The sequence below is a fragment of the Vibrio sp. 10N.247.311.47 genome, from assembly GCF_041467535.1.
GTDB classification, from domain to species: Bacteria; Pseudomonadota; Gammaproteobacteria; order Enterobacterales; family Vibrionaceae; genus Vibrio; species Vibrio crassostreae_C.
The window spans coordinates 1-57304 of the sequence record NZ_JBFSUR010000035.1 but is presented as its reverse complement, the minus strand read 5'-3'; the positions used below and the strand labels follow the sequence as shown (position 1 = coordinate 57304).

The following is a 57304-nucleotide window of genomic DNA, read 5'->3' as shown; positions in this document are numbered from 1 at the left end:
GAAGGTCTGTAGCGCTTGGAATGGATTTCTTGAGTGCAAAGATCGCGTCACAAAAGTGTGTACAAGAGATTGGATTGACCTGATCAGTTAATTTTCCGGATTGGTATGAGTCTTATTATTCGTCTCAGAGTTTGTAGAGGCGCTTTACGTTGATCACGAGCTCTGATATTCCGACACTTATTATTAAGCTCTGCTCTCTCTAGCAGCGCTTGATTACGTAAGTTTATACTTGTGGCTATTGGTTCGTTGATTAACTTTTCCTGAGCGTCTTGAGAGCTCTATCTCCTACTAATTTGAACTGGCTGATAAAGATGCCTCGTTTCTAATAACAAGGTTTTGTTGGTCGGTAACTCTTGCTATATCCCTTCTACTTAATAGATGAATCTACAGGCAGTTACGTGAACTCCCCGGTTATAACGGTTTATAGTTGGAACATTGATGTCTATTTAATTGTTAATTCAGCGTGATTTAAAGTGGGTATCTGTCTGCGGGTAAATATCTTTAAACGCCTTCTCTCAAGCTGATCTCCATTTGTTCTTGAACTTCAAGGTATCACTTTTCTCTATGACTCCTCTCGAACCTCTTATAAGGACTTGTTTATAAGAATGGTAAAACTACGTACAGACACAACTAAAGTCGTTCTCCGTGTGTTTGAGAAGCCCAGTTGAGCAATTTCATGGTTAGTTGGTATTGGGCAGGTAAGTGTTTGATGAGCTTGGTTTATAGCTATTGTAGAAGTTATCTAGGGTTAAATAGCAGATACAAAAAAGCCGATGCTAGACATCGGCTTAGTTTGAGTCGCTTAGAGTTAAGCGGGTTGAACTAGAGCGAGCGCTTTACGAGAAACCTCGTGAGCTGCTTTTGTTAAGTTTTGCTTCTCTAGTGCGTCAGATAGGTATCCGTAATCTGAAACATTTGAACGAAGTGCTAGGGCTTTCTCAAAGTGGCTTTGTGCTTCCGCCCACTTCTGCTCTCTTAAGTAGAACTGAGCCAGCGCGCTGTGTGCTTCGGCATTACCACTGTCTTTACTAATTGCACGTTCTAGCATGACCACTACTGGGTGGTGATCGGATAAGTTCAGCTCTGGAAGCAACATGTAGAGTTCATTTGACCCACTCTTTGCAATGTTCTCTTTGATCACAGTGAAGGCTTCTGAGTCAGCTTTGCGAGCGATAAGTTGCTTCACAAAGCAGGATACAAGGTGCGAACTTTGTTTCTGTTTTCTTGAAAGCTTGTTCCAATGGCTGATTAAACCTTCGCTACCTTGCTGTTGTGCCACATCATGAAGTAGCCCACATTGTGCTTTCTGCTCTAATTCACGTTGCTCATCAGCTGTTAGAAGTTTGTTCTTAACTAATTTAGGAGTTAACTCTAGCAATGGCTGCCATAACTTCAGTTGCAAGTAAGTGGCTTTTAACAGGCCAAGTACAGCAGTGTTATTAGGGTATGTGCCTTTTAGGGTCGAAAGTGTATCGAATGCAGCTTCGTAGTTTGACTCGCTGATTTGCTGTTTTGCTTTAGTTAGCTCAACGGCCAGTAGAGAGTCCTCTTGTTGGCTAGCAAGTTCGATGTACTTATCACGCTCACTCGTATTACCTTGTTCATGAGCAGCTTGAGAAGCGACTAAATAGCAAAGTAGAGGCATGTCGTGATGGTTAGCCCAACGAGTTACTTTCTTCTCAGCGCCTTTCCAGTCACCTTCAAGTAGCTTGATAATGCCTTCATTGGTATAACGACGAGAACGTTTCAGCTTACGAACACTGAACCAGTTCCAAGTTGTCGAGCTTGCGTACATAAGCTTTTTAAATAGGTACTCTAAGCCGAATAGAGCCGCTAGAAGAGCAATGACAAAGATAACCAGTGTTGTCACGCTCATCTCAATAGTCTTATTCGCAATTGAGATCAGAACGTAGCCTTGTTGACCAGAGAACTGAGTACCAACAATTAACCCAGCACCTAGAACGAGAAAAAGAAAAATCCAACGAATCATTATTTTTCCTCCGTGGTCATAACGGTGACTTCACGACGTAGGCGCTCACGTATCACATCTGACAACTCATTTTGAGATTCAAGCTTTACAGGGTATTTCACAGAGATGTTCTGTTCACTTAGCTGTTTAATCGCTTTCTCAAATTCAATCACTGAGTTGTTATCTTGGTTTAGATACGCTTTCGACCACTCGCTAGCGGTATTAAGAGCTGCGCTATAGAGTTCACCTTGTTCTTTGTAGACGGCGCGAATCGCGGTTTCTAATTTACCTTTGATGTTTTCACGCAGGTAGAAGTGTTGTTCAGGAGAGAGTAGAGGGATAACTTCGCCATCACGACTACGGAAGGTAATGAAGTTTTCTGAGAAGTCTTTCATCGACGTCATCAGGTTGTTCTGCCAATCATTAATATCTTGCGATACCGCTTTTTTCTCAACAACCGCAGCTTCCGGAAGAATCGCATTGGCAAGCGGCAGTGTATCGACTTGCTGTTGCAAGCTTGTGATACGCAGAACTAAGCCGTCACGGTCGATCAGAGGAATAGTGCGAAGCTTGGTAATGTCATTGGTCATTGATTGACGCAGTGACACTAAGCTCGGGTCATTCAGTGCTGCGATACGTTGATCGGCGCTTTCCATTAACTTGGTTGCGCTAACGGCATCATGCTCGAGGAACAGTTTACGTCCTGCTAGTTTCACAAGGTAATCGGCTTCGGCAAGTAACCAGTCATTCGGGCGGCGACCTTTCACGTCAGCCACTGCTAACTGCAGGCTTTGAATGCTCTTCTGCTGTTGAGATTGCACGACCTGAGTTTTCTCCACCGCGTGTGAGGCTTCTTGGATAGTCTCTTGCTTGATGGTTTGTAGGTCTTTATTTACCGCAGATTGGGTATTTTGAAGTTGTGCTTGAAGAGCGGCTATTTGAGCCGAGTATTCAGCGCTCTTTTGCTGCATTTGAAATGCGATACCGCCACTGAAGATAATTGAAATAGCGATCGCAATAGCGCCTAGTTTGACACCGCGCTTACCTTGCTTTTCTGCTTTCTCTATTTGCTCTTTATGCTCAGCTTGAGGCTGCTCATTTTTAGCGGTATTTGAAGCAGAGGCATCAAGCTTCTGTTCAGGTTGTTTTGTCTCTGTAGAGTCAGCTTTTTCGTTTTCAACAACTACTGGCTGAGTATCTTGTTTCTTTTCAGGTTCAATATGCTCATTATTTTTTTTGCTTGTCATGCTTATTTCCTGTTTCTAGCTAGGGCCGGAGAGCAGCCAGTAATATTTGGTTCGTAGCACTGTGAGTATTGGTCACATTCGAGAAGCCGAGTTGTTGTGCTCGTTCTACAATGCGCTGGCTTGGGACAAATAGATGTCTTGTTGAAAGCCAAGCCAAATACTCATCAGGGGTAATTGAGCAGAGATACTCCAATTGTTCCTGACTAGTGATGACAACTTTGGACGTTTTTTTGTTTATCCATGTTTGATAGGTATTGTGGTCGCTAATAGGAATATATTCTCTACGGTAGGTCTCACAATAAGAGACTTGTGCACCTCGATTGAGTAGAGAATCTCTAATGAGCTCACGCCCACCATTACCACGTAGTATCAAAATGGACTTATTTTCTACGCCATTAAGTTCAGTAAGTTTAAGAAGATGTTCACTATCACTAACTTGAGGATAGTTTACTTTTTGTTTACAGACTTTGCTTAAAACGTGCGCAGTTTTTTGACCAACGCCAAGATAAAGCGGCGAAGTAGGCCAAATGGATGAGGTTTTTGAAAGGATGCTTTGGGCAGCCGCCACGGCGTGGTGACTGACTGCAATAATGATATCGCTGTTATTAAGCTGGGTGCTTAAATCCGCAGAGTTGGGATTATCCACGATACGAATCAGCGGATGATGGATTGCTTGAACCCCTTCATCCGCTAGTTGTTGGCAAAGCGATTGTCCCTCTGAACCGGGACGAGTCACCAACACTGTCATGATTATTCTTGGTCAACGTAGAGCTTGGTTAAGATTTCTCTCGCGCCATCATCCAGCAATTGATTTGCCAGAGTCACGCCAAGTGCTTCTGCATCTTTGCGAGGGCCAGAGATCTCACCACGAACCATCTTAGAACCGTCCGGTTCACCAACTAATGCACGTAGCCAGATGTTTTCGCCATCTAATAATGAGTAGCTGCCGATAGGAACCTGACAGCCACCTTCTAGGGTAAGGTTCATTGCACGTTCGCACAGTACACGATCAGCCGTGTCTTTATGATTCAGTGGTTCAAGGAGTTTAATCAGACGCTCGTCATCAAGGCGACACTCAATACCAACAGCGCCTTGGCCAACAGCAGGGAGAGACTGCTCTGGTTCGATGAAGCTACGAATACGCTCTTCTAGCTCTAGACGTTTAAGACCTGCAGCAGCCAGTACGATCGCATCGTATTGACCATCATCGAGTTTACCTAGACGAGTACCAACGTTGCCGCGCAGCTCTTTGATGATCAGATCTGGGCGGTATTCTAACAGTTGGCATTGGCGACGCAGACTGCACGTACCCACGACAGCACCTTGTGGGAGTTCGTCGATGTTGTTGTAAGTGTTTGATACGAAAGCGTCACGCGGATCTTCGCGCTCACAAATTGTTACCAGACCTAGACCTTCAGGGAAGTCGACAGGTACATCTTTCATTGAGTGAACCGCTAGGTCAGCACGACCTTCTAGCATGGCTACTTCAAGTTCTTTAACGAACAGTCCTTTACCACCCACTTTAGCAAGCGGAGTGTCTAGGATGATGTCACCTTTGGTCACCATAGTTACCAACTCAACCTCTAAACCAGGGTGAGCAGCTTGCAGTGCATCCCTTACAAAGTATGCCTGCCAAAGGGCAAGAGGGCTTTTTCTGGTCGCGATACGGATTGGTGCTGAATTTGTCATGGTGTTTCCGATATAGGTTCTGTAATAGCCTAATCCTACCATTATGAGGCGAGAATTCTTACTGTTTGATCATTCCATACTTTGATAGCTGAGAGATTTTCATGAGTTCACCAAAATAGTGTGATTAGTATCTCATTTGAAACATGGGCTATTATTAGAAATAGTCAATAAAGAGGACACTACGGCGCCGTGAGTTTAACTTTCTGTCATCAAGGAATTGACCAGTATGACGGGTTCCTTTGCTTTACCATTAAGGGTAAAAGTGTTAAATTGATCACGTTTTGTTGCTCCTTTCGTTCAGTAACTAAACAGAACTGCACTTAACCTCAAACCAAGGACTTACCTTGCAGGCTTACACTCAAACTTTGATTCAACGATTAGACAATCTAAATCAGCAGCGCATTGATCGTGCGTTGGCGTTGATGAATGTGCAAGGCCAGCGAGTATTCAACCTTATTCCCGCACTGCTTCACTTCAATCACCCGATGATGCCTGGTTATTATGACCAACAAGTTCCTTTTGGAATTCGTAGCTTCACGCTTAATGAATTCCAAAAGCAATTTGTCTCTGATACCGAATTAACGCTGGGTGGCAAACTCACCGAGACGGATGAACCAGCAATCCTTGGCTTGTACACCATGGGTAGTACTTCTTCTATTGGTCAAAGCACTTCAAGTGATCTTGATATCTGGGTGTGTGTTTCCCCGGATATGGATGGCGCCTCTCGCGATAGCCTAACCAACAAGTGTCTCTTGATTACCGATTGGGCTGAAACCTTGGGAGTAGAAGCGAACTTCTTCTTGATGGATGAAGAGCGTTTCCGTTCGAACCATTCAGAAGAGATGACCGGCGATAACTGTGGTTCTTCACAGCACTTATTATTGCTTGATGAGTTTTATCGCTCTGCGGTTCGTTTGGCTGGTCAGCGTTTGTTGTGGCAAATCATTCCGCCAGAAATGGAAGAGTGTTACGACGAGTATGTTCAAGGTTTGTGTCAGGATGGCTATCTTGATTGCTCGCAGTGGATCGATTTCGGCAAGCTGAATCGCATTCCCGCTGAAGAGTACTTTGGTTCAAACCTGTGGCAGCTCTATAAGAGTATCGACTCACCGTATAAATCGGTTTTGAAGGCGATCCTGTTAGAAGCCTATTCATGGGAATACCCAAACACCCAACTGCTGAGTATTGATACCAAGCGTCGCTTCTTCGCGGATGAACCGGATCTGTATGGCATGGATAGTTACTATCTGATGCTTGAGAAGGTAACGCGCTACCTAGAGCGTATTAACGACCATACTCGATTGGACTTGGTGAGGCGCTGTTTTTATCTTAAGACCCACGAGAAGTTGTCACGAGATGCGGGCATTGGTTCTGTTGCGTGGCGTCGTGAAGCCTTGACTGAGATGACTAAGTCTTGGAATTGGGGACATGAAACCATTGCTGAGCTCGATAACCGCCGTAACTGGAAGGTTGAGCAGGTTAAAGTGGTGCACCATGCACTGCTTGATGCCTTGATGCTGAGCTACCGTAATCTGATTCAATTTGCGCGTCGTAACGACATCACTTCGGCAATCAGCCCACAAGATATCAGTATCTTGGCACGTAAGCTTTACGCTGCGTTTGAGGTATTGCCAGGTAAAGTGACACTGCTGAACCCACAAATCTCTCCGGATCTGCATGAACCCGACTTGAGCTTCATCGAAGTTCGTCAGGGTCAGTCGAATAAAGCAGGTTGGTACTTGTATAAGCAGCCACTGGTTGCACACCGCATTCTTGGTCAGCCTTCTCTAGAGCACCATGAGTACTTGAGTAAGTTGGTAGCATGGTCGTTTTTTAATGGCTTGATTACCGAGTCGACACGTTTGCACTCTGTGGTACGTGACGCTCACATCGATATCGATAAGTTCTATCAAATGGTGAGCGACCTGCGTAATACGTTTTCTTTGCGTAAGCGTCGCCCAAGTATGCAAGCACTGGCGAGCCCGTGTGAGATAAGCCAGCTAGCGATGTTCATCAACTTTGAAAATGACCCGACGTCTGAATTAAGTGGTCGTGCATTAAAAGTGGACCTCAAGAACGCCGATATCTTCAGCTTTGGTGAGGAAGGTAAGAGCTTAGTCGGCAGTGTCGACTTAGTTTATCGTAACTCTTGGCATGAAGTACGTACGCTGCATTTCCAAGGTGATACGGCAATGCTGGATGCGCTGAAGACGGTACTTGGCAAAATGCACCAAGATGCTTTACCGCCAGAATCGGTTGATGTGTTCTGTTACAGCAAAAACCTGCGTGGTGTGATGCGTAACATGGTGTATCAACTGCTTGCTGAGTGTATCGATTTACGATTGAAACCGATTGAACCCGAGAAGCGCCGCCGCTTTAAGGCTATTCGTTTAGCTAATAAGATGTTTGGTCTGTTCTTCGAACGTCGTGGTGTGTCGGTACAGATGTTGGAAAACTCGGTCGATTTCTACCGTAGCATCTCAACCAATAAGCTCAAAGGCTCACCTTTACTGATGCTCGATAAAGAGCAAGAGTATCAGCTACCAGAAGTGGTGGATGGTTTTGCGAGTGAGGGCTTGATTCAGTTCTTTTTCGAAGATACCGACAAAGGCTTCAATATTTATGTATTGGACGAGTCGAACCAAGTTGAGGTCTACCACCAGTACAGCGGTGAAAAAGATGAGATGATCGCGAGCGTGAATTCTTTCTACACATCGGTAAAAGATGAGTCGAAGATGTCGTCTAAGTTGATTAACTTTAACCTACCTCAATACTACCAAATCGTTCATCCTGAAGAAGGCAATTCTTACGTTGTGCCTTATCGTAACGATGCAACTTTAGCTTCTCGGAGCTCAAAGATAGTTAACATCTAGTCTTACTAAGCCCGATTGATTTTAAAAAAAGGAGTGATTGATTCACTCCTTTTTAGTTTTGCTTACAAATGATTAGACCCAATCGATCGCTTCACCTGCGTGCTTCACGCATTCTTCTTTAACCATCTCAAACAGCTCCATGCCCGTCTTTGAACATGTCCACTTGTCGTCAACTAGCTTGAAGTGAAAGCCACCAGATTTAGACGCTAACCAGATTTCTTTCATTGGTTCTTGGCGGTTAATGATGATTTGGCTGCGGTTCTCAAACTCCAGCGTCATCACGTTACCAGTCACTTCGTAATCAATATCTGCCTCTGATTCATCGATAGCTTCTTCGATGTTTTGCATCTGTATATCGACCAGCTGATGAAATTCAGTCTCGTTCATCCTTTCTATCCTATTGCTTTTCCTGAGTGTGGTGCGATTATAGGGGGCATTGAGTTAATAATCACGATATGCAAAATGAAAAAATTAATTGCTGCTCTATTTATGATGTCCGTTATTGGACTTTCTGGTTGTGGTCAAACGGGTCCTTTGTACGATCCTGATGAAGTTCAGCAAACCGAACAATCACAATAAGTGAAAACACGCAGAAATCGTTATTTATAAGGGATAAGAACTTTGGATTACTTCAACTATCAGGAAGATGGCCAGCTTTGGGCTGAGGACGTCGCACTTTCACAACTAGCAGAGCAATATGGTACACCGCTGTATGTATATTCTCGTGCAACATTAGAACGCCACTGGAATGCGTTTGATTCATCGGTTGGTGAGCATCCGCACTTGGTGTGTTATGCCGTTAAAGCTAACTCAAACCTTGGCGTGTTGAATACTTTGGCTCGTTTGGGCTCTGGCTTCGATATCGTTTCTGGCGGTGAGCTAGAGCGTGTGGTTGCTGCCGGTGGCGATCCAGCAAAAGTTGTATTCTCTGGTGTCGGTAAAACAGCCGCTGAAATGAAGCGTGCGCTTGAGTTGAACATTAAGTGTTTCAACGTAGAGTCTGAACCAGAACTAGAGCGACTGAATAAAGTAGCTGGTGAGCTTGGTGTTAAAGCGCCGATTTCACTGCGTATCAACCCAGACGTTGATGCGAACACTCACCCTTATATCTCTACAGGTCTGCGTGATAACAAGTTTGGTATCGCTTTCGACCGTGCTCCTGCTGTTTATGAGTTTGCAAAAACACTCGATAACTTGTCTATCCATGGTATTGATTGCCACATTGGTTCTCAGTTAACGGATATCGAACCTTTCATCGATGCAACCGATCGCCTACTTGCGCTGATCGACCAGCTACGTGCTAACGGTATCAACATCAAACACCTTGATGTCGGTGGCGGCTTGGGTGTGGTTTATCGTGATGAATTACCACCACAGCCTTCTGACTACGCGAAAGCTTTATTGGCTCGCTTAGACAATCATTCTGATCTAGAGCTGATTTTCGAGCCTGGAAGAGCGATTGCTGCTAACGCTGGTGTATTATTAACGAAAGTCGAGTTCCTCAAGCCAACAGAGCACAAGAACTTTGCCATCATCGATGCAGCAATGAACGATCTAATGCGCCCAGCACTTTACCAAGCTTGGCAGGATATTGTTCCTGTGAGCCCTCGTCAGGGTGAAACTGTGACTTACGATTTGGTTGGCCCAATCTGTGAGACAGGCGATTTCCTAGGTAAAGATCGTGACCTTGTTCTTGAAGAAGGTGATCTGCTAGCAGTTCGTTCAGCGGGTGCTTATGGCTTCGCGATGTCATCTAACTACAACACTCGTTCGCGTGCGGCTGAAGTGATGGTGGATGGCGATAAAACTCACTTGGTTCGTCAGCGTGAAGAGCTTACGAGTCTGTGGGAACTTGAAAACATTCTTCCGGAGTAATTTTAAGCGTTATGCACTTCCACTTTTCTAAAATGCATGGTTTGGGCAATGATTTCATGGTCGTGGACTGCATTACTCAAAATATTTTCTTTTCTCCAGATTTGATCCGTCGCTTGGCGGATCGTCACACTGGCGTGGGCTTTGATCAGCTACTTGTGGTTGAGGCTCCCTATGATCCAGAAACTGATTTCCATTACCGCATATTCAATGCGGATGGCAGTGAAGTGGAGCAGTGTGGCAATGGTGCACGTTGTTTTGCACGATTCGTTCGCATGAAAGGCTTAACGAATAAGTACAGCATCAACGTGAGTACCAAGAAAGGTAAAATGGTTCTCAAGATTGAAGAGAATGACCTGATCACGGTGAACATGGGCATTCCTGAGTTCGAACCCGGCAAGATTCCATTCAAGGCCAAGCAGCCAGAGAAGACGTATATCCTAAGAACGGATGTACACACCTTATTCTGTGGTGCGGTAAGCATGGGTAACCCACATGTGGTTACCGTGGTTGATGACGTCGACACGGCTGATGTGGACACCTTAGGCCCACTACTTGAATCACATGAACGTTTCCCTGAGCGTGTTAATGCTGGCTTTATGCAGGTCGTTAACCGTGAAGAAGTTCGTCTACGTGTTTACGAACGCGGCGCGGGTGAAACTCAGGCATGTGGCAGCGGAGCGTGTGGCGCAGTTGCAGTGGGTATCACTCAAGGCTTACTGGCTGAGAATGTGAAGGTTCGTCTACCAGGCGGTGACTTACACATTAGCTGGCAAGGCCCGGGTAAACCTCTGTTTATGACCGGCCCTGCAACGCATGTGTTTGATGGTCAACTTTCTTGCTAATAACGACCCAAAACAAATATATTCATAAAAATAAAGGATAGGTTTTGTCTTACGTTGAAGCCGACGCACTCACCGCAGAAGTGGTCGCGGAATATTTACGTGATAACCCAGATTTTTTCCAAGACCGAAAAGATTTGGTTGATCGCCTTGCTATCAATAACGTTGAGCAGGGCGCTGTTTCTCTGGTTGAGGTTCAGCTTAAACGCCAACGTCATCGAATCGAAGAGCTTGAAGAAGAGATCACTGGCTTGATGTCGTTGGCAGCAAATAACGATAAAACCTTCTATGAGTTTATGGATCTGCAAGCGCAAGTGCTGAAATGCAGTGACTTCATGCAGGTGATAAAAGCCGTTGAACAAAAAGCGTTAGATCTTGGGCTTAAGGCTCATGTTCGTATTCTTTCGCAATCTGGCTTTTATCAGTTGAGTGCTGAGGGTTACTCTAAGTTTTCGCTTAACCATTTCAATGGCAAAGATGCTTATCTTGGACGCTTGAGAAAAGCCGACAGACACGATTTGTTTGGTGATTATCCAGTTCCAGAGCTAGGCTCTTATGTAGTACTACCGCTTGCTAAGCAGTCTCCATTGGGTTTGCTCGCCTTTTCTAGTGAAGATGGCGGACATTTCCAACCCCATATGGATACGCTCTTTTTACGCCATTTAGCACTTGTTGTCGCTCATTTGGCGGACACCTTACCTTGGCAGATAAATAATGAGCCTAGAGCCCAAAATACCTCTTCCTAACAGCCTTCAAAAGCCACTTTCTCGCTTCTATGAATATCTCCGAAGCGAGAAGGGACTCAGCCTACACACCCAACGTAATTACAAACAACAACTTGAAACCATGGCCGGTCATTTAGTCACTCTAGGGCTAAAGGATTGGGGTCAAGTCGATGCGGCGTGGGTCAGACAACTGGCCAGTAAAGGCATGCGTGAGGGAATGAAAGCGAGCAGCATTGCAACGCGCTTATCGTCACTGCGCAGCTTCTTTGATTTCCTTGTGTTGCGTGGCGAAATGACCGCCAATCCAGCCAAAGGTGTCTCTGCACCTCGCAAACAACGCCCTTTGCCTAAAAACCTCGATGTTGATGAAGTGGGTCAACTGCTTGATGTGAATGAGGACGATCCATTGTCGATTCGTGATCGAGCGATGATGGAGGTGATGTATGGTGCTGGATTACGACTGGCAGAACTGGTCGGCATCAATCTGAAAGATGTGTTGGGTCGACAAGGCGAAATCCGAGTGATTGGTAAAGGCGACAAAGAACGCAAAGCGCCTTTTTCTGGTTTAGCTAAAGAGTGGGTCGATAAATGGCTCAAAGTTCGTGGTGAATTGGCTTCACCGGGTGAAACCGCGCTGTTTGTCTCTAAGCTCGGGACTCGTATCTCTCACCGCAGCGTGCAAAAGCGCATGGAAGAGTGGGGCAAGAAGCAATCTGTCGCGAGCCACATCAGCCCGCATAAACTGCGTCACTCCTTTGCAACGCATGTGCTGGAATCGAGCCAAAATCTTCGTGCTGTGCAAGAGTTGCTTGGCCATGAAAACATCTCGACGACCCAAGTGTATACCCACTTAGATTTCCAACACTTAGCACAAGCTTATGATCAGGCTCACCCGAGAGCTCGTAAGAAGAATAAAGATTAGATTAAAGGGTTTACTATGCGAATTTATCGAGGGTTAAAGCCCATCAAAGCCATGACCTTTGACTTGGATGACACCCTGTATGACAACTGGCCTGTGATCATGAAGGTTGAGAAAGAGATGGCACAGTGGCTTTATCAAAAGCACTCAGTGTCGGCTTCTTTATCGCTTGAAGAGTGGCAGGGCATTAAGCAGCAAGTCGCATCTGAAAACCCAGCTTTGAAACATGATGTCACCGTGTGGCGTGAAACTCAGATTAAGAGTGGTTTGCTGCAATTGGGTTACTCTCTGCAGCAAGCAGAGCAAGCGGCTCGAGAGGGCATTGAGCATGCCTTGTGGTTGCGTAATCAAGTCGATGTCCCTCAAGAAACGCATCGAGTGATGACTGAACTTAGCCAACGTATTCCTCTGGTTGCGATTACCAATGGCAATGTCGATCCACACAAAATTGGCTTAGGGCTGTACTTTCAATTAATCCTTAAAGCCGGCCCTGATGGCAGAGCAAAACCCTATCCAGATATGTTTGAAAAAGCTCAGCAACACCTAGGTTGTGACGCTGAGAATATTCTTCATGTTGGCGATCACCTCAAAACGGATGTCTATGGAGCCAAGCAAAATGGCTTCCAAGCGTGCTGGTTTAATGACACTGGTTCCAATTTATACCGCTCCCCGAAGGCGAGTGTGCTCCCTGATGTTGAAATAGACCAACTTAGCGATCTTATGCGACTAATTTAATGGCTCGGTAAGCTTATTGTGTCGCATTTATGCTATTGAATTGTTACATTAGTCGCCTATAAAAGCCTGATTAGGCTAGGATAATTGGCGACTACTTTTTATCGATTCATTTCAGTCATAGCAGTGGTTGCGGGTTGTTACTTCACTCGATTTTGAACAAGGGTTGGCATGCAAACATTTACATTTCTCGCAAATACTGAGGCGTTATTTAGAGCTCAATTTGATCAGCGAGAATGGTGTGACAGCAAACAGTACCTTATTCAAATTTTCTCAGCTCAATCTTCAGATCTAGCTCGTCAAATCGCGGGTGTTGCCCTCAATCGTTTAAATAATGCGACGCTAATTGGCCAGAGTGCTCGTCATGTTATCTGTGATAATTGCCTTGAAAGTGCATGCACCTTAGTCATCATCAGTGAGTTCAACGAAACCCATCTAACCTCTGCGGTCCAGCCTTTTTCCGGCAATCCAAATCAAGACAGCCAAGACTTAGCTTTTCAGCTGCGCCTTACAGAAGAAACCAAAACGGTCATCAGCTTGTGCGATCAGGTTGAAGGGCGTGATTATCCTATTTATAGCGCTTTTGAAAATTTGCCTTACGCCTTGCCGATAGCTGGTGGACTGTGCCATGAGAATGAATTTGGCCGTTGGGTTATGTATAACGAGCAAACCTACCAGCACGCCTGTGTTGCTGTGGCTCTGACTAACCCAAGATTGAAGGTTTGGTCGGACGCGTACTCTGAGTGGAACCCGATTGGGATGAAGCTACGAGTCACACACGCAATCGGAAATCGCTTATACGCATTGAACGACAAGCCGGCTATTGAAGTATTCAAACATTACCTTGCGGATGGCAAAGACCTTCCTTTTAGTCAACTGATGAGCTTTCCACTTTATCGAGAACTTGGCAGAAAGAAGGGTATCTCGACGCCGCTACGTATTAATGATGATGGCAGTATTGAGTTTGATAGCCCTTGGCATGTCGGTGAAGAGGCGCAGTTTTGTTATAACCACCCATCGCTCACTGCAGAAAAGGTGCACCACGGTGCCGAGATGCTAGCCATGCATCAGCCTGAATCGGTGATCATTTATAACTGCGTATCTCGACTTGAATTTATCGACAGTAAACTTGAGCTCAAGCCATTTGAAGGGATAGTGAATACATGTGGTGCCTACTGCATGGGGGAGCTATACCGTAATGAAGACCGCCAAGAGATACTGCACCACAGCTTGACTTATATCGCTATGCGCGAGTCTGACGAGATTAAAGAGTTTCATTGCGAAGACTTTCAGTGTGGCTCAACCGTGTCGCCATTGCTTAACCTAGTCAGAAATGCAGTCGCTGATCTCGACAGTATGAATACTCAGATGGAAAAGAAACTCCATCAACAAGCGCGTCGCTTAACCGAAAGCTATCGCATTGACTCGCGTACTGGTTTGCCGAACCGTATCGTACTGAAAGAGCGCCTCAATACGATTCTGTTCAGTGAACATCTGCTGACCTTAAAGCTAACCAACTTCCATCAGGTTAACGAGAAGTATGGTTATCAAGTGGGGGATCAGCTGCTACTCGATCTGTCTAATCACTTTATCGAGCGATTACAGCTTCGTGTGGTTAAAGAGCCTCGCGTGAAGGTAGAGCTATTCAGTATTGGTGTTGGAGAGTGGGCGATTATCTTCAATGCTAGTGTTGGTAGTACGAAAATAAAAGAAGGTTTCGTTGAGTTCGCCGATGACATCGAACACATAAATTTTGAGCCATATGGTTTGGCTGATATTGATTACCTGTCAGTTTCTCTGTGTGGCGGCTTTGCTAGTCGTTGTGACTTCTTAACCGACAGTGGTGACCAGATCTTATTGAAAGCGATCGAAGCTCGACGCTATGGAGTACGTAACAATACCCACATCACCAATGCCAAAGATATTCAGGTGAGCGAAGAGGACCGCAAAGAGCAACTCGGTTGGTTGAGTTGTGTAAGTCGTGCGATTCTAGATCAGAACATCATCACCTATTCCCAGCCGATTGTGGAGTCGGTTACGCACGAAATGATTGGCCAAGAGTGCTTGGTCAGAATCATGGAGTCAGACGGTACCATTGTGCCACCAGGTAAGTTCTTACCTATCATTGCCGACACGCACCTTTACACTCGCCTCAGCCGACACATGATTAAGAACACCATAGGTTATATGGCGGATAAGCAAAGCCCATTTTCTATCAACCTATCCCCGCAAGATTTGTTGAGCGATAAGACGCTCGAGGTCCTTGAGGCTGCGATCAGTGGTATGAACGATCCTACTCGACTTGGTTTAGAAGTTCTCGAGTCTGAACAGATTAAAGATTATGGCCGCATGATTGAGGTGTGTGATCACTTCCGTGCGCTTGGGGCGAGAATCATTGTTGATGACTTTGGCTCTGGTTATTCCAACATCGAGGAAATCATTAAGCTTGAGCCACAGATCATTAAGCTCGACGGTAGCTTGATTCGTAATATCGACAAAGATCAAAAACAAAGAAACATAGCCTCTCAGTTGATTCGTTTGTGCCAAGTGTTCAATGCCAAAACGGTCGCTGAATTTGTCCATAACCAACAGGTTTGTGAGATAGCAGAGCAAATGGGTGTCGATTATCTGCAGGGTTACTACTTCGGTGAGCCTAAGCGACTGTTTTAGCAGTTAAAGCTTCCCGCATTGTGTAACGACTGGCTATAAAAGTACTGCGCCGCCATTAATGACTGCTTTTTGGCGGAATGAATGATGTCTAACTAAGGTCACATTATTCATAACGCGATCGCAAGTATTCCGTGCAAGCCTTATCTATAATAAGCACAATAATAAATCATTAACGTAACGATTAATGTGAATATGCAGTCGACTTCTCTCCTGATACAAGACATTGAGCAAACCCAACGTGAATTGGAAAAGATAGATTTTCATCAACATGAAAGCCTACTGATTCAGGTGTTTTCGTCTTTCGAGAAAGGTTCTGTTTTGGCTGCCTGCCAAGTGATTCAATCGACTTTTCCCAATGCCAAATTGATTGGTTGCAGTGCTAACCACTACATTAGTCAAGGTGTCATCCTGCATCAAGGTCTTTATCTGATTGTTACCCGCTTTGACGCGACGTCTTACTCTTGTGGTGTTGTCGAATATAGCGAACAACCATTGCTCGATAGCCACGCTATGTGGCAACAGCTTGAGTGCAATGATAATACTCAAAGCATCATCTGTTTCGCAGACCGCTTGCAGATAAATAACCGAGATTTATTTTCAGCGTTTGAGCAGTCGATGTATTCATTACCGATCTGTGGCGGTGCATCGACCATCACAGATAATGGGCGATGGGTGATGTTAGACGGCATTTGCTATGAAAATGCCTATGTGATGTTGGCGCTGCACAGTGTTGAGCTCTCCATCGCTAAGGGTTACTACACTGAATGGAATCCGATTGGTCGAACTTTTCGAGTGACAGGTGCTCAAGAGAACCGGTTGTTGGAACTGGATGGGATGCCTGTTCGCGAACTCTACAATCGTTACCTCGCTGATGGCCTCGAAGTGCCTTTTGAGCAACTGCATAACTTTCCCTTGATGGTCGGTGACCCGAAAGAGCAAAACATTCACTTACCGCTCAAGGTAACGGAAAGTGGAGAGATAGAATTCAGCGGCCTGTTCCAAGTGGGCGATGAGGTCCGGTTTTGTTATGACCATCCATCACTGACCTTAGAGCAGATACGACTGGGCGTGCAGCAGATCGCCTCTCATAGGCCAGGACAGTTCTTCATTTATAACTGTACATCTCGTATCGACTTTATTGATGGCAACCAAGAGGTTGAGGTTTTCCAAAAATTGGCCGACAGCTATGGCGTTTACTGCATGGGAGAACTTTATCAAGAGAATGGCCAACAGCGAATCTTGCACCATAGCCTCACTTATCTTGCGCTTAGAGAAGGCGAGGGTAAGGCGGTATTGCCATTAGAGACGCAACCCGCGACCAACATATCCCCTCTGTTTTCATTGATCCGAAATGCACTGCTTGATGTCGATGACATGAACAACAGCATGGCGAGTAAGATTCAGCAGCAAGCCACTGCATTGACGGCAAGCTATCGAATTGATCACCGTACAGGTTTACCCAATCGAAGTGTGCTGCGTGAGAAACTGTCGAAGATGAGCAGTGATAGCCACTTACTAGCTTTGAAGGTCACGACCTTTGGTCAGATCAATGAGAAGTATGGTTATCGAGTAGGTGACAAGCTTCTGCATGATTTGAGTGAGTACTTTCAAAAGGCGCTGTGGCAGTTCTTTGATGAGGGCTGTCAGCTCTACAGTATCGGTATTGGTGAGTGGGCGGTGGTGTTTGATAGTTGGGCGAGCCAAGAACATATTCATCAGCGATTCTCGGAATTTGCCGATCAAACCGAGCATGTGAATTTTGAGCCTACCGGTTTACCCGATATTGATTACTTGTCGGTGTCTATCTGTGCGGGTATCGCCAGCCGTCGAGATTTCCCGACTACCTCTATTGATGACTTATTGTTGAAGGCGATTGATGCGAGGCGCAGCGCTGTCAGCCAGAACAAGCACCTAGTGAGCGCCAAGGCACTCATTCAATTGGAGAAGCATCGCCAAGAGCAACTTGGTTGGCTGTCGTGCGTGAGTCGCGCGGTGCTTAATCAGAATATTGTGGCGTGCTCTCAGCCCATAGTTTCAGCACACAGTCATCAGGTAGAGAGCTACGAGTGTTTGGTTCGAATTGAAGAGGACGGTCAGTTAATTGCACCGGGTAAGTTCTTGCCAATCATTGAAGGAACCCATCTCTATACACGCCTCAGTCGTCAGATGATAACGCGCACCTTGGATTTTATGAGTCAGCGAACCGATTCGTTCTCAATTAATTTAGCGCCACAAGATTTCAGCAATGAGAAAACCATTCTTCACCTTGAACAAGCGATCAAGAAAATCAGTCACCCACAGCGTATTGGCTTGGAGGTGTTAGAAACGGAACAAATTCAGGATTACGGTCGCTTGATTGAGGTGTGTAATCACTTCCGCGATCTTGGTGTGAATATTATTGTTGATGACTTTGGTTCGGGTTATTCGAACATTGATGAGATATTGAAGCTAGAACCACAGGTGATCAAGCTTGATGGCAGTTTGATTCGCAATATTGATAAAGATAAAAAGCAGCGCAAGATCGCTCAGCAGTTGGTGAGCTTATGCCAGATTCTGAATGCTAAGACGGTGGCGGAGTTCGTTCATAATGAGCAGGTGTGCCGTATTGCTGAAGACATGGGGGTCGATTACTTGCAAGGGTATTACTTTGGTCAACCTCAGCGTTTGTTTTGATGGAGCGAGCGTTTCACGTGAAACACTGGTTGGCTCAATAACGAAAATACGATGTAAAAAGGGTGAGCTTATGGCTCCCCCTTTTTGTTTTTAGTGTCTGTCTCGTCCCGAAATGTGTTTTTACCTTCCCGCGCGCCTGCTTGGTCTATTTGAGGGCGTGGCCACACTTGTCGGCGTGGAACACTTTTAGATAATGCTGGTAGTAGTCATCAATGAGCTTGGCAGATTCACTTTCACCTAAAGATTTGAGTAACTCAATACCCACTTCACAAGTACACAAGTGGCCACTGTCTTGGTTGCGGCGCAAGGTGTATGAAGATTCGCTGGTAATATCGAGGTGAACTTGCGGAACGGCTTGTAACCACGAGCTCTTGTTAAGCATCTTCTTCGCTTCTTGCCATGTGCCATCCAAGATGATGAATAGCGGCTTACGGCTCTGGGCTTGGGTCATTACAGCTTGCTGGCACTCGACACTTTGATCACTTGGGAATAAAAGAAACGGTTGTCGTGTTTCATCGTCAAGCAGTGCGATGAGCTCCGCTGGTGGTGTTTTCCTTTGCCATACAATGGACTGACACTGATCAAGGGATTGCTGAAGCAGCTTCCCTGTATTGGTATCGCGTGACAGTTCATTCTCATGAGTGAGCAGTACAAGATCGATTTGGCTTGCGACACTAGGTATCAGGTGACAAATACATTGGTGAGTGAAGCTACAACCATGGCAAGCTTGTTGGTTACTCATGTTTACAACTTAACTCCACTTTGTGCGGGTGAGATACCATCAGCAAACAAAACCACGTCGCTGATATCAGCATCATCTGCAACTGGAGCGACACTTGGGTTTAGCGGGTAGCTGACACCAGAGTATGAAAGTGTGTGTTTCGCCGGTGTTGCACCGCCGCCACTGACATTGAAGATCAGATCCTGCCAGCCGTGGTTTTGCGATTTACCTAAGCGTATGTCGCCCTTAACCAGTGTCACTCGGCTATTGAAGCGCCAGTTATCTTGATGGTTTTCGAAAATTAGCAGTGTACAGCCACCAGAACCACACCAATCGAGTTGGGCGAACAGCTCTTCTTTACCGTCGCCGTTGAGGTCGTAGGTTAACCAGCGGTATTTAGTGTCGTCAGGTGAGCTGTTGTTGATCTTAAAGTATTCGCGGATCGCTTGGTCGACTTTTGGATCAAGTTGATCGCTGGAGTTCACCTGCTTTGCGGTTAGATCAACGTTAGTGGTGGTGTTTACTTGTGCTTGCGCACTCTTAGCTTCGAATAGCACCAGACCGCCATTGGCAATCGGATACACCACGTTGCCCACTTTCTCTTTTTCAGCGATTAGCTTGCCATTCTCGAGTGTGAAGATGCGCTCGGAGATCAAATATTGTTGCTGGTGGCGAGTCATAACCACTTGTACCTGATTTTGGTTCAGTTGCTGCCAGAAGCCTTGTTCAACAATAGAAGGGTCTCCATTGCTGTATGAATAAGTCGTGATAGCACTGTGGTCATTGTTGAGTTCAAGGTTGATAGAGAACCCTGAGTTTTGCGTTGAGCTAGCGAAGTAGAGTCCGCTCCAGTCCAGCGTTGGATCTTGGTTAGAGACCGTCGCACAGCCATTATAGTTACTGTCATTGAGGTTAAGCTTGGCATGCCATCCATAGATAGAATCGCTCATGCCGTCGCTACAGCTCTCTTTCGTAAGGTTGAGTTTGCCTTGTGCAGCTTTACCTTCTAATTGGTAGTCACGGCTGCTCGATGTGGTGCGGCTTGATTCAATATCGAGGGTCTGTGGCTGTTCGCCCATCTTGGTGTATTTCAGCTGGTCTTTATCGAAGGTTGCTGACCAGAAGGGTTCATTACCAAATACTCGTGTTGAGCGCAGCGGTTGGACGCAGCGATCTGGGTTCTCTGCGGTTAGGATGTTCACTTGGTCAACCACGAAACGCGCTGTGAAATCTGCGTTATAACCCGTTTGGCTCGGCACGGTTAGGTGACCAATCAGCTCGCCATATAAGGCTTGGTAAGGTCTCGTTGAGAGCCCTTGTGCTTCTAACGCTAACTCTGGAGATAAGTCTAACCAGTATTGTTGTTGGCTACCGCAAGGAGTGAAGGTTCGGCTTTCATGGCCAACCACCACCTGACCACGCATGATGAAGGTTTGCGGTTGAATGCTCAGTGGCTCATCCAAGTTTGCTGGGGGCTGTTCAGGTTGTTGCGGCGTATCAGGTGCCGTAACACAGCCTTGTAGAGCGAACGCGACTAGCCATGTCACTGGGTTTTTCATTACCTTCATGTTATATCTTCCTCGGAGCAACCGTTAATTGGATTTATTATGGCATATTGGTTATTTAAAACAGAACCCGACACCTTCTCTATTCAGACTCTTAGAGTACAAAAAACCTCTTGTTGGGAGGGTGTACGCAACTATCAGGCTCGAAACATGATGCGTGATGACGTCAAGCTTGGCGATCTGGTGATGATATACCACTCATCATGTAAAAAAGTTGGCGTAGCGGGGATCGCTAAAGTAACCAGAGAAGCCTACCCAGACCACTTTCAGTTCGACCCTGAGAGTGATTACTACGATCCTAAGTCTTCACCCGATAACCCACGCTGGATCATGGTGGATGTCGAGTTTGTGCGAGTGACTGAGCGCTTGATTCCTTTGGTTACGCTTAAAGCCATGCCTGAACTCTCCGAAATGCCCTTGGTGAAACGCGGTAATCGCTTATCGATCATGCCGGTTACCGAACAAGAGTGGCAGGCAATCTTAAGCAAAGAAGTGTTAGGTTCTCGATAGCGTTAGAGAGAGCTTTTTACGTAAGGTTCAAAAAAGGCAGCCAGTTGGCTGCCTTTTTATTTATTCAGATCTGTTCAACGAGCGAGATTAGAGCAGATGCTTTTCTAGGTAGTGAGCAACGGCATCGTCTGCGTTACTGCCAATCACTTCATTGTCAGGTAGTGCTTTCATCACTTTCTCATGTGATGTACCCATGATTAGACCTTTACCCGCCATAGCCAGCATTTCAGCGTCGTTCATGCCATCACCAAAGGCAACACAGTTATCCAGAGTCAGGTTTAGTGATTTTGCAACAGCGTCTAGAGCGTGGCCTTTAGAGACTTCAGCTGCCATCACTTCCAGACACCAAGGTGTAGAGAAGGCGATGTTCAGTTTGTCGCCAAAAGCATCTCTTAGCTTTTGTTCAAACGTGACGAGATATTCGTGGTCTTGTTCTGGATGTGTGAAGAAGACTTTCGCGATGCCTTCGCTTGGTGCGTTTTCAGCTTCAAAGCGCTTGTAGCTAAAGCCAGACTCACTGTGGAATTTAGCCAACATTTCATCTTCACGGTCTAGTAACCAATCTTCATTCTGGTACATGTGAATAAAGAGGTTTGGATCTTGGCGCACAATATCAATAACTGGCTGAACGAGTTCCTGAGGTACGTTCTGGCTATACATCAGTTGATCGTTTTGGTCATGCACGCGTGCACCGTTTGAAGTGATCATGTACGCCGGAATACCTGCTATCTGACGAATACCCGCCACATCGACGTGGTGACGACCCGTAGCGAAGATGAAGGTATAACCTTGGTCGTGTAATTTCTTAAGCGTTAGCTTGGTAAAGTCGCTTAGCTGATGGTTGGGAGCCAAAAGCGTACCATCTAAATCAGAAGCAACAATTTTCACGGAATCTTTTAGTGCAGGAATACTCATTTAACCCTCATTGCAAAATGCTTAACCAATATTGACGCTAGCCAGCGCTAGAATCATTTTAACTACAATATCTCTAGGTAGAAATTGTATGCCAAATTCATGCAAGAAAAGAGGGCAAAGCTCACTTACTTCTCTTCCTCTTTAGCGCTTATTTTCTTGGTAGGTTGCTTAGCCTATTAGCTCTAGGCGAAAAACTGATTGATCGCATCCAGTGTTTGATTGCGATATTCATCCTGCTCAAACAACACCTCATGCCTAGAACCCTCAATCAACTTAAACTGACAATCAGAGTTGGTTTTCTTCAGCTTAGAGATGAACTTTACTTGAGCACTGTTACTGACAATCTTTTCATCCCCAGCTTGAATCAATAGCAGAGGGATCTTGATTTGACGAGTTTGTTGAATTGCTTGCTTGGCGGCCATTAACCCTTGCCACACCCAACGCGTGCTTGGTCCACCCACCTGCAAAGATGGAGACTCGTCATATAAGCGGCGGAACCACTGATAGCGAACCTTACTGTGGCTCAGTAAGTTGTTTTCAAAAGGCTTCGAATAATATGCTTGCTGGCCCGGCGCGTAAGTTGGCTTGGCATAAAAAGCGGTAAGCACTTGTCCAACGATCATCGCGATAGGTTTCAGGTACCACTCGGTATTGATACCAAACATCGGAGCGCACAGAGTCACCTTATCAAACGGGTGGTCTGGATGGGTTTGTAGGTAGCGAGTGGCTATGGTGCTGCCCATTGAGTGTGCGAGCAGGTAGCGATTGGAATACTTACTGAGATCAAAACTGGCAATGACGTCAGACATGTCAGATTCATAATCATCAAACTCATGAATGTGACCAATGTCAGAGTCTGTTACCATACGTTCAGACTGGCCTTGACCTTGGTGGTCAAATGAATAAACGTCATAGCCTTGTTGATAAAAATCATAAAAGATTTCTTGGTATTTTTGGCAGCATTCGATACGGCCATTTGAAATCACAATAGCTTTGCTGTGCTTTTCTGAGGTGAGGCTGCACCAGTACAGTTTCTTTTTACCAGACGATGTTAAAAACCCCTCTTTTCTTTGTTGCCAAAGAGCGTTGATCGGGTGTTTAATCGCATGATCGAACTGAGGTTCTTGAGTGTAAGGGAAGGTGGCTTCGCTGTGGTTTTCCATGGGAAATTACCTGAACTGATGCGTGTGAGAGCTTTATTGCTACTAATGTTGTTAGATTAAAGAACTAGTAAGGAAATGCAAATGGATACTCATGTTTGGCTTGCTTATGTTGTCACAGCGATTTTGTTTAGCTTGGCTCCGGGCTCGGGTACCGTTAACTCAATCAGTAATGGGCTTAGCTATGGCACTAAAAAGTCACTCGCATCAATTGTTGGCTTACAGCTTGGTCTTGCGTTTCACATTATGCTGGTGGGCGCGGGTATCGGTGCACTCGTTGCTAAGTCTGCGTTGGCGTTCACCATCATTAAGTGGGTCGGCGTGGTGTACTTACTTTGGTTAGGTATTCAAAAGTGGCGTGATAGCTCGAGCCTAGTAGCATCTGAAGAAAGCTCTACTCTGTCGAGTGGCAAACTGCTGAGAAACGCTGTGCTTATCAACCTAACTAACCCGAAATCAATCGTGTTTTTGGTGGCTTTGTTTCCTCAGTTTATTGACCCTACACAACCTCAAGCACCTCAGTTATTAGTGCTAGGTGTGACGACAGTATTCATTGATAGCGTTGTTATGTTGGGTTACACCTCATTAGCGTCACAAATGGGACGTTTTATTCGCTCTGATCGCATAATGGGTAAGATAAATAAAATATTTGGTGGTATGTTCATGGGCTGCGGTGCTTTGCTAGCTGCCGCGAAAGCTTAGATTAAGCGACTGAGTTATAGTTAAACCAATCAGAGTTATCAAGAAATGACCGCTACATACGTTGCTCGACAACCTATCTTAAATCGCAAGAGGAATACACTCGGCTATGAGTTGTTATTTCGCGATGGAGAAAAGAATGCGTACCCAGCGCATATTGAGTCTAATCGAGCAACGTATCGTCTGATTGTTGAGAACTTCTTGTCTGTTGGTCTTAACCCTTCTATTCCATCTTCACGCTGCTTTATCAACTTCCCTTATCAAAGTTTGATTCGTCGACTGCCCTTAAGTTTGCCGAAAGATAAGGTGGTGGTAGAGATTCTGGAAACCTGTAAACCAACAGATGAATTGTTGGAAGCGGTTAAAGACCTTTACCAAGCGGGTTACATGATTGCCCTAGATGATTTTACTTCGACCCCAGAATGGGAACGTTTCCTTAAATACACGCATATCGTAAAGCTCGATATTATGCAGATGGGTTTGGATGAAGCGTGTGATTTGGTTAGGGCGCATCAAGGGAAAAAGTTTAGCTTTTTGGCGGAGCGCGTTGAGACCGAACAAGAATTCCAGCAAGCCAAAGAGGCTGGCTTTAAGTTTTTCCAAGGTTACTTTTTCAATAAACCGGAAATCATCAAGAGTAAATACATTAGCCCTGAGCAAGTGATTGCTATGGAGCTGTTTCAAGAAGTGTGTAAGCCCGATGTGGACTTTCAACGGGTGGAGAGCATTGTCGCGAAAGATGTGGCGCTCTCATATAAGCTGCTGCGTTTTGTGAATACTATGTCGCCGCGCCTTGAAGTTACCATCTCTTCTTTTCGTCAGGCTTTGGTATATCTAGGTCAAGAGAAACTGAAAATGTTTGTCTCGTTAGCCGTCGCCTCTTATGTGTCCGATAAAAAGCCTAAAGAGCTGTATGGATTGTCTCTACAGCGTGCTCAGTTTTGTCAGCGTATGTCTCGCTATCAGGCATTTGAAGGGTATAGAGAACAGGCCTTTATGATTGGCTTATTCTCCTTGTTGGATGCTCTGTTGGACTTGTCGTTAGATAACTTAGTCGAGCAGTTGCCGCTGTGTAAAAGTATCAAGGTTGCTCTATTACGTAGAGAAGGGCCATATGGTACCTTGCTCGCACTTGAAGAGAGCTTTGAGCATGCCGATTGGCAACAGATTGATGAGCACTGCGCCGATTTAGGATTAAGCGTGGATCAGGTTAAAACGGAGCTTACTGAAGCGCGCCGTTGGAGCCATACCGTGACCAACAAGCTCTGATATTTCTTCGTTAAACTTTTATGACAATTGAAACGCACGCCTTGACGTGCGTTTTTTTATATCTAAGATATGTGTATATCCATATATGAGTATGTTTTTATGCTTCCTCACCAATTTTTTAAATTACTGTCCGATGAAACGCGAGTGCGTTGCTTAATGTTGATAGTTCGCAATGAGTGCTTATCGGTTGGTGAGTTGACTCAGGCATTGCAAGAAAGTCAGCCAAAGGTTTCACGCCATCTTGCGCAGCTGCGTTCAAACGGTGTTTTGATTGATGTTCGCCAGGGGCAGTGGGTGTTTTACCGCCTGTCACAAGATTTACCAGGTTGGATGCTAAAGTTAATTGACGACCTTATTGCATCGAACTGTTTGAAAACTGAATACCAGCAAGATATTGAGCGCTTAGAGTCGATGAACTCACGCCCAGTATGTTGCGTTTAAATACATTAAAACTTAATGCCGAAATAGTTGTAGTTGCAGCTAGGCGACAAGTGAACTTATCCCTATGAGCATAGTGGCTCTATGTAATTAGGGCGGCCGGCGATCCGGTAAGTGAACGTAGTCAACAACGCTGCGGCTTCAAATATGAAGGCAATTAACTGAGAGAACAGAAAATGACAGTCAAAGTAGGTATTAATGGTTTTGGTCGTATCGGCCGTCTAGCACTTCGCGCAGCATTCGATTGGGATGAGCTAGAATTTGTTCAAATTAACGATGTTGCTGGCGACACAACAACACTGGCCCACCTTCTAGAATTTGATTCAGTTCAAGGTCGCTTTCACCACGAAGTAACTGCAGAAGGCGATGAGATGATCATTAATCGCCAGCGCATCAAGACCACACAAGAGCGCGACATCGATGCGATCGACTGGTCTGGTTGTGATGTGGTTATCGAAGCGACAGGTGTTCACCGTAAGACCTCTTTCCTAAACAAATACCTAGAGCAGGGCGTGAAACGTGTTGTGGTATCGGCGCCAGTGAAAGAAGAAGGCATCGCAAACATCGTTGTTGGTGTGAATGACAATATCTTCGACCCTGCGGTACACAAAATCGTAACGGCAGCGTCTTGTACAACGAACTGTATCGCGCCAGTGGTTAAGGTGATCAACGAGAAGCTTGGTATCGAGAACGCAGCCTTCACCACTATTCACGATTTAACTAACACGCAAACTATTCTTGATGCGCCGCACAAAGACTTACGCCGCGCACGTGCATGTGGCATGAGTCTTATCCCAACAACGACGGGCAGCGCCAAAGCGATTGTTGAGATCTTCCCTGAGCTAGAAAACCGCATCAACGGCCACGCAGTTCGTGTACCGCTAGCGAACGCTTCTCTGACAGACATCATCTTCGAAGTGAAGCAAGACACCACGGCAGAAGAAGTTAACGCGATGCTGAAAGAAGCGTCTCAGAATGAACTAAAAGGTATTCTTGGCTTTGAAGAGCGTCCACTGGTTTCTATCGATTACAAAGGCGACCAACGCTCAACAATCGTGGATGCACTATCAACGATGTTGGTCGGTAAGCGCATGGTTAAGATCTACGCTTGGTACGACAATGAGATGGGTTACGCAACACGTACCGCTGAGCTTGTTCGTACCGTTGGCCTTGCTTAATAAGAATCTGGAGAAGATATAATGATACATCCAACATGGCAACTAGACCTAGAGCAAGGTGCGCTAGTGCTTACTCCGTGCCCAGGCACAAAAGAAGCAACGCTTGATGCATCACTGGCTCAGCTAAAAGAGCAAGGCGTTGAAGCTATCGTGACAGCACTTGATGACCATGAGCTTGCAAGCAAAGACGTGGCGGCACTTGGTGAAAAAACACGTGCGTTAGGTATGCAATGGTTCCAGATCGAAATTGAAGACGACTGTGCACCGGGTGCTGGTTTTGCTGCGAAGTGGCAAGCAGCTAGCCCTGAGCTACATAACATCGTCGATAACGGCGGCAAGGTTGCAATGCATTGTATGGGCGGCTCTGGTCGCACTGGTTTGTTCGCAGCTCACCTACTGTTAGAAAAAGGCTGGGATTTGAGCAAGGTAGTTCAAGAGGTGCAGGCACTGCGTCCAGGTGCCTTCACTAAACCTATCCAGGTTGAATACATTAATGGCGTAGCGAATAGCTAATAGTCATCAGTGTTAGACAGGGAGCTTTTGGTATCTGGAGTGTTGAACTTATCATGATCCAAAAGCTCTTTTTGTTTAGATTGCAGAGATAGCGTTATGTTTTCAAATCTAAGTAAGAGCGTTCGCCAATACATGTTGGTGACTTTTAACTACTGGAACTTCACCATTACTGATGGTGCACTTCGCATGTTGGTGGTTCTGTATTTTTACGACCTTGGCTACAGTTCGTTAGAAATCGCCTCACTGTTCCTTTTCTATGAATTCTTTGGTGTGGTGACTAACCTAATCGGTGGCTGGTTAGGGGCGCGTCTTGGCCTCAATAAGACCATGAACATTGGGTTAGGCATGCAAGTCGTCGCCTTGGGTATGCTCGCGGTGCCAACGGCAATGCTGACCATTCCTTGGGTCATGGCGGCGCAAGCCTTGTCTGGTATCGCTAAAGACCTCAATAAGATGAGTGCCAAGAGCTCAATTAAGACTCTGGTTCCTGATGAACAACAAGGCGCGCTTTATAAGTGGATTGCGATTCTGACCGGATCTAAGAATGCGCTTAAAGGGGCAGGCTTCTTTATTGGTGGTTTACTGCTTTCAACGATTGGCTTCCAATACGCCGTGCTCGCGATGGCAGCCGTGTTGGCATTGGTCTTCGTTGGCAGTGTGTTGAGCTTAGAAGCGGACATGGGCAAAGCGAAAACCAAGCCTAAGTTCAAACAGATCTTCTCTAAGTCTGAATCCATCAACATCCTATCCGCAGCACGTATGTTCCTGTTTGGCGCTCGTGATGTGTGGTTTGTGATTGCTTTGCCGATTTACCTAGGCAGTGTGTTTGGTTGGGATCACTCATGGGTTGGCGGTTTCTTAGCTGCTTGGACTATCGCTTATGGCTTTGTACAGGGCATAGCGCCGAAGATTACTGGTAAAGCTCAAGGTAAGGTGCCAGATGGCCATGCCGCGCTGTTATGGGCTGGTGCGCTGGCTATAGTGACCGCTGCTATCGCTTATGCGGTACAGATTGGCTGGCAACCCGAGTTAGTTATTATCGGTGGCTTGATGGTGTTTGGTGTCATCTTTGCGGTGAACTCATCACTTCACTCATATTTGATTGTGAGTTATGCGAAAGGCGATGGCGTTTCTCTTGATGTCGGTTTCTACTACATGGCAAACGCGATGGGCCGTTTGATTGGCACGATATTGTCGGGCTTGGTATTCCAAATGGCAGGTTTGTCTGCGTGTCTGTGGGTTTCCTTCGCATTCTTGGCGATAACGACGGTGATCTCTCTGCGTTTACCGAAAGTGCCGCAAATTTCAGCGGCATAAGCTTCAGCCACATGAGCCTCATTTGTGAGAGCTCAAGTCGCAGAAGCTAGAGTCGTATGAGCTAAATTCGCGATAAGTATCTCCTTTAACACTAAGCTGACTTGGTATTTATTCCGGTCAGCTTTTTTATTGCTATAGTAGAATGATTGAATATTAATCAGGCATTTACATGAAGCAGCGAATTCTCTTTTTTGATTTAGCACGATGTGTCGCGGCCGTAGCGGTTATCGCGATTCATGTTTTGGCGCCTTATCGCAATGAGTTGGGCACTATTCCTTTCGGTGAATGGCTTACTGCCATTACGGTAAACGGTTTCAGCCGCTGGGCAGTACCTGTGTTCATTTTGATTACTGGCGCACTGATGCTCAGTGATCAGCGCCCGTTTGACGCCAAATACTACCTCAAGCGTCGTTTGGGCAAGGTACTGATACCTTTCATTGTCTGGTCGCTTTTCTATACCTATCTGTCGGGCTGGTCGGCAATGGGCTTTGATGCCGACGTCAGTTGGGACGTGTTGCTTAATAGCTACCATCATTACACCTATTACCACCTTGGTTTCTTCTATTACTTCATCCCACTCTATTTTGTGATTCCGTTCTTGCAGATCATGGTTAGAAAGTACGGTGATAGATCGGTCTATGCCTTTACGGCGGTATGGTTGTTCACAGCATTGCTGTTCTTACTGAAAATCGATGGCCCTTGGAGTCACGAATTGTGGTTGTACACCGGTTACTTACCATTGGGTTACTTGCTGTATAAGATTGTGCCACTTAACAAGATGACCGTTGGCGTGAGTGTGTTACTGGGTGGGCTAGCGTTACTAACCACGGTTTACATGGTGGTTGATGCAAGCTTGGTAGCAGAAGAGTACACGGTAGGGCGCTGGCTATCTTACAAAACGTTGAATACCGTATTAGCCGCGAGCATGGTGTTCATGGTATGCCGTTACTATGGTGAAGGCCTGTCTGAGAAGAGTAACCAAGTGGTTGGCTTTATCAGTAAGCACAGCTTAGGTATTTACCTGCTGCACCCGATTTTCTTGTGGCCGATGAAAGAGTTTGGTTGGTACCAAGGACATCCGGCATGGGTTATTCCATTATGGATTGTGATCAGCGGAGCTGGCGCATTATGGATGAGCTGGTTGGTGTCTAAGTCAGAGAAAACGCGTTGGTTATTGCCTTAGCGGTGATTGCTAAGGCTTTCTGATGGATTGCTTAGGGACGACAGTTGAAGCGGCTGACGTTTAGCGCTTCAACGCAAAGTGTAAGAACTTATCGCCTTGGTAGGTTAAGGTTCCTTTGTCGCCAGGGTTAAGGGCGTGGAAATAGTGGATGCCGACTTGGAATTCTCGCTTCGGACCAACCACACCACGTTGAACGTAAATCCAGTACTCTTGATCTTCTTGGCCCGGTTCTGCGTCAGGAAGGTCGATCGATTGTTTGTCTAACACCGTGACATTCACTTTCTTCTCTGGCGCATTTTCACCTTGCGAGTGTTTTCGATAGAAACCAATAAATACCCAAGCCGCTAGAGCAGCGAGAGCAAAGATGGCAAAAAAGAGTGAATTAGGCATATAACCTCCATGTAGTCGTGATGGTTATTCTAGTCTTTCAGGCAATAGGGATATGTGTTTAAAGCCGTTATTCGTGAACTGTTGTAAGCCAAGCTGATTATTTTTCGGCAGACATCACATTTAATGGTCAGTTTGGGATAAAGCATTGTTATTTATTGTCTCTTTCTCTCGTAAATAACAGTGATTTTGTATAAGAATAGGGAAATGCTCGACTAGAATTATAGTGTGGAGTGGGAGGGCTAAGATGACCGATATTGAAAAAGTGGTGACAAGAACTCGCAATATAGAGAAATTATTGAGGCTTCAATATCATGCCGAAGGCGAAGGATTGCATGAGCTTGTAACAAGCTGTGAAGAAAGGCTACCGCACGATATGGTGAGCAAGCTGCGCTATATCGCAACGTGTCGTAATAAGGTAGTCAATGAACATGAGGCTAAGTTGGAAGACCAACATAAGTTCATCATGATGTGTAACGACTGTGAGAAGGAGCTGACTCCACGTAGTGGTCGTTTTATCTGGCGAGTTGCGATCTTACTGATGATGGCAATGACTTTAGCTGCCGCAGGTTTCTATTATGCGAACTGGGATGTGCTAACACTGCATCTGTTTTCGAAGTGAAAAAATTGAACAAAAAAAGGGACGCTCATGGCGTCCCTTTTTTTATCTGTAACTTGCTTAGTACATCATCGGTAGTGTCATTAGACCTACAACTACCGCGATCATTACAAGTCCTTGTCTTTGCGAAGATGAAATCATAACACTACTCCTAAATTTGGTTGTCTCTCGCTATGTTTTAAAGAATAGCACTACTTATGGCCTTAGATCAAGAATTACTTTCGAAAGCTTTAAAAGTAGTAGAAAACTATGAGTTTTTGGCTTGTTTGGCAGTGTTTAACTGTGTTTTATGGTGTGTTCTTAATTTGTTCGTTGTGATTTATGTTTGTTCTAATTTGATTTAACTTGTTGTTTTGTAATGGTTGTTTTGTGTAATTTATATTGTTAAAGGTTGTTAAACTGTATTAATAGAGGTTGGTGGTGGCTAGGTTGGTTTTGGTTGGTTTTTTAAGTTTTCGGCTTGGTTTTTGTGGCGATTTTTACCGGAGGCTTGAAATAACCTGACAAAACTGGGCGTTAAAAAAGAAAACTGGCTACTTTACAAGTCTAGGCTTGGTTGGCGTTTTTATTTTCCTATTAATCTTGAGTTTGTTTATTTAAGTTATTGTTATTATTTACTTTAAATGTGGTTATTTTAATTTTTTAAGTGTGGTATTTTACGGAATTAGGCCGGTTTTGGTGGGGTCGATAGGTTAGAATTGGCCAAAATTCAAGTATGGCGACTCTAATGCCAGTTTGAATGGGTTTTATGATGATTCGTTCTAGTTTTAAACGAATGGCCATTGTCATGGTGGTAATTGTTACGACTTCAATCTAAAGAGACTCTTTTTAGTGGAAGCGTAATCAAGATCCAATTTTGAGGGGCTGAGGCTTTACATCAACACTCGTGTGCCTAGACTGGCGACGATTTAAAGCAATAGGGCAAGTGGTATGTGGAGTTGGTTAGCGGTTTCCTTATCTGGTATCGGAGCAATAGCAGGAACGAAACATGGACATATCGGTCAGGCCTTATCGTATAAGGTATTTACCTTTGTATTATTAGCGACAATTGCTTTAACTCAGTCGGTTGTGGCTGACTTTACCTATTGGATAGTTGCGGGGTTGGCTATCTCTGCGATCGCAGATGTGCTTCATACTCTCACTCAAAAACGCCCTCTGCATTTTGTCTGCTTCTTATTGGCTCAACTCTGTTACAGCAAAGCTTTTTGGTTACAGCTATCAGGTGAAATGGTTTGGTGGTTGTTCGCGCTGTTATTGGCAGCTTGCGTTGTTGCTTTCTTTTTACTGCTGCCACGCTTAGACAAACTCGTTTTTCCCGTGGTCATCATGGGCATTGTGCTTATTCAGTTAGCATGGGCTTCTGGTGAGGTTTGGCTGCTGGATCCTCAGTTATCACACGCGGTCGGTTTTGCTGGCTGTAGCGTGCTGCTCCTTTCGGCCTTAGCTTATGCGCTAAACAGTTACCGCAGCCCAATCAAGGGCGCTTACTTTTGGGTAACGGGCAGTTACTTTCTCGCACACGCATTCATCGTCGCATCGATTACTATTTAGGGTAGAGCTCTCTCAAGCCTGAGCTACATCAAAACGGCGTTGCTAAAACTCGGTACTCTACGTGTAATTCATTAAACATGAGATTGAGTTATGACGACTGAAATTCACGCACACAACGTTTTAAACCTGCTTAGTGAAAAGCCACTGACTCGCGAAGAGCTAACATTAGCGCTTGCTCAAACCTATGGCGAAGAAGCTCGCTTCCATACTTGTAAGCTCAATGGTCTGGATTTAGATAGCCTGTTGAAGTTTTTCTTGAAGATGGAAAAGGTTGTCGTTGTCGATGATAAGCTTTGCACTAACCGCGAACGTGTGTGTAATCACTAATTCTTAGTGGCTTGTTTTATTCGTGAATAAAGAGTGGGTGCATGTTTCGGCTCCACTCTTTTCATTACCTTTCAATCTGCTTTCGCTAATTTGCCTTCTTATAACATCCCCTTTTAAAAGCATCAGTTAACCCGCTTATCACTGCGTTCGAAAATCAATGTTGAGGCTGCTATACTCCGCGCACTTACGCTTTTCGAGACAAACTTATGGAAATCTTATCTGCAGCAACCATGCTGTTTCTTATCATGGACCCGCTTGGCAACTTGCCAATCGTGCTCTCTATCCTTAAGCATATTGACCCGAAGCGTCGCCGTATTGTTCTGATTCGTGAGCTGATGTTCGCACTGGTTATCTTGCTGCTGTTCTTATTTGCGGGTCAAAGCATCATGAACTTCCTGCACGTGCAGCCTGAAACCTTGAGTATCTCTGGCGGTATTATTCTGTTTATTATCGCGATTAAGATGATTTTCCCAAGCGCAGGCAGCATTACTGGCCTTGCGGCGGGTGAAGAGCCGTTTATTGTGCCGATGGCGATTCCTATGATTGCAGGTCCGTCAGTGATTGCTGCACTGATTCTGCTGTCGACCCAGCATCCAGACAACATGTTAGAGCTTTCAGCGGCTGTGATGCTGGCTTGGGGCGCTACCTTCTTCATTCTGATGTTTAATGGCTTCTTCCTACGAGTACTAGGTGAGAGAGGGCTTAAAGCCATCGAGCGCTTGATGGGCTTGTTACTTGTGATGCTATCGACTCAAATGTTCTTGGATGGCGTGAAGGGCTACATGGGCTAGTGTTGCTACCATTACTCAATAAAAAAACGCCGCTCTACTGAGCGGCGTTTTTGTATCTGTTTCTTCGGTTTTTATTTCGATTACATCATGTGCTTACGACGGATATCGAGTAGGGCAAAGACTCCGAAAATCAATATTGACCATTTCTCCCAACGTGACATCTCGATCTTATCGCCGAATGCACCGATGAAAATCAGCATCTGCAGGCCGTGCATGAAGAACAAGAATGCGGTCATGATATAAAGCGCAATCGCAGCATTACCCGGAAACGGGTAGAAAATATTTACGATTAAGATAAACCAAACAAAGGCGATGGCTGTTTTTGCTAGTGGAAGCAAGAACTTCATTCAATAACTCCTATTCTTCAGTGATTCGATTGAACAGTCGGTAGCTTGACTGTCCGGTGGTCTTGTCGCGATGCAATTCCCAGTTCTCTGGCATAGCTTCGAGTTTCAGTTCTTTCTCTGTCTCGACGTAAATGATGGCATTGTCTGCAAGCCAACCGTTACTCTCAAGCAGTTGTACTGTTTCTGCCAGTAAGCCTTGACGAAATGGTGGATCAAGGAAAACCATATCGTAAGGCGTGCCCGGTTTCTTAAGGAAAGAGATAGCATCAGTATTCACGACATTAATGTTGTCTGCCTTGAGCTCTTTCGCGTTATCAGAAAGCTGTTTAGCCGCCTTTTGATTCATTTCGAGCAGTGTCACCATTTTGGCTTGGCGAGAAGCTGCTTCAAAACCTAGACCGCCAGAACCGGCAAATACATCCAAGCAAGTTGAATGTGGGATATCTTGAGCCACCCAGTTAAAGAGTGTTTCTTTTACTCGGTCAATGGTTGGGCGTAATCCTTCTAAATCATGAACAGGCAGCTTTCTACCTCTCCATGAGCCACTAATAATTCGAACAAAGCCTCCGGATGGCTTTTTTTGTGATGTGTTTTGCTGGCGACGTCTTACCATAGATTTTTTGACCGCTAATAAAGTGATACTATACCGAGCCCAATTTAAGTGGGTTCGTGTATTAAATAAATTTGCAATGACAAAGTGTATCAAGCTAAAAGCAAACTTATCACTGCTTTGTCATTTTTCTTTACTATTCGTTTGTACAAGCTTGTATTGTATAACAATAGCAAAGAGTCGACGTGTATTAAGTCAATACAGCTAATTAGTAGATCTAGGAAACTCCTCTGATGACGGAAAAAAAGAAGCGCGGATTATTATCGTGGCTTGGTTTTGGTGAAGAAGAACAAAGCCCAAAAACTCAGAATGAAGCGAACGTAGAAAGCGTTGAAGATCAAACTGAAGTTGAATCACAAGTTGAGGCTGAACAGGTCGCGCCTGAAGCTGAACAAGTTAAGCCAACTGAATCTGAGCAAGCGCTTGAAGAAGCTCAACAAGAGCAGCAACCTGTCGCAGCAGAAGCAGAAGCAGAAGCAGAAGCAGAAGCAGAAGCAGAACAGGAAGAAGTGGCAGTTCCTCAAGCTAAGGTTGAAGAAGTACAAGAGAAGCCGACAGAAAGCTTCTTTGCTCGTCTTAAGCGCAGCCTAAGCCGCACTAAAGCAAACATCGGTGCTGGTTTCTTTGGTCTGTTCAAAGGCAAGCAAATCGATGAAGACCTGTTTGAAGAGCTAGAAGAGCAACTTCTGATTGCTGACGTGGGTATGAATACCACGGTTAAGATCATTGAAAACCTGACAGAAAAAGCATCTCGCAATGACCTAAAAGATGGTGAAGCGCTTTATGGTCTGCTCAAAGAAGAGATGGCAGACATCTTAAGCCAAGTGGAACAGCCACTGGTTGTTGATACCACTAAAAAACCTTACGTTATCTTAATGGTGGGTGTGAACGGTGTAGGTAAGACAACTACGATCGGTAAGCTGGCGAAACAATTCCAAAATGAAGGCAAGAAAGTGATGCTAGCAGCGGGTGATACCTTCCGTGCTGCAGCCGTTGAACAGCTTCAGGTTTGGGGTCAGCGTAACGATGTGCCAGTTATCGCTCAACACACTGGTGCGGACAGTGCGTCTGTTATCTACGATGCGATTGAAGCAGCGAAGGCTCGTGGTGTTGATGTTGTGATTGCTGATACAGCCGGTCGTTTGCAGAACAAGAGCAACCTGATGGAAGAGCTACGCAAGATCGTTCGTGTAATGAAGAAGATTGATGACTCTGCGCCACACGAAATCATGCTAACGCTCGATGCAGGTACAGGTCAGAACGCTATCAGCCAAGCGAAGTTGTTCAGTGAAGTGGCTCCAGTTACGGGTATTACACTGACTAAGCTAGATGGTACGGCGAAAGGTGGTGTAATTTTCTCAATTGCTGACCAGTTCCAGATTCCAATCCGCTACATTGGTGTGGGTGAAGGTATTGATGACCTGCGTCCATTTGAATCTAAAGACTTCATTGAAGCACTATTTAGCCGCGAAGAGTAACGCGAGTAGCAAAGTGGTTTATCCTTAATCTGCTACCGTTTTAAAATTTGATATTAGTGATCGTAAGAGGAATTTTCGGTGATCAAATTTCAGCAAGTGAGTAAAGCCTACCGAGGTGGAAGACAAGCGCTCCAAAAAGTGGACTTTCACCTGAAACGTGGAGAGATGGCTTTTTTGGGTGGGCACTCTGGGGCTGGTAAAAGTACCTTGCTGAAGTTGATCTGCGCGATAGAGCGTCCAACTGATGGACGTGTCTGGTTCAACGATCACGATATCACTCGTATCCCAGCCAAAGACATTCCTTTCTTACGCCGTAATATTGGGATTGTTTTTCAAGACCATCGCCTGCTGATGGACCGTTCGATTTTCGATAACGTCGCTCTGCCTATGCGTATTGAATCTATTTCTGAAAACGAAATAAAACGCCGAGTCAGTGCTGCGTTGGATAAAACCGGTTTATTAGATAAAGCCCGTTGTTTGCCAAGCCAACTTTCTGGTGGTGAACAACAACGCGTGGGTATTGCTCGCGCCGTGGTTAACCGTCCAACTCTGCTTTTAGCCGATGAGCCTACCGGTAATCTAGACCCTGAATTATCTAACCGTGTGTTGCGATTATTTGAAGAATTCAACCGCGCAGGTGTGACGATCATCCTAGCGACGCACGATATCGGGTTAGTGAACACTCGCCCTCAGTACCGCCATCTTGAATTAAACCAAGGATTTTTGAGTGAGGTTGAAGACTATGGCCGCGAATAAGCGCATCAAAAAACCTCAATCTAATCGAGCAGCAAACCGTGCTTCAAGCGACGGCTTCTTTGTTGTTCACTGGAAACAAGCCAAGTCATCGTTCTCGCAAATGTGGCAGCGCCCGTTAGGCAACTTACTGACCCTTGCGGTGATCTCTATGGCGTTGGCGATGCCAGCTTGTTTGTACCTATTAGGTAAAAATGTAGGGGAAGTGGCGCAAGATGTCACTAGCCCGTCACAAATAAGTGCTTATGTAGAGGATGGTATTCCTGAGCCACGAGTAATGGTGCTTAAGGATGAAATCGAAAGTTGGGATCAAGTTGAGCTCGTGGAGTACATTTCTCCGCAGCAAGGGCTTGCAGACCTCAGCCAGTATTCTGGTTTTGAAGACGCCCTAACCATTCTCGACGATTATTCACTGCCAGGTGTGCTGGTGATTACGCCAAGCGTGCACAGCGATACCTTAATTAAAGAGCTGGCAGGCACAGTTAAACAACAAGAATTAGTGACCGATGTTCGCCTAGACGAAGATTGGTTAGCGCGATTAGATGCGATCAAAGCATTAGCGGCTGTCATCGTGATTACCTTAACGGTATTGATGCTGGGCGCGGTATTTCTGATTATCGGCAATACACTACGATTTAATGTGTTGGCGCATAAAGAAGAGATTCAAACCATGAAGCTGATTGGTGCGACCGACAGCTACATTCTTCGACCATACCTTTATGCTGGGATGTGGTTTGGCGTTTTAGGTTCGATTAGCGCTTGGGTAATGACGGCATTGATTACCGTATTGCTGAACAGCGCGGTGGATGATTTGGCTCAGCTATACGACAGCCACTTCCGTTTAATTGGCCTGAGTTGGGATGAATCTTTACTGCTTTTGATCGTCGGAACTCTGCTTGGTAGTGTGGCTGCAAAGCTTTCTGCACAGCGTCACCTAAAAGAAATTGAACCAGTTTAGGTGAATAGAGTCATATTTAGACGAAAAATAGGCACTTCTTAACCAGTTTTTGCCTTGTATAGACGAATTGATTATGCATAATTACTTCCCCCTCCTTGAAACCTGTTCATTTTAGGTTCAAGATTGTAGGGTTTTAATAGATGTATTACTCCAGATCAGAGATTGATGAGGAACCGAATGGCAAACCAAGCGTATCAAATGGCTTTAGTCACACAAGATAGTTTAGATAGCTATATCCGCTCAGCGAACAGCTACCCTATGCTGACTCCTGAAGAGGAACGTGGACTTGCAGAGCGATTACATTACAAAGGTGAGATCGACGCTGCGAAAGGCTTGATCCTTTCCCACCTAAGATTCGTGGTGCACGTTGCAAGAGGCTACTCTGGCTACGGGCTACCAATGGCTGATCTCGTCCAAGAAGGTAACATCGGCTTGATGAAGGCTGTTAAGCGCTTCAATCCGGAAGTTGGTGTTCGTCTCGTCTCGTTTGCTGTTCACTGGATCAAAGCTGAAATCCATGAATACGTTCTACGTAACTGGCGTATCGTTAAAATTGCGACCACTAAGGCACAGCGTAAACTGTTCTTTAACCTTCGTAAGTCTAAAAAGCGTTTGGGTTGGTTCAATAACGGTGAAGTTGAGACGGTTGCTCGTGAACTGGGTGTTGAGCCTTCAGAAGTTCGTGAGATGGAATCTCGCTTAGCAGCACAAGATGCGACGTTTGAAGCGCCTATGGACGATGACGATGGCGGTTCTGCTTACACTGCTCCAGTTTACTACCTAGAAGACAAGGCGTCAGACGTTGCTGAGACGGTTGAAGCGGCTAACTGGGAGTCACACACCAATAATCGCCTAGGGCTAGCACTAGCAAGCTTAGACGAGCGTAGCCAACACATTGTTCGCTCACGTTGGTTAGACGACAACAAGGCAACCCTGCAAGACTTAGCGGATACCTACAGTATATCAGCTGAGCGTGTTCGCCAGTTAGAAAAGAATGCGATGAAGAAATTGAAACAAGCCGTTGGTGATTTCTAATAGCATCTAGTTTCTATTAGCTTCTACTTTCTAGTAGAGCTAACAAATAGCTGAATTTTGAAAAGGCCGAGATCGAGAGATCTCGGCCTTTTTGTTTTGGATCGATTTCTCAACTTTTGCGATCGAAATTTGCAAAATGATTTTGTGGATAACTCTGTGAGAAGTTTATTCGTCAGCTATCTAAAAGCAGTGTGTAGTAAGGCTTTGACGGGGTTTTTCGAGTGGGGATATGTTTCAGTTAACCCACAGTTAGATCAGGATCATTACTACATGTTGTGGATCTGTTTTTGAAAAGACACTTTATTCACGCAATTCACAGATTTATCCACAAATGGTGTAAAAGTGATCGCTGGTGGATAACCTTATTAAGTGGATGTGAATGTTAGCCTTGGGATAGGTTACAATGGCAGCAAAGTAAATCAGTATAAAAAGAGAAAGTCATGGACCAGTTTAAACATATCGATGTTAAAGGCGCTCAAGCCCTCATCGAACAAGGCGAAGCTCGACTTGTCGATATACGTGACCCGCAGTCTTTTGCGGTTGCCCACCCAAAAACAGCCTACCACCTGACTAACGATACGATGGTGTCATTCATGGATGAGGTTGAGTTCGAACAACCTATCTTAGTGATGTGCTACCACGGCATCAGTAGCCAAGGTGCGGCACAATATTTAGTGAACCAAGGCTTTGAAGAGGTATATAGTGTTGATGGTGGTTTCGAAGCTTGGCATCGTGCTGAACTTCCAGTGATCGCAGGTTAATGACTTTCATCACCTGAACCGCCTCAAGCATCCCTCATAGAATGAATAGGAAGTAACAATGATTAGATTGATGGTGTTAGACAATCCACGTCTTGCTCAAGCATTTATTGATTATATGGCCTCTCGTCAGATCCCTATTCAGATGTCTCCAGAGGGAGAAGGGCGTTTTGCTCTTTGGCTTCTTGATGGCCAATTTCAGGTTGAAACCGAAGCTGAGCTGAATCGTTTTCTGGCTGAGCCCAATCATAAGCGCTATCAAGCTGCATCTTGGGACATGGCAGAGACCAGAAAGAGCAACTTCCATTACCACACGCCAAGCTTCATGGGCATGATCAAAGCCAAAGCAGGCCCAGTGACACTAAGCCTGATGTTGGTGTGTGTGGTGATTTTTGCGCTGCAACAGATCGGTTTTGGCCAAGCTATTTTCAATGCCCTACATTTCCCAGCGGTGGATGGACAGCAATGGCAGCTGTGGCGTTGGTTGAGTCATGCCGTTCTACATTTCTCTGTTATGCACATCGCATTTAATATTTTGTGGTGGTGGCAGCTAGGTGGAGACATTGAGAAGAAACTTGGCAGCCTCAAGCTACTTCAGATCTTTGCTGTCTCTTCTGCGCTTTCAGGTGCTGGGCAGTATTGGGTTGAAGGGGCGAACTTCGGTGGTTTGTCTGGTGTTGTGTATGCCTTGGTTGGTTACTTATGGGTGGTTGGTGCGAAGGCGCCACAACTTGGTTTAGGTATCCCAAGACAGATTGTCGGCTTTATGTTGGTGTGGTTGGTGCTTGGGTACATGCAGCCATTTATGGCTATCGCCAATACGGCGCATTTAGCTGGTCTAGCCGCTGGTGTGATTATTGGCTTTATCGATGCGATGAAAGCACCAAGCTCGGCAAGAAGCTAATTCATATCTTCTAATGAGTAGCCAAACGATAGAGACAAAAAAAGCGGCCAGATGAGCCGCTTTTTTATTGGGATTCGTTTTACATCATTACTGATAAAGGTATTTGGTAAACAGTAAGTCAGCAATCAGGGTTTTACCTGTCTCTGGAAGCAAAATCTTGTTGAGGTGTTCAACTAAGGATTTTCTTAAGTCTTCACGGCCAGATAGAGATTTAATGGTTTCTTCGTTTTGTTTGCCAAGCAATTCAATCACCGCATCGCGAATCAGTGGTTGGTGATGCTCAATAGCGGCCAAGTCGCTACTATTTGCCACCATGATGTCGAGGCGAACCTGAATGTAGCCCAGTTTTTTACCTTTAGTGTAAAAATTGGTGGTCAGGTCTGGCTCTAGCGTGAAGTAGGCGAGTTTAGCTGCCGACTCCTCTTCCGCGAAACTTGATGCTGAAAAGAGTAGGGTAATCGCAAGAAATATTTGGGCTACATAACGTTTGTGCATATTTGTGACTTTTCTTTAGTTTATTCGCGATATTCGAAACGCATTAGTCTTGTTACAATGAGCGGTCTAAATCTAAATACGTTTACAATTCGAAGAACGCTTTAATTTTGTTCGAAAGTTGAAGCTTTATTGTACGTGTAAAGTCACCTATTGAATACTAGTATGAATCAGCCAATATCGCTGTATCTTAATTCGTTAATGAATGTAGATTGGCAAAGTACAGAAACATTTGATTTTCCTAATGAAACCACCAAAGAGTGGCTGATGGAGCAAGGTTCTCTTTCCCGCAAGTTGGGGAAGTGCTGTCAGCACCTGTCTGTTGAGTTGCTTCATAATCAAGTTGTAGAACGCTCAATGCTGCAACAAGACGAGGAACATCTTTTATCATCGTTTGATTGCTTACTGCGTAAAGTGATTTTAAAGGGTGATGACGAACCGTGGGTGTTAGGTCGAACCTTGATTCCCCGAGTCACATTAGAAGATCATCAGCACTCAGACCTTTCTCAACAAGGTAATGTCCCGCTTGGATTGACCGTTTTTAGTGCTGAGAACGTGGAGCGAGATGCGCTGCAAGTTGGTTGGGTTATCGCAGGCGATGAGCGATTACTCGCGCGTCGTTCTCGATTATGGATGAACCATAAACCGATGCTTGTGGCAGAACTGTTTTTACCAACATCACCCATTTACTCTAAGGAGAGTGTGTAAATGCTTGCCACCAAAGCGAAGGCGTATTGGCAATTAACGCGAATGAATCGCCCGATTGGTACCCTATTACTCCTTTGGCCGACCTTGTGGTCACTGATTATCGCCGCACAAGGTATGCCTGATTTTGATGTCTTGGTTGTTTTTGTACTCGGCGTGGTGTTGATGCGTTCAGCTGGCTGTGTGATCAATGACTTTGCGGACCGTAAAGTAGATGGTCATGTTAAACGTACCAAGCAGCGTCCATTACCCTCAGGTTTGGTTTCCAGTAAGGAAGCGATTCTGCTCTTTTTAGTGCTAGCCGTAGTTTCATTCTTGCTGGTACTCACCATGAATCCACTGACCATTAAGCTCTCATTTATTGGTGTGGGTCTGGCGTTCATTTACCCTTTCATGAAGCGTTTTACGCATCTTCCACAGTTGTTTCTTGGCTTAGCGTTTAGTTGGGCGATACCAATGGCTTGGGCAGCACAAACCAATGAACTGCCAAGCATTGTGTGGTTTGTCTTCGTGATTAACGCGTTGTGGACGATTGCTTACGACACGCAATATGCGATGGTTGACCGAGATGATGACTTGAAGATTGGTATTAAATCGACGGCTATTTTATTTGGTCGCTTCGATAAACTGATTGTTGGCTCTTTGCAACTCGTCACCCTAGCGATGCTGATTGCGTTAGGTATGCACTACCAATTGGGTGATACTTTCTATTGGGCATTGTTAGCCGCAGGCAGCTTGTTTGTGTACCAACAACATTTGATGCGGCATCGTGACCGAGACTTATGTTTTCAAGCTTTTCTAAATAACAACTATGTTGGTATGGCCGTAACGGTCGGTTTGTTCGTTACCTTCTGGTAAGCATCAGTTTTTATCAAACGAATATTCAAGAAAAAGGCACCCAGTGGGTGCCTTTTTTGATCGCGTTGAATCTGCTATCAGAGCCCTGCTATATACAGGAATTACTCGACTTGGTGAATACTCTCTTGAATAGTCAGACGGACTTCTGGGTAAAGCATCGAGTAAAGAAGCTTAGCGAATTGCTGAGTCTTCTCTAAATCGCAGTTGCCGTCGTTATCTAGGTACTGTTGCTGCTTCAACGTTGCGAACATAGAAGCAAACACACCTTTATCGAAGAATTCGGGAGCATTGATACCATGCAATCGACCAAGTCGCTGTGCGATGTCTTGGCTTTTCTGCTCAAGGTCAGATTTGTCCAGTTCCGGATTCTCTGCCAGCAAGTTTAGAGCAATAGAGTAGCGCTGTAGCGTTTCTGAAATCGTACGGCCTAACAGCATAAGAGCTTGGCTGTTCGATTGGTTGATCGTCACTTCATTGTCAGACACAACAATCATGCCCTGGCTAACAAGTTCATCAATGATGTTTGATACTACGCCTTCAAGCTGTGATTCGTCGTAGCTTAAGAACAGCTCTTTCTTTAAGAACGGATAAATTGCTGCAACATTCTTTTGAATCGCTTCAATCGATAAACCGCGTTGACGAATAGTCATCTGTGCAATTAACGATGGCAGAGCAAACAAGTGAATGATGTTGTTTCGGTAGTAGGTCATCAGAATTGACTGGTGACGGTCTAGCGAAATGATGTCGCCCATTGAGTCTGATTCAATCAAGAACTTGTTCAGTGATTCAGCATGTTTTACTAAATCTTCAGCGCTGTCTTTTGGCACAGTGAACGTTGCCGAATATGGAACATTCTTAAGCAGAGACAGGTAGCAATTAATCTGAGAAACCAAAGAGTCACGAGACAATGCGCGCTGTCTTGAGGCTAATAGCGCGGTTGCACAAAGGGTCAATGCGTTGGTCGCCGCGGCATCGTTAATGTGCGTCATCATTTTGGTCGCCAAGTCATTAACCACCGGGTTCATCCATTGTGGTTTGCTAGTGCCCATTGGGTCGATGTCTTTGGTCCACTCAGGTGAGTGTTCATTCAGGTATTGGTTCAGTTGAATTGGCTCACCGAAGTTCACGTAGCCTTTACCAAAGTTACGCAGCTTACGAATGGTACGAATCACTAAGCTCGCGTTTTCTTTCTCTTTACGCTTACCACGAAGTTCTTTTGCGTAAGTCGCCACTTCCATCACGTGCTCGTAGCCGATGTACACAGGAACCAAAGTCACCGGGCGATTCATGCCGCGCAGCATCGCTTGAATAGTCATCGCTAGCATGCCCGTTTTTGCCTGCAATAGACGACCTGTACGAGAACGCCCACCTTCACTGAAGTACTCTACTGCGTAACCTTTAGCGAACAACTCCGCTAGGTATTCACGGAAAATCGTCGAGTACAGCTTGTTGCCTTTGAAGCTACGACGAATAAAGAACGCACCACCATGACGGAAAATAGGACCGGCAGGGAAGAAGTTCAGGTTGATACCCGCAGCGATGTGCGGCGGCACCATGCCTTCATGATAAAGCACATAAGAAAGCAGTAAGTAGTCCATGTGGCTACGGTGACAAGGCACGTAAACAATCTCGTGACCATCTTGAGCCAACTTACGAACCGTTGAAGCGTTGCTGATATGCAGGCCTTGGTACAACTTATTCCACAGCCAACCAAGAATCTTCTCACCACGCTTGATCAGCGAGTAAGAGAAGTTCGCAGCAATCTCGTCCATAATGTCTTGAGCTTCTTTGCTCGCTTTCTCGATCGAGATGTTCTTTGCTTGTGCTTCGTCTTCAATCGCTTTTTTGATCGCTTCTGATTTTAACAGGCGATCAAACAGAGCTTGGCGGCTTGGCAGGTTAGGGCCTGATGCTGCAAGCTTTTGGCGAGAGAAGTGAATACGTGCCACGCGCGCCAGTTTGTGCGCGATGGTGCTGTCGGTGCCGTGTGAGTTGGCCATGTAACGCAGAGAAACCACAGGACTAAATCGAACCAAGCAGTCACGACCGGCTAGCAATACCGCTTTTGATTTCTCTAAGCCGTTCATTGCCTGTAGGTAAGGCTTCTGGTTATTCTCTTTACCAGGTTTGCGCCCCCACAAAACGGTAGCAGGGATAACTTGAACATCGAGCTCAGAGTCTTCAGCATGCAGTGAAAGCAACTCAGAGAACACTTCAATTGAAGAGCTTGGTACATAATCATCGTCTTGAAGCAGAGTTTTGCGAGAAGATATAAAAACGTAGCGTTGCAGTGATTTGCCGTTGATTTCAAGCTTGCTTAATGGATCAGGTAGACCTAATTCAAGTGCATGTTTTTGCAATGTAAGAATGTCGACACTTGAGCGAAACGGTAAGGCGTATACAATCGGTTTGCTCAAATCAATGTTCAAATCCTCAACAGGGTTTGAAGGAATTGATGTGCCCTTTACCAATACGGATAAAGGTAGCTTCATTAATGAACGTGAAAAAGATTGTCCAGAAGACATATAGGTTCACTGCCTCAATAGTTATTTCAATGTGCTCAAGCGTATCTCTATTTCTATGATGAAAAAGGATAAATCCTATGAGTGAAATAGGGATAAGCCTAGGCGTAAATTTAATCGATGTAAGAATACCAGAAACTGGTCTAACCTTTTAATGGAAATAGTCATATTGCCGTTAAGTTTGTGGAAAATCATTCATCGACTGATTGAGTATAGAGTTAAAAATGACCAAAAAATCAAACACCGGATTCAAACGCATCATAAAAGCAGCAGGCTTTTCATGGCAAGGCCTCACAAGTTCGTTTAAAAGCGAGGCTGCATTTCGGCAAGAAGTGTTCATGGCAGCAATACTGATTCCGTTGGCATTCTATTTGGACGTAAGCCAAGTTGAGCGAATCTTGATGATCTCAGCTGTTGTGTTAGTGATGGTTGTCGAGTTAATCAATACCGCGATTGAAGCAGTTGTTGATCGAATCGGTAGTGAGCATCATGAGCTTTCTGGGATGGCGAAAGATGTCGGCTCGGCGGCTGTTCTCATCTGTCTAATACTAGCGGGTTACGTGTGGCTAGAGATCCTATTTTTGTGATTCTTGTAAAATGAACTAAAAACAACCAATTGCTTTGCTTTTGTTCAGTTACTGGATATACTCACAGTCAACTGTATAAAAAGACAGGTGAATCATGAAGCCGTTAACGCCGCGCCAACAACAAGTTTTTGATCTTATCAAAAGTAAGATTGACGATTTCGGTATGCCACCGACACGTGCAGAAATTGCACGAGAACTAGGCTTCCGCTCTGCTAATGCTGCAGAAGAACATTTAAAAGCTCTTGCTCGTAAAGAAGCGATAGAGATTATCCCGGGTGCGTCTCGTGGTATTCGTATTTTGCTTGAAGATGCAGCAAATGAGGAACAAGGTTTACCATTAATCGGTCAGGTTGCCGCTGGTGAGCCTATTCTGGCTCAAGAACATGTAGAAATGCATTACCAAGTAGACCCAGGTATGTTTAAACCTCAGGCTGACTTCTTACTTCGTGTAAATGGCGAAAGTATGAAAAACATCGGTATTATGGATGGTGATCTACTGGCTGTTCATAAAACACAAGACGTACGCGACGGTCAGGTTGTAGTGGCTCGTGTCGATGATGATGTAACGGTAAAACGCCTAGAACGTAAAGGTTCAACGGTTCTGTTACATGCTGAAAATGAAGAGTTTTCTCCAATCCATGTCGATCTAGAATCTCAACACTTGTCTATTGAAGGGCTTGCGGTTGGTATTATTCGCAACACCGACTGGATGTAGTCAGTACAAACAGCTTATTGATATTTATTCTCAATAACTTGTTATTGTAATTGATATTCATTATCATCTTCTTTGTCGAGATACAAGGAAGATGATGATGCCAAACCCAACCAAACCTCAAATGAAGCCGCTTACTCGTAAGCCGCGCTCCTCTGTTCAAAAGGCTTCTTCTGAACAAGGGTCTGTACATCAAGAATTCCAAGTTCCGACCAACCTCGTTCAACATCTTTGGTTTCGTAGTCGTGAAAGCCTAGCCGATGATGGTCTCGTTTATGACCCCATCGCAGCTCAAGCCTGCAAGCGTTGCCAGCTCGCACCTGAATGTCTTACTGGCGAGCTAGACCAACAACAACTTCTCTACGCAACACTGACTCAACTTTGTGACTCTCAAGTTCAGCAATTTCTATCTCACAACCCAGATGCTTGGATCATCAATGTTGGAGCAGGGCTCGATACCCGCTTCTACCGTTTAGATAATGGACGCTGCCATTGGGTTGAGCTGGATGTCACGGAAAACCTTGTGTGGCGCCAACGTCTGTTCCACAAAAATGAACGCTATCGTTTGGAGTGTGGTTCTGTCGATGACCTGACTTGGTTGGATGAACTCAATATTCCAGAACAAGCCTCGGTGATGGTGGTGTGTGAACATGCTCTGCTGGATTGCAATGAACAGCAGACGGCGAACTTCATTCAGTCTTTGAGTCGCTACTTTACTCATGCACATGCGTGTTTAGTCTTAGCTGGAGATAAAAGCTCAAGTACGTTGGGGCAAAAACTTGGTTCAGGAAAGTATGCGCATGGCCTATCTTCTCCAATAGACAGTGTTCTCAATTGGTTGCCATGGGCACAATGGGTAAAAGCGTTTTCTCCACTAGACCAAAAATGCAACCGTTGGAAATTGTGGCAGCGACTTCTTTGTAAGATCTCTCAGGTCAAAAAGCGTTTAACGCCGCAGTTAGTGCTCGTTAAGTGGTAATCCTAGGTGTTTTGTATTTCGAGTAACTGAGTACATAGCCGGTATAAGTAAAATTCCACAACATAGTGAAAGCCCACCCACTAGGTTAAACTATCGCCTCTAAACTAAGAGGTGATCGTGAAGCTATTTAATCCCCAAATTATTTTTCAAACGCTATCCAATCAGGCGATGCACAAAAAAGTGTTGTTGCTCGCGATCCCGATGGTTCTCTCTAATATTACTGTTCCACTGCTGGGCTTAGTCGATGCGGCGGTTATCGGTCACCTCGAGCACTCTTGGTATTTAGGTGGTGTGGCGCTGGGCGGCACAATGATCAGCGTGACCTTTTGGTTGCTTGGTTTCCTGCGCATGTCGACAACAGGGCTAGCCGCACAATCTTATGGTGCGAATGATGGCAAGCAACTTGGTTTAGTCTTTGTGCAAGGCGTGACCATGGCCTTAGGGTTTGCTGGTGTCTTTTTGCTTTTACACAGTCTAGTCGCCGATTTAGTTTTCTCATTGAGTAGCGCCAGTGATCAAGTTAAGCACTATGGTCAGCAATATTTCTCAATCCGCGCTTGGAGTGCGCCTGCTGCGCTAACTAACTTTGTGATTCTAGGTTGGTTACTCGGGACTCAAAATGCCAAAGCGCCCATGTGGATGGTGATCATCACCAATATCACCAATATCGTTTTGGATATTGTTTTTGTTATCGGCTTAGGATGGCAAGTGGAAGGTGCAGCATTGGCATCTGTAATGGCTGATTATGCCGGTCTAACATTTGGCTTGATTTGTGTTTACCGAATCTGGGCGAAGAAGCAGTTACCATCGCCATGGGATTTGCTTAAGAAAACCAGCCAAGGTTTGAGTCGTTTCGTGAAATTGAATCGCGATATCTTTCTTCGTTCATTATGCCTACAAGCGACTTTCACTTTCATGACCTTCCAAGGTGCAAGCTTTGGCGATGATGTTGTTGCGGCCAATGCCGTGTTGATGAGTTTCTTGATGATCATCTCTTATGGGATGGATGGCTTTGCCTACGCAATGGAAGCGATGGTCGGTAAGGCGATAGGCGCGAAAGACAAAGATGAGCTGAACCAGTCATTGATTGGAACTTTCTTCTGGAGCTTCAATATTTGTTTGGTACTGACCATAGTGTTCGCACTCGTTGGCTCGAGCTTAATCAATATGATCACCACAATCCCAGACGTGAAGAGTCAAGCCGAGGTGTATTTACCGTGGTTAATCGCAATGCCATTGGTGTCTATGTGGTGCTTCTTGTTGGATGGTATTTTTGTTGGAGCAACTAAGGGCAAGGATATGCGCAATAGTATGTTTGTTGCGACCTGTAGTTTCTTCGCGATTTTCTATTTAGCATCAGGTTTAGAGAACCATGCACTGTGGTTAGCGATGCTGAGCTTTATGGCAATGCGCGGAATTGGTCTTGGTGTGTTGTTTGTTTCTCAGTGGAAGAAAGGGGAGTTTCTCGCTTAGCTCTGAGGGCTCTGTTTGTGGAGAGTAAATGAGGCTGTACAGGTAAAGGGGTATTTAGAACATCATGATCTAATTACTATCAATGCCTTAATATTCAGTGTTTTAAATAAAAACAGCAAGCGCGTGGCTTGCTGTTTATGTATTTGGCCTATGGGTGGTCAAATACTCCTATTGGTTCTTTATCTAGAATAAACGGTTAAGCCCGTTGAGTGCTGCAACACGATAAGCTTCCGCCATCGTTGGATAGTTAAAGGTTGTATTCACAAAGTACTCGATGGTATTTGCTTCACCTTTCTGTTCCATGATCGCTTGTCCGATATGGATGATTTCAGCGGCACGCTCACCAAACACGTGGATACCTAAAATCTCTTTGGTTTCGCGATGGAACAGAATCTTCAAGCTACCAATGTCTTTACCCGCAATTTGAGCACGAGCTAGGTGTTTGAATGAAGAACGTCCTACTTCATACGGTACTTTAGCTGCGGTAAGTTCTTGCTCGGTTTTACCAACAGAACTGATCTCCGGGATGGTGTAGATGCCGGTTGGAATGTCTTCGATAAGGTGGCGTTCAGCTTCACCTTTCACAATTGCTTGAGCCACAAATCGACCTTGGTCATAAGCCGCGCTTGCTAGGCTAGGGTAGCCAATCACATCACCGACAGCGTAAACATGGTCAACATTGGTTTGGTAATTGGTATTTACTGAGACTTGCCCACGCGAGTCCGCTTCTAAGCCAACAGCACCAAGGTTCAGTTTATCGGTATTACCCGTTCGGCCATTGGCATACAGTAGGCAATCAGCGCGCATCTTTTTACCTGACTCTAGGTGAATGATCACGCCATCATCAGTGCCTTCAATTTTCTCAAAGGTTTCATCGTTGCGAATCACGACACCGCTGTTCCAGAAGTGATAAGAAAGTGCATCTGAGGTTTCATTGTCTAGGAATGACAACAGACGGTCACGAGTATTGATAAGATCGGTTTTTACACCCAAACCGCGGAAAATCGACGCGTATTCACAACCAATAACGCCAGCACCATAGATGATGATGTGTTGCGGGTCGTGTTTAAGAGAAAGAATCGAGTCACTGTCGTAGATACGTTCATGCAGGAAGTCGACGTTATCTGGTTGGTAAGGGCGAGAGCCTGTCGCGATAACAAATTTGTCTGCACTGTAATGTTCTTCAGTGCCATCGCTTTGCATTACCGAGACAGTGTTGGTATCGATAAAACGTGCAGTACCAAAGACCAACGTGCACTGGTTGCGGTCGTAGAAGCCTTGGCGTAATCGAGTCTGCTTGTCGATAACCGATTTGGCATGCCCCAAAATGTTAGAAAACGTTGAGTGTATGCTTTTGTTGTTCTGACAAAACAGCGGATTACTGTTGAATTCGATAATACGACTTACGGCATGACGCAGTGCCTTTGAAGGAATGGTTCCCCAGTGAGTACAACCACCACCAACGCTGCTCTCTTTCTCAATGATTGCAACGTTCAACCCGGCTTTGGTTAATCCCATCGCTGCCCCTTCTCCTCCGGGGCCACTACCAATTACGATTACATCAAAGTGGTTGGAGTGCGGCATAGATATCTTCCTTGTTATATTTGAGTAACATTGCTTTAGCGAGATTTTAACTGATTCTGTTCTTGGGTACATGAAAAGGGCATCAGAGAGTCGGTGGGATCACGCAGTGTTATCGAAAAAATAATATTTGGTATGTCGTATGTCTCCAAATGACAGTGTGGATATTGAAATTTTTTCTTCGAACGTATTTACTTCGGTACGTGAACAAAGAGGTATGTTTAGTGTCTTATATAACCAGAGTGCCTTATATAAATAAGTGATTCGCGTTATATTGAATAGAGTATTAGACATGCCTGTTTAGGCTGTAAAAGAAGAAATTGATAAAGTATGAAACCAATGGGCATTCGCGCACAGCAAAAAGAAAAAACTCGTCGCAGCTTAATCGATGCAGCATTTAGCCAACTCAGCGCCGATCGTAGTTTTTCCAATCTAAGCTTGAGAGAAGTCGCTCGTGAGGCTGGAATAGCACCGACTTCCTTTTATCGTCACTTCAAAGACATGGATGAGCTTGGCTTAACCATGGTTGATGAAGGTGGCTTACTGCTGCGCCAGTTAATGCGTCAAGCTAGGCAACGCATAGTAAAAGAAGGCAGTGTGATTCGTACATCGGTTGAAACCTTTATGGAATTCATTGAAAGCAGCCCTAACGTATTCAGACTGTTATTGCGAGAGCGCTCAGGAACTTCATTTGAGTTTCGTGCAGCGGTAGCTCGTGAGATACAGCACTTCTCTGCTGAGTTAACCGAATATTTGATAACGACTGGCATGACAAGGGACGAAGCTTTCACTCAAGCGGAAGCCTCGGTTATCTTAGTCTTCAACTCAGGGGCAGAAGCATTAGATTTAGATCGACGTCAGCGAGATGAATTGGCTGAACGCTTGATCATGCAATTGCGAATGATGGCCAAAGGAGCTTTTTGGTATCGTAAAGAACGTGAACGTAACCGATTAAAAGGCGGGATTGAATAATGTCGAATGAAAATAATACTGTAAACCGTGGTTCTGAAAGAAAAACACTCGTACTTGCTGTTGTAGCCGGTGTGTGTGGTGATGCATTGTTATCTTGGGTAACAATGAGCGAAGTGGGCTTCTCTATTTTCCCGCTTATCGCTTTAGTTTTGGCTGTACAAGCGCTTTACCAAGAGTACCTAACTAACCCAGTATCTGAAGATATCCCACTAGTAGGTTTAGCTTGTTTCTTCGTGGGTGCATTTGGCCACTCGGCTTTTGTGAAGGCACAACACCCTGATGCTGGCTCAAACTTCTTTGCGATTATTGTCGCGATGTTGCTTCTTGCATGGGTAGGTAAGAAACTCGGCTTTATCGGCAAAACTGCTTAAGCTGATTTAGAAATTAAAAAAACGAGCCAATGGGCTCGTTTTTTTGTATCTGCTGTTTGGCTTAGACCTGAAAGCGATACTTACGCTTTACGCTCTAGGAATACGCCAGCTTCCATGTGGTGCGTGTAAGGGAACTGGTCAAACAGAGCAAAACGAGTGATGTCGTGCGTTTCGCTTAGAATGTCTAGGTTCTCTTTCAATGTCTCAGGGTTACAAGAGATGTACATGATGCGCTCGTAGCCTTGCACCATCTTACAAGTATCAACGTCCATACCTGAACGCGGTGGATCAACAAAGATAGTGTTGCAGTTGTAGCTCTTTAGATCGATGTTTGCTTGCTGTAGGCGGCGGAATTCACGCTTACCTTCCATTGCTACGGTAAAATCTTCCGCAGACATACGAATGATCTGAACATTATCAATCTTGTTCGCCGCAATGTTGTATTGAGCAGATTCTACAGATGGCTTCGCTAGCTCTGTTGCAAGTACACGCTCAAAGTTTTGTGCCAGAGCTAATGAGAAGTTACCGTTACCACAGTAAAGCTCAAGCAAGTCACCTTTGCTGTCTTGAGTACAGTCGACAGCCCATTCCAACATTTTCTCTGCTACTTTGCCGTTTGGTTGAGTAAAGCTGTTCTCTACTTGCTGGTATATATAGCTATCACCATTCACATCTAGCTTTTCAATGACGTAGTCGCGATCCAGTACGATTTTCATCTTACGCGCACGGCCAATCAGGTTTAGGTTAAAGCCTTCATCATTTAATTGCTGCTTAAGCGCTTTAGCATCTTGAATCCACTGTTCACCTAATTGACGGTGGTAAAGCAGTGACACCAAAATCTCACCGCTTAACGTAGAAAGGAAGTCTACTTGGAATAGCTTGTGGCGTAGAGAGTGGTTGCTCTTCATTGCATCCGTTAATAGAGGCATTAGATCGTTGATAAGACGACTAGCCGCAGGAAACTGGTCTACGCGGTATTTTTCTTTGGTCTCTTGATTGAACATGACGTAATACATATCGTCACCTTCATGCCACACGCGGAATTCAGCACGCATGCGGTAGTGTTGTTCTGGAGATTCATACACTTCCAGCTCAGGCACATTGTATTGTGAGAACATTTCAGTAAGACGTTCAGTCTTTTCTGCGAGCTGTTCTTGGTAGCGTTGCGGGTTTACATCTAAATTCGCCATTGTTATGCCTTTTGCTGTCGTGCTTTTAAATCAAGAGCGCAGATTTTATTCAATCACAGGCGCTTGTCCAGTGTTGAGAGCTATTCAATGTAAATCGACCTTGAAAACTATAGCTTATAACTATCTTAGACTAGACAAATGATTCATAGGTTAATACTATCTCCGACAAGCTGGTGCCATTTGGATGTATAGATGGCTGAAGAGGGAATCTGGTGTGAATCCAGAACTGACGCGCAGCGGTAAAAGAGAACGAGTATTCATAAGACACTGCAAATAGCTTTTTGTGGGAAGTCGAATATTAGGTAACCATAAGGGTTGTGCTCTTGAGTCCGAATACCTGCCAGCGGCTAAGCCACACAATGTGGTTTGGTAGGACTTTACGCGATTTAGGATCACAACATGAAGAAATCCCTTTTAGCGGTTGCTGTAGCATCGCTGCTTTCACCTATCTCCAATTTACACGCCCAAGAAGCATCTGCCGACGAAACCATGGTGGTGACGGCTAACCGTTTTGAGCAAGTTGATGGCGCAGTATTAGCGCAAACTGTAGTGGTTACCAAAGAAGACATTTCAAAACTTCAAGCAAATAGCCTTATTGACGTTTTTCGAACGTTGCCAAGCGTTGAAGTTGCTCAATATGGTGGTCGCGGGCAAACAGCCTCGTTCTATGTGCGAGGCGGTAGTTCTTCTCAAGTTCTAGTACTAATGGATGGAACTCGCTTACCAAGAGCTATGATGGGTGGTGTTGATTTTAACTCTTTGCCAGTTAACTCAATTGAACGAATTGAATTCATTCGTGGTGCGCGCGCCTCTATATATGGTTCTGAAGCTATTTCTGGTGTCATCAATATTATTACTAGAGCAGATGTGAATGAGAATGCCGTTAAAGTGTATGGCGGGTATGGCACAAACAATCATTATGTAACCTCCTTAGCTGCTCTGCATAAAATTGATGATAACCAACATATTAAAGCTGTTGTTGGTTATGAAAAGGATGATGGATTTAATGTTAAGCCGATTGAGGGTATCAATGATGGTGATGAGCACGGCTTTGAGTCATACAATTTAAATATTGGCTACCAAAATCAGCTAACCAAGACAGTTAATGCCTTTGTTAATGTTGTGGCTTATGACAACGAAGGTGAGTACGACAATAGCTCGGCAGCTTCTCCTTGGGGGCCTGCTCGACATGAAGAAAAAGTTGGCCGAACTGAATTTCGTTCAATCAATACAAACTTGGCTTACAACGAAGATAACCTCACTTCAACGTTAGATCTTACTTATGCAGAGCAAGACAACTACGATTATATTGTAGGTAAGAGTAAGAAAAGTGGTGGTATCACATCGATTAACCAAATCAATGCTGCTTGGTTGAATTCATACCGAGTAAACGAGCAGTTGGCTTTGGGTGGTGGTTTAGATTACCGACGTGAAGAGTTAGATGAAGGTTATACTGGTTCTAGTTACTATAAACCAGAAGAGAACCCTCGTGAAAACTATGGTGTGAGTGTTATTAGTCAATACACTATAGATGGCTGGACACTTGAAGCAAGTGCTCGAAATGATGAGAACAGCCAATATGGAAACAACACGACGTGGCAAGCAGCGGCGGGTTGGGCATTCCTTGATAATTATGAGCTTAAAGCGAGTCATGGTACTGCATTTAGAGCTCCTACGTTTTTAGACTTATATTACCCAGGTTACGAAGCTCCTAATCTAAAAGCAGAAGACTCTCAAAATACAGAGTTAACACTTGAAGGCACACATTCTTATCTAGATTGGTCTATTACTGGCTTTATCAACAAGATTGATAACATGTTGATGTGGCAGGGTGCTGGCATGACCAATATTGGTGAAGCTGAAATCAAAGGTGTTGAACTGGGTTTAGGTTTTGATACTTCAATCGTTACACACCAGTTTTACTTAGATTGGAAAGATCCAGTAGATAAGTCTAATGGTAAAGAGCAGCAATTAGCATACCGTTCTAAACAAGGCGCTAAATGGAACGCCTTTGCTGAGTTAGGTGATTGGGTTCTGGGCTCTCAGTATCTTTATCAAGGTGAGCGTTTTAATGGTACGACACGATTAGCAAGCTACAGTCTTTGGAATTTTACTGCTGAGTACGCAGTTTCGGCAGATCTTAAGGTGAAAGGGAAACTGAGTAACGCATTCGATGAAGATTATGAAATGTATAGTGGTTACGCGACACCGGGTCGTGAATACTTTGTATCAGCATCTTACCAATTCTAATTTACACCTAAACCGCCTTCGGGCGGTTTTTTCTTATTGGGTATATCAATGAAAAAGAAAGTCGTCATAAGTTGGTCGTCAGGCAAAGACTCTACATTAACCCTAGAACGTCTACTTGAAAGCACCGAGTATGAAGTTGTTGCTCTCTATACTACGTATGTTGGAGATGAGGTCCCTTTCCAAGTCACGCCAATCGAGGTTGTCGGAATGCAGGCTACATTGATCGGTTTGCCTCTAATAACGATTGAGCTGCCGGAGGTGTTCCCAAGTAACGAGATCTATCAAAGTACGATTGTTACGGCGCTTAAAGGATCGGGTTTATCTATTGATGCCGTGGCATTCGGCGATATGTTTTGCAATGGTATTGCTGATTACCGAAGAAGTTATATAGAACCTGCGGGCTGGGAGTGTGTATTTCCTCTACTAGGAGAGAGTAGCCAAACTCTGGCTCAAGAAATCATAAATAGAGGAATCGAAACCTTTCTCGTCACAGTTGATAGCGATGCATTAGACATGAGCTATTGCGGGAAAGAATACACGCCTGAACTAATAGACAGTTTGCCAAGTCACGTCGACCCATGTGGAGAAGATGGTGAGTTCCATACCTTAGTCACGTCAGCGCCATGCTTTAAAGGTAAGCTTAAGATAGAGCTAGAAAATGTAGAGCAGGGTGAGCGCTTTGGGCATCAACGCTACCGAGCTTGCATTATGTAGAGTGATGATTGGCGAAAACTAGGTGAAGGGGTATCATTGCTGCGGAACTTATTACAGGTAATGGTTGTGTCGGAAAGCATACAAAAAAACATATTGGTCTTTGATTCTGGAGTTGGCGGTCTGTCTGTATATAAAGAGATAAGCCAGTTACTACCCAATCACAACTATATCTATGTATTCGATAACGAGGCTTACCCTTATGGTGAGCTCGATCAGCAAGTCCTCATTCAGCGAGTCCAAAGTATCGTCGCCAGTTTTGTGGCGAGTCACGCTATTGATATCGTGGTGATAGCTTGTAATACGGCCAGTACGATAGTCCTGCCGACACTTCGCGCTAATAACCTTATCCCTATTGTCGGCGTAGTCCCGGCAATCAAACCTGCTTCGTTACTGGCTAATAAAGCGGTTGGCCTTATTGCGACTCCCGCGACGATTACTCGTGAATACACACACGAGCTCATCAAAAACTTCTCGAGTAATAAAAGAGTAGAGCTGTTGGGTTCTACTCGGCTGGTGGATATGGCCGAAGATAAACTCAGAGGCGAGGAGATTAGCCTTGAAGAGTTACAGCAAATCCTTCAGCCGATGATCAACACAATTGATGTGGCTGTATTAGGATGTACTCATTTCCCATTGATCAAATCAGAGATTCAACAAGTACTAGGTGAAAGTGTAGTGCTGATAGATTCTGGTAAAGCGATAGCTAAGCGGGTTCAAGATTTGTTGGGTTTGGAAAGCGTTAATAAAGAAGGGGGAGTACGTGAAGTTTTTTGTAGTGCACTTCCTAAAAAAGAAAGTGCACTAAATAGTATGTTAAAGCAGTTAGGGTTTAGCTCAGTTCAGATTCGTCCGCTTCAGGATGTTTAGGATCATTTGCAACACGTACTTTTAAAGTGCGTTGCATGTAATCTTTATCGTTAAGTGCAGAGATTGCATGATTCACATCATTACTTGCCATAACAACAAATCCAAAGCCTCTTCTTTTACCAGTACGTTTGTCTTTCATTAAACGTACTGCAAATACTTCACCATGCTCTGAGAATAATTCACGTACATGTGATTCGTTCGCTTTGTATGGAAGGTTACCCACATAAAGTGTTTTGGTTGAAGCCTTAGGTTCTGAATCTGATTTTGAGTCGGTGCTTGAAAAGTTAACAACAAAAGCGGAAGCCAAGACACCAAGGATAAAGGTAATTGCAGGCGATATATCTACCTGAGAGAAAACAATGCCGCCTAATACAGCCAGTGCGACAATTAACAACATCGATTTTTTTGAGTTCATATCGGAATACTACATATTAATAAACGAAATAGACGCATCTACCATTAACAAAATAGACACATGAATCTTACGTTCATGGCTTCCATTTTTCCAATGTATTGCTGTGATACGTCTCAAATGTTTAGTTTTTATTCGAAAAATGCGGATCTGGTGGCTTTTTAGGCGAACAAAACTTTTATTTCAAAAAGCCCTTGTGCTCCATCTCAATCTCTCTATAATGCCGCCTCACCGACACGGAGTGAGACGAAAGTCACACAGCGAAATCGGTAGAGAAAAAGAGTTTGAAAATAACCCTTGACTCTCAAAGTGGTGCAGGTATAGTACGCACCCCTAGCGACTGAGATGTGAATCACAAAACGCTAGCGCTCTTTAACAATTTAAACCTATCAATCTGTGTGGGCACTCGTTGATGAATATCA

Annotated in this window: 55 protein-coding genes and 1 riboswitch; of the genes, 38 read left to right on the top strand and 17 right to left on the bottom strand. The window is 44.9% G+C overall.

Translation table 11 applies throughout. The features are described from left to right. Positions 1-808: 808 nt before the first annotated feature. Genes AB6E51_RS19980 through hemC form a run of 4 tightly spaced genes read right to left on the bottom strand, consistent with a single transcriptional unit; the run spans position 809 to position 4905 of the window. On the bottom strand, positions 809-1990 hold the full coding sequence (locus AB6E51_RS19980; RefSeq protein ID WP_372058914.1) for a heme biosynthesis protein HemY: 1182 nt from the start codon (positions 1988-1990) through the stop codon (positions 809-811). Next, positions 1990-3216, bottom strand: a complete 1227-nt coding sequence (locus AB6E51_RS19975) for a uroporphyrinogen-III C-methyltransferase (RefSeq protein WP_017061006.1) — start codon at positions 3214-3216, stop codon at positions 1990-1992. The genes AB6E51_RS19980 and AB6E51_RS19975 overlap by 1 nt, the downstream gene beginning before the upstream one ends. Before the next feature lie 19 nt (positions 3217-3235). Next, positions 3236-3964: a uroporphyrinogen-III synthase gene (locus tag AB6E51_RS19970; protein ID WP_017061007.1), complete on the bottom strand. Its 729-nt coding sequence runs from the start codon at positions 3962-3964 to the stop codon at positions 3236-3238. 2 nt (positions 3965-3966) lie between these two features. Next, positions 3967-4905 (bottom strand): hydroxymethylbilane synthase, encoded by a 939-nt coding sequence (hemC, locus tag AB6E51_RS19965; RefSeq protein ID WP_017061008.1) that lies wholly within the window; start codon positions 4903-4905, stop codon positions 3967-3969. Positions 4906-5249: 344 nt separating this feature from the next. Here hemC and AB6E51_RS19960 point away from each other — a divergent pair, with 344 nt between their 5' ends. Further along, positions 5250-7778 carry a class I adenylate cyclase gene (locus AB6E51_RS19960; RefSeq protein WP_017066755.1) on the top strand — a complete coding sequence of 843 codons (2529 nt, stop codon included), beginning with the start codon at positions 5250-5252 and terminating at the stop codon, positions 7776-7778. Positions 7779-7850: 72 nt separating this feature from the next. Here AB6E51_RS19960 and cyaY read toward each other — a convergent pair whose 3' ends face one another. After that, positions 7851-8165, bottom strand: coding sequence for an iron donor protein CyaY (gene cyaY, locus AB6E51_RS19955; RefSeq protein WP_017061010.1), 315 nt, complete (start codon positions 8163-8165; stop codon positions 7851-7853). A 75-nt stretch (positions 8166-8240) separates the two neighbouring features. On the opposite strand from cyaY, the gene lptM reads away from it, so the two are divergent. The 8 genes from lptM (at position 8241) to AB6E51_RS19915 (ending at position 18211) form a co-directional block, all read left to right on the top strand. Beyond that, the gene (lptM, locus tag AB6E51_RS24545; protein WP_017063757.1) at positions 8241-8357 is read left to right on the top strand and encodes an LPS translocon maturation chaperone LptM; all 117 of its coding nucleotides are present in this window, start codon (positions 8241-8243) and stop codon (positions 8355-8357) included. 42 nt (positions 8358-8399) lie between these two features. Beyond that, positions 8400-9653 carry a diaminopimelate decarboxylase gene (gene lysA / locus AB6E51_RS19945; protein WP_017066756.1) on the top strand — a complete coding sequence of 418 codons (1254 nt, stop codon included), beginning with the start codon at positions 8400-8402 and terminating at the stop codon, positions 9651-9653. 11 nt (positions 9654-9664) lie between these two features. Then, positions 9665-10495, top strand: a complete 831-nt coding sequence (dapF, locus tag AB6E51_RS19940) for a diaminopimelate epimerase (protein WP_017061013.1) — start codon at positions 9665-9667, stop codon at positions 10493-10495. Between the two features lie 44 nt (positions 10496-10539). Continuing rightward, positions 10540-11238, top strand: coding sequence for a DUF484 family protein (locus tag AB6E51_RS19935; RefSeq protein ID WP_017061014.1), 699 nt, complete (start codon positions 10540-10542; stop codon positions 11236-11238). Then, the gene (xerC, locus tag AB6E51_RS19930) at positions 11207-12139 is read left to right on the top strand and encodes a tyrosine recombinase XerC (RefSeq protein ID WP_017061015.1); all 933 of its coding nucleotides are present in this window, start codon (positions 11207-11209) and stop codon (positions 12137-12139) included. Before AB6E51_RS19935 ends, xerC begins: the two co-directional genes overlap by 32 nt. A gap of 15 nt (positions 12140-12154) precedes the next feature. Continuing rightward, positions 12155-12871: a 5-amino-6-(5-phospho-D-ribitylamino)uracil phosphatase YigB gene (gene yigB, locus AB6E51_RS19925; protein ID WP_371725446.1), complete on the top strand. Its 717-nt coding sequence runs from the start codon at positions 12155-12157 to the stop codon at positions 12869-12871. Between the two features lie 168 nt (positions 12872-13039). Then, entirely contained in the window at positions 13040-15538 is a 2499-nt protein-coding gene (locus AB6E51_RS19920) for an EAL domain-containing protein (protein ID WP_372058912.1), read from the top strand. A 192-nt stretch (positions 15539-15730) separates the two neighbouring features. Further along, entirely contained in the window at positions 15731-18211 is a 2481-nt protein-coding gene (locus AB6E51_RS19915) for an EAL domain-containing protein (protein WP_372058911.1), read from the top strand. A gap of 145 nt (positions 18212-18356) precedes the next feature. Here the strand turns inward: AB6E51_RS19915 and AB6E51_RS19910 are convergent, their stop codons facing one another. Both AB6E51_RS19910 and AB6E51_RS19905 read right to left on the bottom strand, forming a co-directional pair. Then, a complete protein-coding gene (locus tag AB6E51_RS19910; protein ID WP_017061019.1) occupies positions 18357-18953 on the bottom strand; it encodes a tRNA-uridine aminocarboxypropyltransferase in 597 nt (198 codons plus the stop codon). A 2-nt stretch (positions 18954-18955) separates the two neighbouring features. Further along, positions 18956-20500, bottom strand: coding sequence for a COG3650 family protein (locus AB6E51_RS19905; RefSeq protein ID WP_102332796.1), 1545 nt, complete (start codon positions 20498-20500; stop codon positions 18956-18958). 39 nt (positions 20501-20539) lie between these two features. Here AB6E51_RS19905 and AB6E51_RS19900 point away from each other — a divergent pair, with 39 nt between their 5' ends. Then, a complete protein-coding gene (locus tag AB6E51_RS19900; protein ID WP_017061021.1) occupies positions 20540-21007 on the top strand; it encodes an EVE domain-containing protein in 468 nt (155 codons plus the stop codon). Positions 21008-21094: 87 nt separating this feature from the next. On the opposite strand, the gene AB6E51_RS19895 is transcribed toward AB6E51_RS19900, so the two are convergent. Both AB6E51_RS19895 and AB6E51_RS19890 read right to left on the bottom strand, forming a co-directional pair. Next, positions 21095-21922: a Cof-type HAD-IIB family hydrolase gene (locus AB6E51_RS19895; RefSeq protein WP_017061022.1), complete on the bottom strand. Its 828-nt coding sequence runs from the start codon at positions 21920-21922 to the stop codon at positions 21095-21097. Positions 21923-22104: 182 nt separating this feature from the next. After that, positions 22105-23085 carry an alpha/beta fold hydrolase gene (locus AB6E51_RS19890; protein ID WP_017061023.1) on the bottom strand — a complete coding sequence of 327 codons (981 nt, stop codon included), beginning with the start codon at positions 23083-23085 and terminating at the stop codon, positions 22105-22107. A gap of 81 nt (positions 23086-23166) precedes the next feature. Between AB6E51_RS19890 and rhtB the strand changes: the two genes are divergently transcribed. The 7 genes from rhtB to AB6E51_RS19855 all read left to right on the top strand — a co-directional run bounded on the left by rhtB (position 23167) and on the right by AB6E51_RS19855 (position 29679). After that, positions 23167-23784, top strand: a complete 618-nt coding sequence (gene rhtB, locus AB6E51_RS19885) for a homoserine/homoserine lactone efflux protein (protein WP_017061024.1) — start codon at positions 23167-23169, stop codon at positions 23782-23784. Positions 23785-23829: 45 nt separating this feature from the next. Continuing rightward, on the top strand, positions 23830-25050 hold the full coding sequence (locus AB6E51_RS19880; protein ID WP_017061025.1) for an EAL and HDOD domain-containing protein: 1221 nt from the start codon (positions 23830-23832) through the stop codon (positions 25048-25050). A 99-nt stretch (positions 25051-25149) separates the two neighbouring features. Next, positions 25150-25491, top strand: coding sequence for a metalloregulator ArsR/SmtB family transcription factor (locus tag AB6E51_RS19875; RefSeq protein ID WP_017063763.1), 342 nt, complete (start codon positions 25150-25152; stop codon positions 25489-25491). Between the two features lie 173 nt (positions 25492-25664). Next, a complete protein-coding gene (locus AB6E51_RS19870) occupies positions 25665-26666 on the top strand; it encodes an ArsJ-associated glyceraldehyde-3-phosphate dehydrogenase (RefSeq protein ID WP_136989529.1) in 1002 nt (333 codons plus the stop codon). Between the two features lie 21 nt (positions 26667-26687). Then, positions 26688-27179, top strand: coding sequence for a cyclin-dependent kinase inhibitor 3 family protein (locus AB6E51_RS19865; protein WP_017061028.1), 492 nt, complete (start codon positions 26688-26690; stop codon positions 27177-27179). 96 nt (positions 27180-27275) lie between these two features. Continuing rightward, entirely contained in the window at positions 27276-28496 is a 1221-nt protein-coding gene (gene arsJ, locus AB6E51_RS19860; protein ID WP_029235838.1) for an organoarsenical effux MFS transporter ArsJ, read from the top strand. A 169-nt stretch (positions 28497-28665) separates the two neighbouring features. Further along, entirely contained in the window at positions 28666-29679 is a 1014-nt protein-coding gene (locus tag AB6E51_RS19855) for an acyltransferase (RefSeq protein ID WP_372058910.1), read from the top strand. 60 nt (positions 29680-29739) lie between these two features. Here the strand turns inward: AB6E51_RS19855 and AB6E51_RS19850 are convergent, their stop codons facing one another. Continuing rightward, a complete protein-coding gene (locus AB6E51_RS19850; RefSeq protein ID WP_017061032.1) occupies positions 29740-30069 on the bottom strand; it encodes a DUF2500 domain-containing protein in 330 nt (109 codons plus the stop codon). Positions 30070-30313: 244 nt separating this feature from the next. Here AB6E51_RS19850 and AB6E51_RS19845 point away from each other — a divergent pair, with 244 nt between their 5' ends. From AB6E51_RS19845 to AB6E51_RS19830, 4 genes are all read left to right on the top strand, one after another. Next, on the top strand, positions 30314-30688 hold the full coding sequence (locus AB6E51_RS19845) for a hypothetical protein (RefSeq protein ID WP_004736595.1): 375 nt from the start codon (positions 30314-30316) through the stop codon (positions 30686-30688). A 927-nt stretch (positions 30689-31615) separates the two neighbouring features. Next, positions 31616-32236: a lysoplasmalogenase gene (locus tag AB6E51_RS19840; RefSeq protein WP_017061033.1), complete on the top strand. Its 621-nt coding sequence runs from the start codon at positions 31616-31618 to the stop codon at positions 32234-32236. A gap of 90 nt (positions 32237-32326) precedes the next feature. Next, a complete protein-coding gene (locus tag AB6E51_RS19835) occupies positions 32327-32563 on the top strand; it encodes a YecH family metal-binding protein (RefSeq protein WP_017066763.1) in 237 nt (78 codons plus the stop codon). A 206-nt stretch (positions 32564-32769) separates the two neighbouring features. Then, positions 32770-33354, top strand: a complete 585-nt coding sequence (locus AB6E51_RS19830) for a YhgN family NAAT transporter (RefSeq protein ID WP_017061035.1) — start codon at positions 32770-32772, stop codon at positions 33352-33354. 80 nt (positions 33355-33434) lie between these two features. On the opposite strand, the gene AB6E51_RS19825 is transcribed toward AB6E51_RS19830, so the two are convergent. Next, positions 33435-33701 (bottom strand): DUF1145 domain-containing protein, encoded by a 267-nt coding sequence (locus tag AB6E51_RS19825; RefSeq protein ID WP_372058908.1) that lies wholly within the window; start codon positions 33699-33701, stop codon positions 33435-33437. A gap of 10 nt (positions 33702-33711) precedes the next feature. Then, positions 33712-34314, bottom strand: a complete 603-nt coding sequence (gene rsmD / locus AB6E51_RS19820; RefSeq protein WP_017066764.1) for a 16S rRNA (guanine(966)-N(2))-methyltransferase RsmD — start codon at positions 34312-34314, stop codon at positions 33712-33714. A gap of 230 nt (positions 34315-34544) precedes the next feature. Here rsmD and ftsY point away from each other — a divergent pair, with 230 nt between their 5' ends. The 6 genes from ftsY to glpG all read left to right on the top strand — a co-directional run bounded on the left by ftsY (position 34545) and on the right by glpG (position 40197). Beyond that, positions 34545-35789, top strand: a complete 1245-nt coding sequence (gene ftsY, locus AB6E51_RS19815) for a signal recognition particle-docking protein FtsY (protein WP_372140067.1) — start codon at positions 34545-34547, stop codon at positions 35787-35789. A 78-nt stretch (positions 35790-35867) separates the two neighbouring features. Then, positions 35868-36545 (top strand): cell division ATP-binding protein FtsE, encoded by a 678-nt coding sequence (ftsE, locus tag AB6E51_RS19810; RefSeq protein WP_004736585.1) that lies wholly within the window; start codon positions 35868-35870, stop codon positions 36543-36545. Then, on the top strand, positions 36532-37500 hold the full coding sequence (gene ftsX, locus AB6E51_RS19805) for a permease-like cell division protein FtsX (protein ID WP_017061038.1): 969 nt from the start codon (positions 36532-36534) through the stop codon (positions 37498-37500). The genes ftsE and ftsX overlap by 14 nt, the downstream gene beginning before the upstream one ends. Before the next feature lie 177 nt (positions 37501-37677). Then, complete coding sequence (rpoH, locus tag AB6E51_RS19800) at positions 37678-38535, top strand: RNA polymerase sigma factor RpoH (protein WP_017055518.1); 858 nt, start codon at positions 37678-37680, stop codon at positions 38533-38535. A gap of 440 nt (positions 38536-38975) precedes the next feature. Beyond that, positions 38976-39296 (top strand): thiosulfate sulfurtransferase GlpE, encoded by a 321-nt coding sequence (gene glpE, locus AB6E51_RS19795; protein ID WP_017061039.1) that lies wholly within the window; start codon positions 38976-38978, stop codon positions 39294-39296. A 58-nt stretch (positions 39297-39354) separates the two neighbouring features. Beyond that, positions 39355-40197, top strand: coding sequence for a rhomboid family intramembrane serine protease GlpG (glpG, locus tag AB6E51_RS19790; RefSeq protein ID WP_017063770.1), 843 nt, complete (start codon positions 39355-39357; stop codon positions 40195-40197). A gap of 87 nt (positions 40198-40284) precedes the next feature. Here glpG and AB6E51_RS19785 read toward each other — a convergent pair whose 3' ends face one another. After that, entirely contained in the window at positions 40285-40692 is a 408-nt protein-coding gene (locus AB6E51_RS19785) for a flagellar basal body-associated protein FliL (protein ID WP_017063771.1), read from the bottom strand. A 162-nt stretch (positions 40693-40854) separates the two neighbouring features. Here AB6E51_RS19785 and AB6E51_RS19780 point away from each other — a divergent pair, with 162 nt between their 5' ends. Both AB6E51_RS19780 and ubiA read left to right on the top strand, forming a co-directional pair. Then, complete coding sequence (locus tag AB6E51_RS19780; protein WP_164091128.1) at positions 40855-41397, top strand: chorismate lyase; 543 nt, start codon at positions 40855-40857, stop codon at positions 41395-41397. Then, on the top strand, positions 41398-42252 hold the full coding sequence (gene ubiA, locus AB6E51_RS19775; protein ID WP_065584272.1) for a 4-hydroxybenzoate octaprenyltransferase: 855 nt from the start codon (positions 41398-41400) through the stop codon (positions 42250-42252). It begins immediately after the preceding gene. A 101-nt stretch (positions 42253-42353) separates the two neighbouring features. Here the strand turns inward: ubiA and plsB are convergent, their stop codons facing one another. Continuing rightward, positions 42354-44777, bottom strand: coding sequence for a glycerol-3-phosphate 1-O-acyltransferase PlsB (gene plsB, locus AB6E51_RS19770; protein ID WP_372058905.1), 2424 nt, complete (start codon positions 44775-44777; stop codon positions 42354-42356). Positions 44778-44998: 221 nt separating this feature from the next. Here plsB and AB6E51_RS19765 point away from each other — a divergent pair, with 221 nt between their 5' ends. The 4 genes from AB6E51_RS19765 to dinF all read left to right on the top strand — a co-directional run bounded on the left by AB6E51_RS19765 (position 44999) and on the right by dinF (position 48525). Beyond that, entirely contained in the window at positions 44999-45361 is a 363-nt protein-coding gene (locus AB6E51_RS19765) for a diacylglycerol kinase (RefSeq protein WP_010438699.1), read from the top strand. Positions 45362-45455: 94 nt separating this feature from the next. Continuing rightward, positions 45456-46076, top strand: coding sequence for a transcriptional repressor LexA (gene lexA / locus AB6E51_RS19760; protein WP_022570862.1), 621 nt, complete (start codon positions 45456-45458; stop codon positions 46074-46076). Between the two features lie 97 nt (positions 46077-46173). Further along, complete coding sequence (locus tag AB6E51_RS19755) at positions 46174-47052, top strand: class I SAM-dependent methyltransferase (protein ID WP_017061046.1); 879 nt, start codon at positions 46174-46176, stop codon at positions 47050-47052. A 117-nt stretch (positions 47053-47169) separates the two neighbouring features. After that, entirely contained in the window at positions 47170-48525 is a 1356-nt protein-coding gene (gene dinF, locus AB6E51_RS19750; protein ID WP_372058903.1) for an MATE family efflux transporter DinF, read from the top strand. A 183-nt stretch (positions 48526-48708) separates the two neighbouring features. On the opposite strand, the gene sthA is transcribed toward dinF, so the two are convergent. Continuing rightward, positions 48709-50109, bottom strand: a complete 1401-nt coding sequence (gene sthA, locus AB6E51_RS19745) for a Si-specific NAD(P)(+) transhydrogenase (RefSeq protein WP_017061048.1) — start codon at positions 50107-50109, stop codon at positions 48709-48711. Between the two features lie 327 nt (positions 50110-50436). On the opposite strand from sthA, the gene fabR reads away from it, so the two are divergent. Together fabR and AB6E51_RS19735 are read left to right on the top strand one after the other, a co-directional pair. Next, positions 50437-51078, top strand: a complete 642-nt coding sequence (gene fabR, locus AB6E51_RS19740; RefSeq protein WP_010438693.1) for an HTH-type transcriptional repressor FabR — start codon at positions 50437-50439, stop codon at positions 51076-51078. After that, complete coding sequence (locus AB6E51_RS19735; RefSeq protein ID WP_004736696.1) at positions 51078-51449, top strand: YijD family membrane protein; 372 nt, start codon at positions 51078-51080, stop codon at positions 51447-51449. Before fabR ends, AB6E51_RS19735 begins: the two co-directional genes overlap by 1 nt. A gap of 80 nt (positions 51450-51529) precedes the next feature. On the opposite strand, the gene trmA is transcribed toward AB6E51_RS19735, so the two are convergent. Next, positions 51530-52639: a tRNA (uridine(54)-C5)-methyltransferase TrmA gene (gene trmA / locus AB6E51_RS19730; RefSeq protein ID WP_102332804.1), complete on the bottom strand. Its 1110-nt coding sequence runs from the start codon at positions 52637-52639 to the stop codon at positions 51530-51532. 154 nt (positions 52640-52793) lie between these two features. Next, a riboswitch (cobalamin riboswitch) is annotated at positions 52794-52999 on the top strand. A 39-nt stretch (positions 53000-53038) separates the two neighbouring features. On the opposite strand from trmA, the gene AB6E51_RS19725 reads away from it, so the two are divergent. Genes AB6E51_RS19725 through murI form a run of 3 tightly spaced genes read left to right on the top strand, consistent with a single transcriptional unit; the run spans position 53039 to position 56470 of the window. Next, positions 53039-54889, top strand: a complete 1851-nt coding sequence (locus tag AB6E51_RS19725) for a TonB-dependent receptor domain-containing protein (protein ID WP_229648276.1) — start codon at positions 53039-53041, stop codon at positions 54887-54889. Between the two features lie 48 nt (positions 54890-54937). Beyond that, a complete protein-coding gene (locus AB6E51_RS19720) occupies positions 54938-55603 on the top strand; it encodes an ATPase (protein ID WP_372058902.1) in 666 nt (221 codons plus the stop codon). A 60-nt stretch (positions 55604-55663) separates the two neighbouring features. After that, the gene (gene murI / locus AB6E51_RS19715; protein ID WP_017061053.1) at positions 55664-56470 is read left to right on the top strand and encodes a glutamate racemase; all 807 of its coding nucleotides are present in this window, start codon (positions 55664-55666) and stop codon (positions 56468-56470) included. Here murI and AB6E51_RS19710 read toward each other — a convergent pair. Further along, on the bottom strand, positions 56433-56885 hold the full coding sequence (locus tag AB6E51_RS19710; protein WP_017061054.1) for an RNA-binding protein: 453 nt from the start codon (positions 56883-56885) through the stop codon (positions 56433-56435). The two genes, murI and AB6E51_RS19710, sit on opposite strands and share 38 nt — an antisense overlap. Positions 56886-57304 lie beyond the last annotated feature (419 nt).

Coding starts and splice junctions, on each gene's coding strand:
- AB6E51_RS19970 (WP_017061007.1), bottom strand. CDS start 3,964: ATGACAGTGTTGGTGACTCGTCCCGGTTCAGAGGGACAATCGCTTTGC.
- ftsY (WP_372140067.1), top strand. CDS start 34,545: ATGACGGAAAAAAAGAAGCGCGGATTATTATCGTGGCTTGGTTTTGGT.
- AB6E51_RS19785 (WP_017063771.1), bottom strand. CDS start 40,692: ATGCACAAACGTTATGTAGCCCAAATATTTCTTGCGATTACCCTACTC.
- AB6E51_RS19855 (WP_372058910.1), top strand. CDS start 28,666: ATGAAGCAGCGAATTCTCTTTTTTGATTTAGCACGATGTGTCGCGGCC.
- AB6E51_RS19880 (WP_017061025.1), top strand. CDS start 23,830: ATGACCGCTACATACGTTGCTCGACAACCTATCTTAAATCGCAAGAGG.
- glpG (WP_017063770.1), top strand. CDS start 39,355: ATGATTAGATTGATGGTGTTAGACAATCCACGTCTTGCTCAAGCATTT.
- AB6E51_RS19710 (WP_017061054.1), bottom strand. CDS start 56,885: ATGAACTCAAAAAAATCGATGTTGTTAATTGTCGCACTGGCTGTATTA.
- murI (WP_017061053.1), top strand. CDS start 55,664: ATGGTTGTGTCGGAAAGCATACAAAAAAACATATTGGTCTTTGATTCT.
- AB6E51_RS19900 (WP_017061021.1), top strand. CDS start 20,540: ATGGCATATTGGTTATTTAAAACAGAACCCGACACCTTCTCTATTCAG.
- rsmD (WP_017066764.1), bottom strand. CDS start 34,314: ATGGTAAGACGTCGCCAGCAAAACACATCACAAAAAAAGCCATCCGGA.
- AB6E51_RS19870 (WP_136989529.1), top strand. CDS start 25,665: ATGACAGTCAAAGTAGGTATTAATGGTTTTGGTCGTATCGGCCGTCTA.
- plsB (WP_372058905.1), bottom strand. CDS start 44,777: ATGTCTTCTGGACAATCTTTTTCACGTTCATTAATGAAGCTACCTTTA.
- AB6E51_RS19825 (WP_372058908.1), bottom strand. CDS start 33,701: ATGAAGTTCTTGCTTCCACTAGCAAAAACAGCCATCGCCTTTGTTTGG.
- yigB (WP_371725446.1), top strand. CDS start 12,155: ATGCGAATTTATCGAGGGTTAAAGCCCATCAAAGCCATGACCTTTGAC.
- AB6E51_RS19735 (WP_004736696.1), top strand. CDS start 51,078: ATGTCGAATGAAAATAATACTGTAAACCGTGGTTCTGAAAGAAAAACA.
- AB6E51_RS19720 (WP_372058902.1), top strand. CDS start 54,938: ATGAAAAAGAAAGTCGTCATAAGTTGGTCGTCAGGCAAAGACTCTACA.
- AB6E51_RS19890 (WP_017061023.1), bottom strand. CDS start 23,085: ATGGAAAACCACAGCGAAGCCACCTTCCCTTACACTCAAGAACCTCAG.
- AB6E51_RS19850 (WP_017061032.1), bottom strand. CDS start 30,069: ATGCCTAATTCACTCTTTTTTGCCATCTTTGCTCTCGCTGCTCTAGCG.
- sthA (WP_017061048.1), bottom strand. CDS start 50,109: ATGCCGCACTCCAACCACTTTGATGTAATCGTAATTGGTAGTGGCCCC.
- lptM (WP_017063757.1), top strand. CDS start 8,241: ATGAAAAAATTAATTGCTGCTCTATTTATGATGTCCGTTATTGGACTT.
- AB6E51_RS19875 (WP_017063763.1), top strand. CDS start 25,150: ATGCTTCCTCACCAATTTTTTAAATTACTGTCCGATGAAACGCGAGTG.
- AB6E51_RS19725 (WP_229648276.1), top strand. CDS start 53,039: ATGAAGAAATCCCTTTTAGCGGTTGCTGTAGCATCGCTGCTTTCACCT.
- AB6E51_RS19910 (WP_017061019.1), bottom strand. CDS start 18,953: ATGAGTAACCAACAAGCTTGCCATGGTTGTAGCTTCACTCACCAATGT.
- AB6E51_RS19865 (WP_017061028.1), top strand. CDS start 26,688: ATGATACATCCAACATGGCAACTAGACCTAGAGCAAGGTGCGCTAGTG.
- AB6E51_RS19975 (WP_017061006.1), bottom strand. CDS start 3,216: ATGACAAGCAAAAAAAATAATGAGCATATTGAACCTGAAAAGAAACAA.
- glpE (WP_017061039.1), top strand. CDS start 38,976: ATGGACCAGTTTAAACATATCGATGTTAAAGGCGCTCAAGCCCTCATC.
- AB6E51_RS19835 (WP_017066763.1), top strand. CDS start 32,327: ATGACGACTGAAATTCACGCACACAACGTTTTAAACCTGCTTAGTGAA.
- AB6E51_RS19845 (WP_004736595.1), top strand. CDS start 30,314: ATGACCGATATTGAAAAAGTGGTGACAAGAACTCGCAATATAGAGAAA.
- AB6E51_RS19905 (WP_102332796.1), bottom strand. CDS start 20,500: ATGAAGGTAATGAAAAACCCAGTGACATGGCTAGTCGCGTTCGCTCTA.
- lexA (WP_022570862.1), top strand. CDS start 45,456: ATGAAGCCGTTAACGCCGCGCCAACAACAAGTTTTTGATCTTATCAAA.
- AB6E51_RS19920 (WP_372058912.1), top strand. CDS start 13,040: ATGCAAACATTTACATTTCTCGCAAATACTGAGGCGTTATTTAGAGCT.
- cyaY (WP_017061010.1), bottom strand. CDS start 8,165: ATGAACGAGACTGAATTTCATCAGCTGGTCGATATACAGATGCAAAAC.
- arsJ (WP_029235838.1), top strand. CDS start 27,276: ATGTTTTCAAATCTAAGTAAGAGCGTTCGCCAATACATGTTGGTGACT.
- AB6E51_RS19780 (WP_164091128.1), top strand. CDS start 40,855: ATGAATCAGCCAATATCGCTGTATCTTAATTCGTTAATGAATGTAGAT.
- AB6E51_RS19915 (WP_372058911.1), top strand. CDS start 15,731: ATGCAGTCGACTTCTCTCCTGATACAAGACATTGAGCAAACCCAACGT.
- hemC (WP_017061008.1), bottom strand. CDS start 4,905: ATGACAAATTCAGCACCAATCCGTATCGCGACCAGAAAAAGCCCTCTT.
- AB6E51_RS19755 (WP_017061046.1), top strand. CDS start 46,174: ATGCCAAACCCAACCAAACCTCAAATGAAGCCGCTTACTCGTAAGCCG.
- AB6E51_RS19840 (WP_017061033.1), top strand. CDS start 31,616: ATGTGGAGTTGGTTAGCGGTTTCCTTATCTGGTATCGGAGCAATAGCA.
- fabR (WP_010438693.1), top strand. CDS start 50,437: ATGAAACCAATGGGCATTCGCGCACAGCAAAAAGAAAAAACTCGTCGC.
- ftsX (WP_017061038.1), top strand. CDS start 36,532: ATGGCCGCGAATAAGCGCATCAAAAAACCTCAATCTAATCGAGCAGCA.
- AB6E51_RS19830 (WP_017061035.1), top strand. CDS start 32,770: ATGGAAATCTTATCTGCAGCAACCATGCTGTTTCTTATCATGGACCCG.
- dapF (WP_017061013.1), top strand. CDS start 9,665: ATGCACTTCCACTTTTCTAAAATGCATGGTTTGGGCAATGATTTCATG.
- xerC (WP_017061015.1), top strand. CDS start 11,207: ATGAGCCTAGAGCCCAAAATACCTCTTCCTAACAGCCTTCAAAAGCCA.
- AB6E51_RS19980 (WP_372058914.1), bottom strand. CDS start 1,990: ATGATTCGTTGGATTTTTCTTTTTCTCGTTCTAGGTGCTGGGTTAATT.
- ubiA (WP_065584272.1), top strand. CDS start 41,398: ATGCTTGCCACCAAAGCGAAGGCGTATTGGCAATTAACGCGAATGAAT.
- AB6E51_RS19765 (WP_010438699.1), top strand. CDS start 44,999: ATGACCAAAAAATCAAACACCGGATTCAAACGCATCATAAAAGCAGCA.
- trmA (WP_102332804.1), bottom strand. CDS start 52,639: ATGGCGAATTTAGATGTAAACCCGCAACGCTACCAAGAACAGCTCGCA.
- rhtB (WP_017061024.1), top strand. CDS start 23,167: ATGGATACTCATGTTTGGCTTGCTTATGTTGTCACAGCGATTTTGTTT.
- rpoH (WP_017055518.1), top strand. CDS start 37,678: ATGGCAAACCAAGCGTATCAAATGGCTTTAGTCACACAAGATAGTTTA.
- AB6E51_RS19895 (WP_017061022.1), bottom strand. CDS start 21,922: ATGAGTATTCCTGCACTAAAAGATTCCGTGAAAATTGTTGCTTCTGAT.